General features: G+C 35.2%; 59 protein-coding genes and 5 pseudogenes. 19 read left to right on the forward strand and 45 right to left on the reverse strand.

Going from position 1 to position 57,671, the window contains the following annotated elements; genetic code table 11:
* Nucleotides 1-861: IS3 family transposase (locus tag ED2_RS05560; protein WP_060789705.1), on the forward strand; the 861-nt coding region annotated here is incomplete at its 5' end.
* Between the two features lie 310 nt (nt 862-1,171).
* On the opposite strand, the gene ED2_RS05565 is transcribed toward ED2_RS05560, so the two are convergent.
* The 4 genes from ED2_RS05565 to ED2_RS05580 form a co-directional block, all read right to left on the reverse strand.
* Nucleotides 1,172-1,609 (reverse strand): hypothetical protein, encoded by a 438-nt coding sequence (locus tag ED2_RS05565; protein ID WP_053109454.1) that lies wholly within the window; start codon nt 1,607-1,609, stop codon nt 1,172-1,174.
* A 14-nt stretch (nt 1,610-1,623) separates the two neighbouring features.
* A complete protein-coding gene (locus ED2_RS05570) occupies nt 1,624-1,875 on the reverse strand; it encodes a hypothetical protein (RefSeq protein WP_002293542.1) in 252 nt (83 codons plus the stop codon).
* Nucleotides 1,875-2,081, reverse strand: coding sequence for a hypothetical protein (locus ED2_RS05575; RefSeq protein WP_002330430.1), 207 nt, complete (start codon nt 2,079-2,081; stop codon nt 1,875-1,877). The genes ED2_RS05570 and ED2_RS05575 overlap by 1 nt, the downstream gene beginning before the upstream one ends.
* A gap of 448 nt (nt 2,082-2,529) precedes the next feature.
* Nucleotides 2,530-2,790: a hypothetical protein gene (locus ED2_RS05580; protein ID WP_002295623.1), complete on the reverse strand. Its 261-nt coding sequence runs from the start codon at nt 2,788-2,790 to the stop codon at nt 2,530-2,532.
* A 154-nt stretch (nt 2,791-2,944) separates the two neighbouring features.
* Between ED2_RS05580 and ED2_RS14835 the strand changes: the two genes are divergently transcribed.
* A complete protein-coding gene (locus tag ED2_RS14835; protein WP_002295624.1) occupies nt 2,945-3,067 on the forward strand; it encodes a putative holin-like toxin in 123 nt (40 codons plus the stop codon).
* Nucleotides 3,068-3,225: 158 nt separating this feature from the next.
* Here the strand turns inward: ED2_RS14835 and ED2_RS05585 are convergent, their stop codons facing one another.
* From ED2_RS05585 to ED2_RS05775, 41 genes and pseudogenes are all read right to left on the reverse strand, one after another.
* Nucleotides 3,226-3,483, reverse strand: coding sequence for a hypothetical protein (locus ED2_RS05585; protein WP_060789706.1), 258 nt, complete (start codon nt 3,481-3,483; stop codon nt 3,226-3,228).
* Nucleotides 3,484-3,504: 21 nt separating this feature from the next.
* Nucleotides 3,505-3,991 (reverse strand): annotated as a pseudogene (gene ssb, locus ED2_RS05590) (single-stranded DNA-binding protein).
* A gap of 2 nt (nt 3,992-3,993) precedes the next feature.
* On the reverse strand, nt 3,994-4,893 hold the full coding sequence (locus tag ED2_RS05595) for a nucleotidyl transferase AbiEii/AbiGii toxin family protein (RefSeq protein ID WP_060789707.1): 900 nt from the start codon (nt 4,891-4,893) through the stop codon (nt 3,994-3,996).
* 12 nt (nt 4,894-4,905) lie between these two features.
* A complete protein-coding gene (locus ED2_RS05600) occupies nt 4,906-5,502 on the reverse strand; it encodes a type IV toxin-antitoxin system AbiEi family antitoxin domain-containing protein (protein WP_002299811.1) in 597 nt (198 codons plus the stop codon).
* Nucleotides 5,503-5,582: 80 nt separating this feature from the next.
* On the reverse strand, nt 5,583-5,732 hold the full coding sequence (locus ED2_RS15640) for a hypothetical protein (RefSeq protein WP_002295632.1): 150 nt from the start codon (nt 5,730-5,732) through the stop codon (nt 5,583-5,585).
* Between the two features lie 15 nt (nt 5,733-5,747).
* Entirely contained in the window at nt 5,748-7,952 is a 2,205-nt protein-coding gene (locus ED2_RS05605; protein WP_060789708.1) for a type IA DNA topoisomerase, read from the reverse strand.
* Between the two features lie 10 nt (nt 7,953-7,962).
* A complete protein-coding gene (locus tag ED2_RS05610; RefSeq protein ID WP_060789709.1) occupies nt 7,963-9,432 on the reverse strand; it encodes a toprim domain-containing protein in 1,470 nt (489 codons plus the stop codon).
* Nucleotides 9,433-9,492: 60 nt separating this feature from the next.
* Nucleotides 9,493-11,865 (reverse strand): ArdC-like ssDNA-binding domain-containing protein, encoded by a 2,373-nt coding sequence (locus ED2_RS05615; RefSeq protein ID WP_060789710.1) that lies wholly within the window; start codon nt 11,863-11,865, stop codon nt 9,493-9,495.
* Nucleotides 11,866-11,877: 12 nt separating this feature from the next.
* Entirely contained in the window at nt 11,878-12,072 is a 195-nt protein-coding gene (locus ED2_RS05620) for a hypothetical protein (protein WP_002295639.1), read from the reverse strand.
* Between the two features lie 139 nt (nt 12,073-12,211).
* Nucleotides 12,212-12,547, reverse strand: coding sequence for a hypothetical protein (locus tag ED2_RS05625; RefSeq protein WP_002295640.1), 336 nt, complete (start codon nt 12,545-12,547; stop codon nt 12,212-12,214).
* Between the two features lie 11 nt (nt 12,548-12,558).
* Entirely contained in the window at nt 12,559-14,151 is a 1,593-nt protein-coding gene (mobP2, locus tag ED2_RS05630; RefSeq protein ID WP_002334592.1) for a MobP2 family relaxase, read from the reverse strand.
* A 19-nt stretch (nt 14,152-14,170) separates the two neighbouring features.
* Nucleotides 14,171-14,593 carry a hypothetical protein gene (locus ED2_RS05635; protein ID WP_002299248.1) on the reverse strand — a complete coding sequence of 141 codons (423 nt, stop codon included), beginning with the start codon at nt 14,591-14,593 and terminating at the stop codon, nt 14,171-14,173.
* A 1-nt stretch (nt 14,594) separates the two neighbouring features.
* Nucleotides 14,595-14,891 (reverse strand): hypothetical protein, encoded by a 297-nt coding sequence (locus tag ED2_RS05640; RefSeq protein WP_002299246.1) that lies wholly within the window; start codon nt 14,889-14,891, stop codon nt 14,595-14,597.
* Nucleotides 14,892-15,123: 232 nt separating this feature from the next.
* Nucleotides 15,124-15,393, reverse strand: coding sequence for a hypothetical protein (locus ED2_RS05645; protein ID WP_002331351.1), 270 nt, complete (start codon nt 15,391-15,393; stop codon nt 15,124-15,126).
* Between the two features lie 43 nt (nt 15,394-15,436).
* Nucleotides 15,437-16,372, reverse strand: coding sequence for a hypothetical protein (locus tag ED2_RS05650; protein ID WP_002297492.1), 936 nt, complete (start codon nt 16,370-16,372; stop codon nt 15,437-15,439).
* Between the two features lie 157 nt (nt 16,373-16,529).
* Nucleotides 16,530-16,760 carry a hypothetical protein gene (locus tag ED2_RS05655; RefSeq protein WP_002297493.1) on the reverse strand — a complete coding sequence of 77 codons (231 nt, stop codon included), beginning with the start codon at nt 16,758-16,760 and terminating at the stop codon, nt 16,530-16,532.
* A 22-nt stretch (nt 16,761-16,782) separates the two neighbouring features.
* Entirely contained in the window at nt 16,783-17,589 is an 807-nt protein-coding gene (locus tag ED2_RS05660; RefSeq protein ID WP_060789711.1) for a hypothetical protein, read from the reverse strand.
* A gap of 10 nt (nt 17,590-17,599) precedes the next feature.
* Nucleotides 17,600-18,250, reverse strand: a complete 651-nt coding sequence (locus ED2_RS05665) for a hypothetical protein (RefSeq protein WP_002297495.1) — start codon at nt 18,248-18,250, stop codon at nt 17,600-17,602.
* 15 nt (nt 18,251-18,265) lie between these two features.
* On the reverse strand, nt 18,266-19,471 hold the full coding sequence (locus tag ED2_RS05670; protein WP_060789712.1) for a glucosaminidase domain-containing protein: 1,206 nt from the start codon (nt 19,469-19,471) through the stop codon (nt 18,266-18,268).
* The gene (locus ED2_RS05675; RefSeq protein WP_060789713.1) at nt 19,471-21,495 is read right to left on the reverse strand and encodes a VirB4 family type IV secretion system protein; all 2,025 of its coding nucleotides are present in this window, start codon (nt 21,493-21,495) and stop codon (nt 19,471-19,473) included. Before ED2_RS05675 ends, ED2_RS05670 begins: the two co-directional genes overlap by 1 nt.
* Before the next feature lie 162 nt (nt 21,496-21,657).
* Complete coding sequence (locus tag ED2_RS05680) at nt 21,658-22,251, reverse strand: TraC-like domain-containing protein (RefSeq protein ID WP_002318309.1); 594 nt, start codon at nt 22,249-22,251, stop codon at nt 21,658-21,660.
* Entirely contained in the window at nt 22,252-22,584 is a 333-nt protein-coding gene (locus tag ED2_RS05685) for a DUF5592 family protein (protein WP_002295656.1), read from the reverse strand. It abuts the gene before it with no gap.
* A 51-nt stretch (nt 22,585-22,635) separates the two neighbouring features.
* A complete protein-coding gene (locus ED2_RS05690; RefSeq protein ID WP_060789714.1) occupies nt 22,636-25,005 on the reverse strand; it encodes a pLS20_p028 family conjugation system transmembrane protein in 2,370 nt (789 codons plus the stop codon).
* Nucleotides 25,002-27,611 carry a VirD4-like conjugal transfer protein, CD1115 family gene (locus ED2_RS05695; RefSeq protein ID WP_060789715.1) on the reverse strand — a complete coding sequence of 870 codons (2,610 nt, stop codon included), beginning with the start codon at nt 27,609-27,611 and terminating at the stop codon, nt 25,002-25,004. The genes ED2_RS05690 and ED2_RS05695 overlap by 4 nt, the downstream gene beginning before the upstream one ends.
* Nucleotides 27,611-29,674 (reverse strand): coiled-coil domain-containing protein, encoded by a 2,064-nt coding sequence (locus ED2_RS05700; RefSeq protein ID WP_060789716.1) that lies wholly within the window; start codon nt 29,672-29,674, stop codon nt 27,611-27,613. Before ED2_RS05700 ends, ED2_RS05695 begins: the two co-directional genes overlap by 1 nt.
* Before the next feature lie 69 nt (nt 29,675-29,743).
* Nucleotides 29,744-30,046, reverse strand: coding sequence for a hypothetical protein (locus tag ED2_RS05705; protein ID WP_002295662.1), 303 nt, complete (start codon nt 30,044-30,046; stop codon nt 29,744-29,746).
* Between the two features lie 17 nt (nt 30,047-30,063).
* Entirely contained in the window at nt 30,064-30,306 is a 243-nt protein-coding gene (locus ED2_RS05710) for a DUF5415 family protein (RefSeq protein ID WP_002305229.1), read from the reverse strand.
* Nucleotides 30,303-30,767 (reverse strand): hypothetical protein, encoded by a 465-nt coding sequence (locus tag ED2_RS05715; protein ID WP_060789717.1) that lies wholly within the window; start codon nt 30,765-30,767, stop codon nt 30,303-30,305. Before ED2_RS05715 ends, ED2_RS05710 begins: the two co-directional genes overlap by 4 nt.
* A gap of 26 nt (nt 30,768-30,793) precedes the next feature.
* On the reverse strand, nt 30,794-32,884 hold the full coding sequence (locus tag ED2_RS05720; RefSeq protein ID WP_005878749.1) for an isopeptide-forming domain-containing fimbrial protein: 2,091 nt from the start codon (nt 32,882-32,884) through the stop codon (nt 30,794-30,796).
* Complete coding sequence (locus ED2_RS05725) at nt 32,881-33,141, reverse strand: hypothetical protein (protein ID WP_002314405.1); 261 nt, start codon at nt 33,139-33,141, stop codon at nt 32,881-32,883. The genes ED2_RS05720 and ED2_RS05725 overlap by 4 nt, the downstream gene beginning before the upstream one ends.
* Nucleotides 33,142-33,153: 12 nt before the next feature.
* Nucleotides 33,154-33,909, reverse strand: a complete 756-nt coding sequence (locus ED2_RS05730; protein ID WP_002320589.1) for a pilin N-terminal domain-containing protein — start codon at nt 33,907-33,909, stop codon at nt 33,154-33,156.
* Nucleotides 33,910-33,924: 15 nt separating this feature from the next.
* On the reverse strand, nt 33,925-34,677 hold the full coding sequence (locus tag ED2_RS05735; protein ID WP_002316053.1) for a class C sortase: 753 nt from the start codon (nt 34,675-34,677) through the stop codon (nt 33,925-33,927).
* 14 nt (nt 34,678-34,691) lie between these two features.
* A complete protein-coding gene (locus ED2_RS05740; RefSeq protein WP_060789718.1) occupies nt 34,692-36,668 on the reverse strand; it encodes a pilin N-terminal domain-containing protein in 1,977 nt (658 codons plus the stop codon).
* Between the two features lie 52 nt (nt 36,669-36,720).
* Nucleotides 36,721-37,392 carry a class A sortase gene (locus ED2_RS05745; RefSeq protein ID WP_002338747.1) on the reverse strand — a complete coding sequence of 224 codons (672 nt, stop codon included), beginning with the start codon at nt 37,390-37,392 and terminating at the stop codon, nt 36,721-36,723.
* 81 nt (nt 37,393-37,473) lie between these two features.
* A pseudogene (locus tag ED2_RS16000) lies at nt 37,474-38,351 on the reverse strand (EpaQ family protein).
* 126 nt (nt 38,352-38,477) lie between these two features.
* The gene (locus tag ED2_RS05755) at nt 38,478-38,717 is read right to left on the reverse strand and encodes a hypothetical protein (RefSeq protein ID WP_002322851.1); all 240 of its coding nucleotides are present in this window, start codon (nt 38,715-38,717) and stop codon (nt 38,478-38,480) included.
* 65 nt (nt 38,718-38,782) lie between these two features.
* Entirely contained in the window at nt 38,783-39,022 is a 240-nt protein-coding gene (locus tag ED2_RS05760) for a hypothetical protein (RefSeq protein ID WP_002347362.1), read from the reverse strand.
* 25 nt (nt 39,023-39,047) lie between these two features.
* Entirely contained in the window at nt 39,048-39,170 is a 123-nt protein-coding gene (locus ED2_RS16005) for a YosH family protein (RefSeq protein WP_002293478.1), read from the reverse strand.
* An 18-nt stretch (nt 39,171-39,188) separates the two neighbouring features.
* Nucleotides 39,189-39,530: pseudogene (locus tag ED2_RS15650) on the reverse strand (DUF5406 family protein).
* Nucleotides 39,531-40,148: 618 nt separating this feature from the next.
* Entirely contained in the window at nt 40,149-40,481 is a 333-nt protein-coding gene (gene traE, locus ED2_RS05770) for a type IV conjugative transfer system protein TraE (RefSeq protein ID WP_060789719.1), read from the reverse strand.
* Nucleotides 40,482-41,304: 823 nt separating this feature from the next.
* Nucleotides 41,305-42,345 (reverse strand): replication initiator protein A, encoded by a 1,041-nt coding sequence (locus ED2_RS05775; RefSeq protein WP_002322487.1) that lies wholly within the window; start codon nt 42,343-42,345, stop codon nt 41,305-41,307.
* Between the two features lie 1,807 nt (nt 42,346-44,152).
* Between ED2_RS05775 and ED2_RS16335 the strand changes: the two are divergent.
* The 17 genes and pseudogenes from ED2_RS16335 (at nt 44,153) to ED2_RS05855 (ending at nt 56,342) form a co-directional block, all read left to right on the forward strand.
* Nucleotides 44,153-44,377 (forward strand): annotated as a pseudogene (locus ED2_RS16335) (type II toxin-antitoxin system RelE/ParE family toxin).
* A gap of 259 nt (nt 44,378-44,636) precedes the next feature.
* Complete coding sequence (locus ED2_RS05780; protein WP_002290397.1) at nt 44,637-44,891, forward strand: AbrB/MazE/SpoVT family DNA-binding domain-containing protein; 255 nt, start codon at nt 44,637-44,639, stop codon at nt 44,889-44,891.
* Nucleotides 44,892-45,209, forward strand: coding sequence for a type II toxin-antitoxin system RelE/ParE family toxin (locus ED2_RS05785; RefSeq protein WP_002290394.1), 318 nt, complete (start codon nt 44,892-44,894; stop codon nt 45,207-45,209).
* A 512-nt stretch (nt 45,210-45,721) separates the two neighbouring features.
* Complete coding sequence (locus tag ED2_RS05790) at nt 45,722-46,402, forward strand: IS6-like element IS1216 family transposase (RefSeq protein WP_060789720.1); 681 nt, start codon at nt 45,722-45,724, stop codon at nt 46,400-46,402.
* Between the two features lie 280 nt (nt 46,403-46,682).
* Entirely contained in the window at nt 46,683-47,558 is an 876-nt protein-coding gene (locus ED2_RS05795) for a primase C-terminal domain-containing protein (RefSeq protein WP_255209468.1), read from the forward strand.
* A 317-nt stretch (nt 47,559-47,875) separates the two neighbouring features.
* Nucleotides 47,876-48,187 (forward strand): PadR family transcriptional regulator, encoded by a 312-nt coding sequence (locus tag ED2_RS05800; RefSeq protein ID WP_002291321.1) that lies wholly within the window; start codon nt 47,876-47,878, stop codon nt 48,185-48,187.
* An 11-nt stretch (nt 48,188-48,198) separates the two neighbouring features.
* The gene (locus tag ED2_RS05805) at nt 48,199-48,828 is read left to right on the forward strand and encodes a DUF2812 domain-containing protein (protein ID WP_016177601.1); all 630 of its coding nucleotides are present in this window, start codon (nt 48,199-48,201) and stop codon (nt 48,826-48,828) included.
* Between the two features lie 153 nt (nt 48,829-48,981).
* On the forward strand, nt 48,982-49,509 hold the full coding sequence (locus tag ED2_RS05810) for a DUF6609 family protein (RefSeq protein WP_016177602.1): 528 nt from the start codon (nt 48,982-48,984) through the stop codon (nt 49,507-49,509).
* A 49-nt stretch (nt 49,510-49,558) separates the two neighbouring features.
* Complete coding sequence (locus ED2_RS05815) at nt 49,559-50,167, forward strand: recombinase family protein (protein WP_016177603.1); 609 nt, start codon at nt 49,559-49,561, stop codon at nt 50,165-50,167.
* Nucleotides 50,168-50,245: 78 nt separating this feature from the next.
* Complete coding sequence (locus tag ED2_RS05820; RefSeq protein WP_016629676.1) at nt 50,246-50,740, forward strand: hypothetical protein; 495 nt, start codon at nt 50,246-50,248, stop codon at nt 50,738-50,740.
* 6 nt (nt 50,741-50,746) lie between these two features.
* Nucleotides 50,747-52,890, forward strand: a pseudogene (locus tag ED2_RS05825) (type IA DNA topoisomerase).
* Between the two features lie 102 nt (nt 52,891-52,992).
* Complete coding sequence (locus ED2_RS05830) at nt 52,993-53,889, forward strand: ParA family protein (protein WP_016177606.1); 897 nt, start codon at nt 52,993-52,995, stop codon at nt 53,887-53,889.
* Nucleotides 53,890-53,986: 97 nt separating this feature from the next.
* On the forward strand, nt 53,987-54,196 hold the full coding sequence (locus ED2_RS05835; protein ID WP_016177607.1) for a hypothetical protein: 210 nt from the start codon (nt 53,987-53,989) through the stop codon (nt 54,194-54,196).
* A 16-nt stretch (nt 54,197-54,212) separates the two neighbouring features.
* A complete protein-coding gene (locus tag ED2_RS05840; RefSeq protein ID WP_000301765.1) occupies nt 54,213-54,485 on the forward strand; it encodes an antitoxin in 273 nt (90 codons plus the stop codon).
* Between the two features lies 1 nt (nt 54,486).
* Nucleotides 54,487-55,350, forward strand: coding sequence for a zeta toxin family protein (locus tag ED2_RS05845; protein ID WP_016177608.1), 864 nt, complete (start codon nt 54,487-54,489; stop codon nt 55,348-55,350).
* A gap of 27 nt (nt 55,351-55,377) precedes the next feature.
* Nucleotides 55,378-55,587 carry a hypothetical protein gene (locus ED2_RS05850; protein WP_016177609.1) on the forward strand — a complete coding sequence of 70 codons (210 nt, stop codon included), beginning with the start codon at nt 55,378-55,380 and terminating at the stop codon, nt 55,585-55,587.
* A 437-nt stretch (nt 55,588-56,024) separates the two neighbouring features.
* Nucleotides 56,025-56,342: a hypothetical protein gene (locus ED2_RS05855; RefSeq protein ID WP_002326830.1), complete on the forward strand. Its 318-nt coding sequence runs from the start codon at nt 56,025-56,027 to the stop codon at nt 56,340-56,342.
* The last annotated feature ends 1,329 nt before the right edge of the window (nt 56,343-57,671 follow it).

The following is a 57,671-nucleotide window of genomic DNA, read 5'->3' on the forward strand; positions in this document are numbered from 1 at the left end:
CCATTTATTGAAAAATGGTGTAAGGATTACACTGTTTCTTTGTTGTGTCGGTTATTAGAAATCCCTAGAAGTGTCTATTATTTTTATAAGAATAAACCGTTGACAGCTACAGAAATCAGAAATAATAAGTTGAAAAAGAAGATTTCAACAATTTTTTTTACGAATAAACAACGCTATGGTGCCACAAAGATCCATCAAGTTTTATTAAAAGAAGGGATTTCAGTATCTCTTAAACATGTCCAAAAGCTAATGAAACAATTAAATTTAAGGTCGATTGTAGTTAAAAAATATAGACCTCAAAGGTCTAATAAACCGATCATTTCAAAAGAGAATCTCTTAAATCAGGACTTTTCTACTGAAACGATCTGTGAGAAATGGGCAGCTGACATTACGTACATTCCTACTAAGAAAAATGGTTGGTGTTACTTATCTTCAATCATGGATTTACACACGAAAAAAATTATTAGTTATACATTTTCAAAACGAATGACTGTGGATTGTGTCATCCAAACATTGAATAAAGCAAAAATACATTATCACATTCCAGAAGGAATGATTCTACACACTGACTTGGGCAGCCAATACACAGCAAGAGAAGTGGAACAATGGCTTAAAACCAACAAAATAAGGCATTCTTATAGTAGAAAAGGAACACCTTATGATAATGCTGGAATCGAATCTTTCCATGCCTCATTGAAAAAAGAAGAAGTCTACACGACTAGCTACTCAGATTTTGAAGAAGCAAATCGAGCGCTATTTAGCTACATTGAAGGATTTTATAACCGAAATCGAATCCATAGCTCGATTCACTATCTAACCCCACAGGAATTTGAAGAATTAGCAAAAGAAAAAATGGCTTAACCGTCTCTACTAAAATGTGTTCAAGATATTGACTCAAATCCAGTATTTCGCCAACAAACAGTACTAACAATAAGGGAATAATCTTGTTCAAATGGATCACCTTCTTTCTCTTAAGTTATCGGGCTTTGCCCGTTTATTTCGCACCACCTAAGCGGCGGGGGCGGTTGGTGCGAAATAAGAACCATTCCCTTAGTTACTAGGCTTTTTTTGTCCTTATTTCACACATTCTCACTTTTCGGTATAAATGATTATTGACCTTTTTTTCTTTCAAATCGTTGATATGGAATCCGTTGTTAGTTGATAAATCACCTTATTCATTTTCGTTGTCCTCCTTTTTCATGGTGTAATAGGCGCCATACTTATTGATATTTTCAAAATAATCTAACCATTCACTTGAAACAGTCTTGGCTTTTTTCGTTTCGACAAATTTCGCATACGTTAGTTCTAAAGCTTGATATTCAGAAGGTTTAATAGTGCTTGGTTTGACACCTACTTCCAAGCATAGTAAGGCTTGGAAAAACCATTTTGCATTTTGCTTTTTCAGTTCTTCCAGTGTTCGATAGTACGTCGCAATAAGATTCATTTCGACACCTAATTCAATCATTTCTTCCACAGCTACCGACAATTTTTCTTTATAATGTTTTTTTGGAACACGTGTTTCGTTGTATAGGAACGTCATATCCTCCATTTTTTGTGCCATTTTATCCAAAGGTAATTTGACAAATTCGTCATAGTAATTTTGAGCCATATTTTTTCTCCTTTTTAGTTCTCTAATTTGGTTAACCAATATTCGTTTTCATAAGTTTCCAAGTTTTCTTGATAATGCAGTTCACATCCTGCAATCTTCACTAGGTCTTCAAATAGCATAGTCGGTGCATCCTCTACTAAAGGGGTTTCTATCGTCCAGTACCGCGGAATAAGTAAAGCTTCTGCTACTTTTTCAGAAATGACTTCTTTGTCCACCAAAATTTGAACGACTTCTTTTACAGTCAATAATTTGTGTTGTGTTTTCATCAGCGTTTCTTTCCTTTCTCCTCAATCAAAATATAATCGCCATAAGACAAGGTATATTTTTTCCCGCATGTTGGACATTGATACAAACAATAGCTTTTGATACATTTCGCTCTTTCTCCACAATCGCATTCGACAGTATGTGGTGCATGATAGTTTGGGAATAATTCGCTGAAGGGAACACCCCAATAATCAAATTTCTTTCGCATGATTGATTCTGCCTCCTCTTAGGAAAGGTTTTACTTCCTTTCGTTAGTTCTTTCTTTATTGATTTGTTGGCCAGAATGAATCAACGAAAAGCGACAAGGACAAGGGTAAATGGCACGCTGCGCGCCCTTGTCCTTGTCGCTTTTTGGTGATAAAAGGCAACTTGTTGCCGGTCTGGCAAATCAATAAAGAGATAGCGAACAGGAACGAACCTTTTGGTGAGAGGAAGCTTTTCCTATTTTGTCTTACAAAGCAAGGCCCCTTATCTTAGTGAACGTGCAACGTTCACTTCCTTTCTTCTCGAACGGCGGTGGCGGTTGGAGTGAGAGAAAGGTTTTTCAATTGAGAAGGCGCTTGTGCCTTCCTAAACAGGCCTTTCCCTTTCTTCCTGTTTCTATGTAAAACAAAAAGAGCTGCAGTCCTACATTAGGATTGCAGCTCTTCTTTTATTTATATGCCCATTGATCGCGTAAAATGATCAGGGTTTCTAATTTGCATCGATTCAATGACTAATTGATTCCGTTTATTGAAATGACCTGTGACGGCAATATTGTATTTTCCATCATCCATAATTAACAATTTATCGATAATTTCAATATCTGCAACTACACAATTAATCGATTCATGAATTGTTTGTAAAGTAAAGCGAACCAATAATGGTTGTGTTTTTATTACTCGGATTTTATCAAGCAAACCAACATATTTGTTCATAACGATCACCTCGCTAAAATTATAGCAAAAACAGTTAAAATTGAGAATTTTTATTCGATTTTAGATATGCTATAATAGTCAAGACAGTAAAGTTTGAAGACGGTGGCGACTTCTGGAAAGGTGGTGGTGCTTATGAATGTAAGTGCTAAAATCTATGAAAGGAGTAAGCCTTTTGTCCGCATATGAGACAATTCAAACCATTCTTGGTTTTGGTATGTTTACCATTGCTTTGATTAGTTTGATTGTAAATATGCTTAAAAATGACAAAAAGAAATAACCGTCTACTTTAGCAGGTCAGCGGTTATTTCCAAATAACTAATATTCTGCCACCGTTCTTTAATCGGTGCTGTTAATGAGGGGTTGTTAGCGCAACTCCTCTTTTTCATGTTCATTATAGCAATATTTCGCAAGAAGTTCAACGATTTCCCGTTAACTCTACATATAAAGCGGTAGAATAGCCGTAAGTATAACAGCTGTCGCTGCTACTGTGACTTTAGTCAATCGCCAAAAGGAATTATCCTTTCCTGCTCTTTTTAAAAGATAAGAACAGACAAGATACACGAATACAAGAATTAGTGATCCTTTCGCAATTCTATTTACCAAAGGATTTTCAGTGACGCCCAAAGAAATCCCGTCTATAAATGCAATTACGGGTATCAATAGATCCATCGTCAGACTAATTTTTTTTGCCATGCTTACTCCTTCTTTCTCAAACTAAAACGGTAGATCATCATCGCTAATATCGATTGATTGTCCACCAAATGGATTCTGTGAAGCGTTCAATCCATTGTTGTTAGGCGTCGCTGTATCCCCGTTGTTCAAAGGTGGCGGTGCTTGGACTGGTGGACGATTGATCAGCGTGCGCACGGCTCTCTGTCGCTGCTTTACTTTCTAATAGTTGAAAGTTATCTGCTACAACTTCAGTCACATATACACGTTGTCCTTGCTGGTTGTCGTAAGTCCGCGTTTGAATCCGCCCAACTACACCAATCAAGCTACCTTTTTTAGCTAATGTCGCCATTGTTTCTGCTGGTTTGCGCCAAATCACGCAGTTAATAAAATCGGCTTCTCGATTGCCGTTTTGATTCGTGAAATTTCGGTTGACGGCTAGGGTAAAAGTCGCTACTGCAGTACCACTTGCGGTATAACGTAAATCAGGATCTTTGGTTAAGCGTCCTACTAATGTCACATTATTAATCATCTTTATCTCTCCATTTCTCTATTCATCTGTTGGTGTCTTTGATAAGCTAGTTTTCGCTCTTTTTCTTCGACGTGAATCACTTTTTCCATCAAATTACTAATCGAATCCATTGTCTCATCGTACGTGATCGATGCAGCATAAGGATTGCTTTTTTGATATTTCTTCCATGTATCTTTTAGCTCGTGACTATTTTTCAGTACATCCATATCCTTTTCATAGTATATCTTTAACGGATCAGTTTTTCCTCGACGTGTAAATGTATTTCTCACACTATCTTTCAAGGTCTTATCATCGATCTTCTCCATTTTAGGAATAGTATAGAGATCATAAAAATCTTTTCCTCTCGAATTATCTGTTAAAAAATCAAAGGTTGCACTTAATTTTTCAGCAATAATTTGTTCTGTAGGATAGGATTCCAAAGGAATCGTTCGATCCTCAAACATCAATTTATGACTGTGAGTGATCGTTGCAGGATAGATCGAGTCACCTGTAGTCACATCTACCTTAAAATCTGGCCGCATGTTTTCCAAATGTGCCAGCACACGTAAGCTAAATCCTGGATAGTAATCGGCTTCTCTCGTTTCTTTCATTCCTTGAATCTCAAATTGAATGCCTTCTTTCGTCGGCGTTGAAAAAATTTCGTTTAGAACCGTTGTTAATGTTTCTTTGGTTACTTTCATTTCCCGTAAAGTCGTATCAATATCTTTGGTTGTGCGATTTTCAATGCCATACTTTGAGCCAATCAAGAAGCCGCCTTTTAACACAAAATTTTCACGATAAGGAGACTTTGAGATTTTTTCCAAGAATTTTTCCATCATAAAATGTCTTAAAACAAGCTGCGGATCAACTTCTTTTTCTCTAGAAATATTCTTCACTTTTGCTTTTAACTGCGTAGGTGTCATGTATCTTCTCCTTTAATTTAAAGCCATAATATAAGAACGCATCGTTTTGTCTGTTGGTAAAATTCGTCGATACTCATTCAATTTTCTAAGATTTTTTCTGTCCGACTCCATATAGTTTTTGATTGCTTTTACTTTGATTTCATCCTCAACGGTATACCAGGGATTCCAAATGTCACATAAAGTTCTTTCTGGATCATAAGCTATAATAGGATTCCCATAGCGACTTTTTATTTCAATCTTACCTAATTCATACCATTCCGCTTTTGTATAGTGTAGCTCAACTGCGAATTCCTTCAATCCTTTTTCAGAAACGTGATAACCGTAAGGTACAGTCAGATCGATCTGTCTAGGGATCATATCTGTTAAATCATACAAATCTAACGCGGTAATATGTGAAATAATGCCGCGTTCATATTTTTTTTGCGCCATAAACAATTCATCAGGAAATTGACCAGGTAAGGTGAAAAAACCTGGATACTCTCGATCCAGCTCCCCTCGATCTACCATACGTTTGATCGTTACAGGAGAAATGCCCGCTTTTTTGGCATCCTTCAAAGCCAAAGTTCCATTAAATTCTTCTAGCAGCTTGTATACCATTGCTTTTGTCATTTTCTCCCTCCTTTGTATACGTATAAACTTATAAAAACAGTATAACATAAGTTTATACGTATACAATAGTTAGGAAGATTTTATCGATCTAATTCGATTTCTTTTTGAATCCTCTGCTGGTTCTTCAATTGCTGCAGTCTTCGTTTGCTGGCACGCATTTTTTCCTGTTCTGAACGAATTTTGGCTTTTTGATTTTCGATTTCTTGTTGTTTGTGTGTGGTATTACGCATAAGATTAACCCTCCATTATTTTGCAGTGCGGCGTGTTCTTTTCTTGAAGTTCGTTTTTTTCTTTTCAGAAAATTCAAAGCCTGTAGTGAAGTCTTCTTTTAAAACAATCGTTGCTTCAAATGAACCCTTCTGACCTTTTAACCCTTTCACTGGTTGGCTTGTTCGGCTATTTTGAATGATCTCCTTCAGCTGTGTCGCTGTGAGTTTCTTTTTGGCAATCGTTGTCCATAATTTAAAATCACAGGCTTCAGACGTACAAGCTGCCACCTTTTGATAGAGTAAGACTTCTTGTTCCTGGCATTTTGGACAAATTCCTAAATGACGCGCGGCTTCTTGCTTTTCACTGGCTGCTTTCACTTCTTGTAACGTCGATCCAAAATTAGTGGATTGGATTTGCCCTGGTACGACTTCCAATAAGTGAGAGACAAATTTTTGGATATTGGCTAGAAAAGTGGTTTGTGTTCCTTTTCGTTCACCGATCTTTAACAAGTAGCTTTCCCATTTGGCGGTCATTTCGGCGCTCGTAAGCAGCGGCTCTTTTTCCACGGCTTGGCAAAGCAAAATCCCTTTATTCGTCACCACGAGCTTATTTTTCTCTACCTTGATATATTCCTTTTGTTTCAAGGTTTCAATAATATTCGCCCGTGTCGCTTCTGTACCGATTCCTTCCACTTCTTTCAATATGGATTGCGCTTCTTCACTATCCACAGTTTTCCCAGCTGTTTTCATTGCAGTGATCAACGTACCTTCGGTATAAGGTTGTGGTGGCTTGGTTTCTTTTTCAAGAACTTGTAGATCCACCGTCACCATTTCTCCTTTTGTCACTTTAGGAAGTAGCGGCTCTTCTTCCTTCTCTTTTCCGTCGCTCTCTTTTCCAAATAACTTCTTCCAACCTAGATCTAGCGGCACCTTTCCGATTGCCTTTAACTGAAGCTGCTGAACTTGCGTCAAGATCGTTGTTTCTTCATAGGTATACTTTTCCGCAAACATGGCCACCGTTGTTTTTAACACTTGTTCATAAATAGCCTGCTGCAGTGGACTTAGTTGTTCAAAAGCCGCTGCTGTCATAACCGTTTTTGTAGGAATGATCGCGTAATGTTCCTGGACTTTCTTATTATTCACATACCGACTATTCGGTGTATGAATAGGAGTCGGAATCGCTTCGGCTTTTAAAAAATGCTTGTATTCGTCTAAGTGATCCAACAGATACGCATATTCCCCTTCCGTAATATAAGGGGTATCCGTTCGCGGATAGCTTAGATATTTTCCTTCATACAACCCTTGCATGGCTTCCAAAGTATCTTTGGTACTAGCTTTCATGAGTTGATTCATTTTAGACTGAAGGCTCGATAAAGAAAAAAGACGTGGGCTAGCCGCACTTTTTTTCTCTGTTTCGACTTGAAGGATCGTACCTGGCTGTTTTCCTAATTGAACACCTTTTTCTTTTAAATAGGCTTCAAATGCTTCTTGTGTCGCTTGGGTTTCATTTGGATCAAGCTTCGCATCAAATGCGCCATTTTGAGCGATTACTTGGGCTTTTCCTTCAAAATATGGTTCTTTTTGGAAGTTTCTAATCTTTTCCTGCAATTGATAAATCATATAGAGTGTTGGGGTTTGGACTCTACCTAAAGAAAAACTTCCTGGTATGCCTTTTTGCTGCAAGAGTAAACTATACAGTGGGCTACCGTTCATCCCAATTAACCAATCGGCGATCTGACGTGCTTGTGCTTCTTCAAATTTTGGATAGGTCTCTTCTGCGTCTCGTAACTGTTGGAATCCCTGATAAATGGCTTCTTTTTCTAAGGAGTTGATCCAAAGTCTTTTAAAGGTTTTTCCTTGATTGGCGCCTGCTTGTTGAATGATTGACCAGGCAATCAGCTCCCCTTCACGATCGCTATCAGTCGCGATCACAATCGTATCAGCTGACTGCAGCTGTCGTTTGACGACACTAAACTGCTTTTTCTTATCTTTAGGAACATGATAGTGGTATTGATTGGGGAAAATAGGCAAATCTTCTAATGCCCATTGTTTCCATTTTTCATCGTACATATCGGGCGAATCTAACTCGACTAAATGACCAAAACCATACGTGATCACAGTTTCTCCTGTAAACAATCGATCTTGGATCTCAAAATACCCATCTTTTCGGGTAGCTTTAGAAAAGCTATCGGCATAAGCCTTCGCTTGTGACGGTTTTTCTGCTAAAATGACGGTTTTCATAGTGAAGACTTCACTCCCTTTCTTGTTGTCTGCCTTGTTGAAACAACATCGCACGTTTTTGCTTTCTGATTTCTTGTTGCTGGATCTCATGCTTCAATTGATCATTCCAATCCTTTTTCACTTCAGGTACAAATTCATGTTCATGCTTTTTATAGCCTTTGTAGTATTGTTCTGCTTTATAGGAAAGAAGGATTCCTGCATTAACGTCTTTTATGTTGGCTTTTCTACTATAAAAACGATCAAAGTTGTATGTTCCATCTGCGCGTTCACATACTTTCAGTTCCTTCGCGACCGTGGTACATGCTTCTTTCAAATCAATTGTTTCTACTGGTTCGCCCTTCGCCAACATCTTTCCAAACGTAGATTGAACATCATGAGCAGACACCAATTGATTTGTCAGCTGTAAATTAGTTTCAGTTTTGTGTATGGCCATAATTGCTTCAGGTTCAACACTCATTTCTTTTGCGACTGCTTCATAAGTAGCTTTGTATTCTTTAGGTACTTGCCAATCATTTGGAATTCCTCGCTCACAACGGATTTTCTTATTGGTAAAAGGATCAACGATTCCCTTCATCTGTTCTTTTTCATAAAAAATATGTCCTGCACGATCATTGTCCACACATACTTCAATTGATTGAGGAAATGTTTGTTTTCGACTTAATTCAGAAATCGACTCTTCAACGTAATGACTGATTACATGATGTTTTAACCCGTCCATCGAAACTAACCAGGCATCTTGTAGTTTCTCCCGATTCAATGCAGCGTAACTTAACAGATCAATACTACTTTCAAAGAATTTTAAATGCTTCGGATCGCCTATTTTTAAATTAAATCCGTGATTTGGCGTAGGATTCTTGTCAATGTGTTTATACGTTCCCCGTTTACCGAAACGATTAAAATCGACGATCGTTCCTTGATAACTTGCCCCTACTGTCTCTCCTGTCTGTGGATCTTTCCATAAAAAAGCAACCGCATGATCTAAACGGTCGTCTCCAACTAAAAAATTTTGCCGTTCATGTTTCGGCTTTAGTTCAGCAATCAACCCTTCTTTTTCTGTATAATCAATCAGCCACTCTGGTAGTTTTCGTTCTTCCTTCAGATAATTCCTTCCTTTTTCTGTGAGTGGTTGATAATCAACGGGGTGATCTTTGTACTTTTCTGTCTCAAAATGAAGATTTTCCACTCGTTCTGTTTTGTCTTCATTCTTTAGAATAAAATCAGTGGCTGCTTTAAATTGTTGCTTAGGGTCTTGGATCTCTTTGTCTATGAAAAAAAGTTTAGCTAATTCAATAATGTCGCCACTAATATTTTGACTGTTCCAATAAAAACGTTGTTTTCTTCGATCAAAAACAAATGAATCATGGTCTTCTAAGCGATAGTCTCGTCCTTTATTGACTACAGCCATTCCATTGTTTCGAGCAAAATCCACTATATCGATCTGTTTACATCGATCAATAAGACTCATTCTTTTCTCGGTCATTTTAAAACCTCCCAAAAGAAAAAAGACTATCCGTTTTTCAGATAGTCTTTTTTACTTGTTTTATACACGTTCTTTTTGTGACAATTGTTGTTCATAATAGATTTCATTTTTTCGTTTTGCCACTTCTGACACTGTCTCAAGTGAAAATCGGAATGGATTTCCTAGCGCAAATTCTTCTGAAGGTAACGCCGTTTGGATCTCTTTTCCATAACTTTTTCCTTTTAAAATTACTTGATTATGCTGCGGATCTTCAATAAACGCCGCATCCTTCAAATGTAACGTTCGACCCGTATCTTCTTCCATTACTTTCCCGTCTTTCTTGTCGATCCAAAGTGAACCAACAGGAACAATATTCTTTTGTTCTGCCGTTTCTACAGTATTTTTATGCTCCTGCTTCACTTCTGCTGGTTGGATCTCTGGTTCTCTTTCTCTGTATTGATTGATTTCATTAGAAATGGTTTGAATGAATTCATTTGCGACACGGCTGACATCATTCATGATTTTCCCACGTTCCGCAGCTTCCTTATCATCCAAAGTTTGACCATTCTTCGTCCATGCTGCAATATAAGGAATAGCTTTCTCCGACGTGTCCATTCCAAAATGTTTGCACACAATATAAGAAGTCATTTCTGCCTGCAATTCTTTAGTTGCGGTATCTAATTCTGAAAATTTGTGCATTCTTGCATGGGCTAATTCATGAATACTTGTAGCTAAATGCTGCGTAGGAGTATTTCGAGTATTCATGACGATTTCTTCTTCGCCAGTAAATTCGTTACGAACATACGCCCCACGTGCTTGTCCTAATTCTCTTTGATAGACTTCAGTTTCTGTCATATCTCGAATTTGTATTCCAATATTGTTGGCTACCGCTTGAATCCCAGCTTGAAGTTCTGACTGTCCTTTTTTATCCAATTGAAAATCAAAGACACGGTTCGGAAAGATTTTCGGATAGTCTTCAGGTTTTAACTGTGTTTGTGTGATATCAAACACTTTTTCAATCGTGTAGCAAGTTTTTTTGATCACTTCGATTTGACCACTTTCGATTCGTTTTTTATCTTCTGGTGTAGCTTCTATTTCTCGAACAAAGCCACGTCCTTTCTCATAAAATCCTTTGACCGTTTTTCTGACAAAGATCTTGTTCCCTTGTTCCCCTTTTTTGATATAGATTCCTTCTTTTTTCAACGCGGCACGACCTAAACAAGTTGTTGCACCTGGAAATTGTTCCTCAATCAATAATTGATTTCTAAAGGATCGTTCTGGAAAACGAGACATAAAGTTCAAAAGTTCTTTGACGTCTTCAGGAGAATGAGTATGCTTTTTCACCGCATCCAGTGCCTGTTGCGAAAGGGATTTAACTTCTTGTTTAATCTCTTCTGCCGTTCGTTTTTGATAGCCCTTTTGTTTTGTTTTTGTTTCTTTCGACTGCATTTGTTCTTTCGAAACAGGTTCATTTTTGACCGATTGTTTTTGTTCCTTCTCAGGTACTTGTTCGCACAATTTTGCTAACTCTAAATAGATGGGTTGATTACTGTTGACGCCATCCCCTAGATCCATTCGGATCTGATCGACTACTTCTCCGTTCTTCACTTCTTCAAAATAGAATTTATAATAACCTGCTTCTGCGGCGTATTGGTTATCCAACGTTTTGAGTTGATCGATCAATTCGAATGTTACGATCTCCCCACCATAACTTTTCAATCCTTTTTCTGGATCATTTTCGTTGAATTCTACTCGATAAAAATGATCGTTTTCTTTCTCCTTCAAAGAATCAGTTGGTACAGCCTCTTCAAGTAATTCACGAACAGCTGCTTTTTCCTCTTCCGACGTGGCTTGGTATTTTTTAGATTCCTCAAATTCCCCGTTTTCATTCAGTTCTAAAGCGACTTTTCGATAGCCTTTCAGAAAATAAATGGTCGGATTTTTTTTCCATTGCGTCACTCGTCCGCTGTCAATGATTGCTTGTACTTCAGGAAGAAGGTTTTCTTTTCCTTTTTCCGATCTTTCTTTCAGCTGTTCTAATGTTTCCAATTTCCGTTGGTATTTTCGGATCGTAGCGGCTGAAAAAGTCGATTCACCTTTTTCAAAGCGTTCGATTTCTTCTTTGATTCTTGGAATATTCTCGATCGTCATATCCAGTCCGCCGTACTTGTTATAGCCCATTTCCTTTATCTCTTCTTGTCTTTCAAGTTTTTCTACTTGTTTTTCTTGTTGCTTGATCTCTTCTCTCAGACTATGCACTTTATTTTCGATTCGCTCTTGTTGCCTAAACCAAGAATGCCCATTTCTCTTATCGTTCATTGGTTGACCGTTGGTCTTTCTCTGGTGTTCAAACATCTTTTCAATTTGTTCGTTTAATTCATTTTGCAATCGTACTAATTTTCTTTTTGATTTTCCCAAACGACTATTGTCTAGTGGTTCTTTTTCTTCTGCCATGTCCGTTTCCTCCTAAACAAATGGATAATCTTCTGTCGCATCGACGAACGTCTTCGTAGTCAGATTTAACGTTAAAATATCGCCACTTTGATAAGCTTTTGCCGCTTTGTCTGTGACGACAAAAGATCTGCCTGTTTGAATTTCTGTCACAAAAACGAGATTGTCTCTGCTTTTTTCAACAACAACTCCAATAGTTGAATAAGCCATTTCTTCTTCCTCCTTTCTTTTGATATAATGTAGTCGGAAATCGCACCACTCAATAAATTGGCGGAAAACAATTCATTGAAAAAAAGAGTCCTGGACAATCACGTTCAGGACTCTTTTACTTCTTTTATTCACTTAACAACTAACACTCTGTGAGTGAAATGGACTCTTCAATGCTTTTACATGGAAAGTTATTGATTCCCTCTTCATTCATTTCCCAAGTAGTATAATAAGGTGCTAACTTGCCCTCATATTCTTGAATGATAAAATATTTTTCACCATTCACATGATTACAACAATACACACCAGTAGCTGGGTACTCAACGACTAAAAATTGATTTGGATCAAACTGTTCGTTTCTCAACATTTCTCTTATCTGGAACAAATGCTCTTTTTCCAAACAATCGGGAAGTTGTTCGATTCGTTCTTTTTTTAGTGATCCTTCTATGACTTTCCATTGATTCAAATATCGTTTCATTTCTCTTCCTCCTACTGTCTTTCTTGTTCCATTTGAATTCTTCGTTGTTGCTCTTCGTATGCTTTACTTGCGTGGTATTTTTCTTCATGGGCATTAATCGTTCGATTTAATTGACGTAAACTCCGCTGCGTGACAACTCTTTGTTGGAATTGTTTCCTGCGCTTCATGAATTCTTCGTAACTATATTTGTATTCATTCGTTGGCAATTGTTTAAGCGTTCGAAAGGATCGTTCATTGTAAATAGATTGCATCTGATCAACACTTTCTATTAATGGTTTTATTTGACTATCCTGTCTCTTCAGCTCTGTTAGGATGGCATTTCCTGTGCGCTTTTTTAAATCAAAGAGAGCATTTTTCTCTGCATCCTTTGATTCTCTCTTGCTTTCCCCATAAAGACTTTCTGCTTCTTCTTTCAATGCTTTTGAAATCTGTATATATTCTTGATATTCAGGTTCTTTTGTTAACACATATTGGGTTAACTCGTCGAGTTTCTCTCTTGTGTATGGTGAAAGTTTAGTTCGATTTTCATCCCCATAATTCCATTCCGAACGTTTTTCAGGTAAGGTTCTATATACTTCATTTAATAAGTTCATTGCGTGTCGATCATAACGTACTGGCTCTTTTACCACTTTTGTTAAGCTGTTACGCAAATCACTTTTTCGTGTCAATAAATTTCGTTTCTCCATACCAATTATTCGATCCTTTTCATAAGAAAAACGTTCTAACTCATGTACATAATTGGTCTTCATTGCGTCTAATGTTGCTTGTCTTCTCTTACCTTTCGGTACGATATAACTCACACCATTTTCAACCTCAGTGTAAGGTTTACGCGTATTTTCTTTTTCAACAACTGCAAAATGAATATGGATATGTTTAGTATTGCGGTGAATCGTTGCCATCCAGTAGCCTGTTTCATTCAGTTGCTCTTTCTCGAATAATGTCTCCATCATTTTTCTTCCAGCTGCTTTTAACCCTTCTTCATCTAAAGTATCTGTTTTGGTATCGTACAATCCTATTTTTTCAAGATAAGAATTATCATGAGAGACAACATCTTGATAAATGATTGAGCCTTTTTGTTGTCCTCTTTGGAAGATTTGCTTAATCTCCTTCAGATCACTTCCTTTCACTTCGTCTGAAGCCATAGAAAAAACTCCAGGAAGATTTCCTAAAGCTTTTTTGTGTGGCTCTGTTTGATATTTTTTTATTGCTTGGTTCAAGCGTTGGTATTCTTTTTGTTCACTTTGCGTAAGTTCTTTCTTTTGTTCTAACGCATAGTGACGGGTCATATAAGAAAGATATTTGGTAAAATCTTGTTCCTCTAACTTGTCAAAATTGATCCCATTCCCCATCAAAGATTGAGCTTCATTCGACGTTTCACTGAATTCTTTATCCGTCTTACTCTCCGAAAAAGTTTCTCCTTCAGGAATATAAAAATCCTCTAAAGCATTCTTGATTCGTTGCAGTTCCTGTTCTTCTTCAGGCGTACGTCGTTCCATTTCTTCCAGCGCTTTTTCTCTTGTCATATAATCAATGTATGTTGAAAAAGATTTTTTATTGGGCAAGGTAAATTGACAAGTAAGAATGACTGCAGGCGATTTATTCATCACGTTCCCCTTCTACTTTTTATCTTTTTAGAATCTTCGTTGGATCAAATGTATCTACTCTGGCATGAACAGATTCATTCACAGGTTTCTTCAACTGAGGGGAATATTTTTTGGTTTGATTAGATTTAATTTTTCCTTCCACACGTTCTTTTGCTTCTTGGTAAACTGTTGAATTTGTACCAATTAGTATTCCTGTATCTTTCAAATGAAGATCTGCAAACTCTGAAACCATTTCGGTTAAAATAGAAATTTCTTTACTCATTCCATTCAACTTTGCTTGATTGGAATTTACTTTTTTCTCCATTTCTGGATCATAATTCATACATAGAAACCGAACGGCTTCACTATAGTTTTTAACTTCTGCATGAGTAGAAATAATCTCATCCAACACATCGATATGTGTTTGGTGAAAGTAAATGTGTTTGTCTATAACCTTTGCCATATCAAAGTTCACTTCCTCTATTTTGCTCGATCAAGATTTCTAAAATACGATTGTTTTGGCTAACATATTCTTCTAATATCTTTGTGTTATAGCTTTGAATTTCTGAAAACTTTTCTAATAACTGATCAAACTTTTCTTTTTTATATTCCATCAAAGGACGATCAAAATCATTTTCTATTAGTAATTTTAAATAATCGTTACGACTCCATTTATGACCCGTACGGTTACTTAGTTCGTCACATCTTCGATCAATTTCTCTTACGATTTTCTCATCCACATTTCTTATTCTTACTTCCATATTAATTCCTCCAATTTAAAAAGGATAGCGAAAAGGAGCCTATCCTTTTTGCTATCCTACTACCCTCCTTTTACTATCCTTCACTATCCTTTCACTATCCTATTTTTAAATATTTTGTTCCCACATTTATTTTTGAGAAACGTAATAGGCACAGCCTATTGGAACACTTTTTTTAAAAAGTGTTCCCACGTTTCCTTATGCTCTTTAAAAAATAAGGTGTTTAAATGGAATTTTATGTTTTAGATTCCTTGAATTGTTCCCATTCATCAATCAATTGGCTATAAGTAGCCATTAATTTTTCTTGCTCTTGTTGCTCTCGAATCGACAAAAAATCAGTTTGATCCATTAATTCTAAATATTCTGTTCGGTATTCAATGTTCACCATACCCGCTTTACTACATAGTAATTGATCCTGATTTTCTTTCACTTTGAATAAATGCTCCTTCTTTAAGATTTTTAATTCCGTGCCAACTATAAGCACAATTCTGTAAAGAAGAATCATTTTCAAAGGATTCTCCTTATTTATTCATCTTTCATAGGAAGTTCTAAATCACCACTTTTCCTAAAACATATGGTTTGTTTTGTTGAATATTACTCCCATCTAACCACAATTTCCCAATGCCATATCGTAGACTTGCTTCAACTTTATAAAAATTGTAGACCTCTTTTCTTCGGTCGATTGTTTTCGTCTCCTGTCCATCTTTTAAAGTAGATCTGATGCCCTTAACGGTTACTTCATGGATACTCGTGTGAACGATATCCGTATGGATCAACTCCTCATACTTTCCAAAATCAACGTAATACTCATAGCCGCTCAGCGTCGGAATCAGATCAATAACCATTTCTTTTTCGATTGATCTTTTAATGAGTTTTATAAATACACAACCAAACAAAGCGAGAATAAAGCTTACTTCAAACAAATACATATATCCATTTATAAATTGATCAATCGTCGTTAAGAAGTTCTTTATCCCCTCTACCGTTCTTCCAGATTGTTCGAACCGATCTGTTAGAGTCGTTAACATACTGCCTAAGATAAGTAAGTCCAATAAACTTTTGAAAAGTTTACTCATTGTTAAATTTTGCCTGACAAATTGGACGAGTAAGTAACTAAAAATAGAAAAGCACATGACACACATTATTGTCATTTCTGCCGTGAAAATATTTGACGCCGCGATCTGTTTTGGCTCACTTAACAAGTAATAGGCCACCCCATAGACCACCACCAAATAGCCGATTAAAGTAACCATAAGTGAAGCCATATAACTAAAAAGTTTTCCTATTGGCCATAATTGCAATGCCCAAAATTCCTTTCGTTTGCTATTTCTTTTCAGAGGAAGCCACGTATGTTCGATCCAGTCATTGGATTTTATTTCGATTTCTTCCTTAAATTCTTTCTTCTTTTCTTGCCAATGAGGGGGCATAATTTCGTTGAGCTGTATGCATAGGTAAAGTAACATAACACACGATAACGTACTCATTAACCCCTTAAGTAACAGATCTTCGTCAGAGAACAAAAGAAAAAGCGTTCCGACGATCACGGACACACTGACGAGAAACCCAACGATAAATAGGGCGATATAGCTAATCCATAAAAACTTTTGATACTTTTTTTCACATAGAACCCACCTTGATTTTTTATTTATTATCAGCTGTAAAATATTTTTTAGCAGCTATATATAGAGATTCAAAAGATCTCAATTTTAATGTGTCTAAATTCTTTCTACCATTCTTCAGTTCAGATATTGTCGTGTTAGATAAATTCACTTCTTGACATACATCTTTGACTTTTACAACTTTGAGATAGGCTTTAATCAATACTTTCTGCTCAGCGAAAATATCTTTGCCGACCAAGTTCGCTCGCTTCATTTCTTTCACTCCACCTGTTCTACTAAATATTTTCTTTTGTAATACGATCAATTTTTTCTTGAAGTTTTTGAATGATCTCTTCTTGATCTTTCATTTGCGTTTTCGATGTTTCAATTTCTTGCTGGTAACCATTAATCTTATTTTCAGTGTTTTCCTGATCATCTGCGACTTGATAAGGCAACTGATCTTTTAGTTTCTTCACTAATTCTTCATTCAAATCTATGGTTGCTTGGAAAGATTCAATTTGTTTTTGTGCTACTTTTTGTTCTTTCTTGTATCCTTTCACTTTGTAATTGATCGCATGTTGTTCATAATCTTTGTCTTTCACTTGATCTTTGACCTTATCTTCGTGAATATAAAAAATCAGATCTTGCGGTTCTTGCATATCCACCTTTGGATCGATTTTTTCAGGAATAATGGTTAATCGCATAGCAATATATTCTTCTGGTACATGCGATAGCTTCACTGCAAAATAATCATCAGAAACTTTGGTCACTTCGGCTTTTATTGCTTGATAATCCCCTTTAGCTGTCTTTACTTCTACGCGATAATTAAGATTAGCCAGTTCTTTTAATAAGCTTTGATCTTCATCGTCGATCGCAAATTCAAAAACTAATTGCTGATTTGCTCCTTTTTCTTTTGAAACCATCGTCAGTTCCTTCGTGTTTAAGAATGCGTTCGTGCTTACCTCATCTGGTATGTCTACCTTCTTGTGCGTATAAATCGGACTAGCAAGAATCAAAAAGCCGAGAATCATAAAGATTCCCAGCCATCTAAGATAACTTTTTCGTTTTTTGAAACGTTGTCTTGCTCCTTTTTTCTTACTCATTTTCTTCCTCCTAACGAGTGAAATAACTAAAGTCTGTGACTTTCCATTGACCATCTACTTGTTTTTCAGTGACAGTTAATCCACCTTTTATTTTTTGCGGTTTGACATCTTTGAATTGAGGATTGCCGATTGTATAATCAACAAATACGACAAAATTTTGTTCCTCTTTTACACTGCTTGTTTGAGCGTAAGTTTGCACGTCACCTAATGTAAAGGAGTAACTTCCGTAATCATCATGTTGGTGATCATCGTCTGCAGGACTTAATTTGTCAATCACTTCTTGGGTTGCTACATCTTTTAGTTTTTCCGTTAATTCATTTCTGCTTAATGATTTATCAATGGCCAATTTACCGAACTCTTCTGCCGTCTTACTTTGTGCTTCAGTTACTTCTTCTTTTGCTTTTGTGCCATCTTGTTGCTTCAGCTGATCGATTTCTTGGTTTTTCTCATTAATAGTTTGATTTAACTTGTCGATCTTTGCCTGCGCTGAAGAGGAATTTTTTTTGAGCTTCTCAGAGGCGTTTTTAGCCACTTCTTCAATTTTATAGGTATTTGTATTTGTCGCTTGTTCCTCTTTCAGCTGCCAAAACAACGCGATATTGCCGATTAAACTAACGCTAATTGCAGCTGTTAAGACGATTTTTAAAGTTTTATTTTCCATATTTTTTCTCCTGATCTATTTTTTGCTGCTATTCAAAAATGGTAATGGATCGATCCATGTACCATCATCTGTGAATGCGTGTCCTTGTGCTTGACGCCAATCCATTCGAGTGAAGCCTAAATGCAAGTGTGCTGTATCTCGTATCCCGATTACTTGACCAACTTTCACTTGATCGCCTACTTTCACACGAGAATTTCCTGTACTATTCGCAAATTCTTGATACACCATATTCAAGCCATCGTAATTGATCACGATCACACATGCGCCTAAACCTGAAATACCAGGATTTCCAACGTACACGACTTTTCCACCATGAACCGCATGAATCTCACTTCCTGGATGATCAACTGAACCAAAGTCTAATCCATCATGGAAGCCATTCGGACGGAATTCACCGCCTGGATTCGTTCCAAATAATTGACCACAGCTGAAGGAACTTTTATCTAAACTGCTGCCAGGGAATGGATTCGTCCATTCACCAGTAATTGTGCCATTATCATTACCACCTTCACCCCAATGTTTCATCGCGAATTCATCATATTCGGTTAATTTATTAGAAGTGATAATTGACATACAACCTGTATAATACGGACTATCTTCAGTAATTCCTGCAGCGGCATAACCACCTCGTCCTAAGATCAATAAGCTTGCGCCAGGGCTTTTATTTCCTACACACGCATTAAAATTTGATTGTGTGGCTACCATAAAGCCGTAATAGGAGAATGCAGCTTTTGAGTTGGGAAACTTCATATACCAGCCACCTTCAATGCCACCAATTCCTCGTGCAGTTCCTTTAGGAAACAGACAACCATCAAACCAAGTAATCCCAAAATAGTTGAGATCATTTCTTGCGGACGCCGATGTACCAAACGCTGATTCATAACCGTATTGCGAAAGGATCACACTTGGTAATAATTTATATTTCACTGCTGCACCTACAGCATATTGCGCAATCTCATCAGAAAAAGGGCCTCTTCCTTTGATTTCTTTATAAATGGGTAATCCTTCCGAATATTCTCCTGTAAAAGCGTCGCCACCACTACTTGAATCTGAATCAGAATGATCAATCGAACCCGCCGCAAGTATTAGAAAAAGGGTCACGAACACAGTAATCAAAATAGTAATCAAACCTGCAGAAGTACCAAACAACCACAAAAATAAGCGTCGCTTTGCACGACGCTTAACATACTGCTTGATTAAACTTTCATTTTGGTTTTCCATTATTTTCCTCCATCAAACAATTTTAATTGACGTTTGTTCGGACTAAAATGAACACGAATGGTTTCTTTTGAGCCAAAATTGATCACAGCGTCTCCTTGATTTTGTTGAGGAATGGATTCTAATTCTGAGTTTGTCATTGATTTACCAACTAATCCTTCTATATGACGTAAAATAGATTCATCCATACGCATAAAGATCTTCGTAGAAGAAAATTCAAAGACTTTCTTCAGTTTCGAGAAGTTATCAGAAGACATATTTTCTGGCACCATTTCTTGTGGGGATTGTGTAGCTAAAACAGTCATTGCTTCTACTTTACGCATTTCTCGTTGAAAGTTTGTGACATAATTTACCGTTTCAATAAAATCTGGATTAATCGCATTATGGCACTCATCGATCATCGCCAAAAAGCGTTTGAAGTCTTGTTCTTCCATTTGTTTTTCTTTAATTAAGCGTCGTTGTCTTCGTCCTTGAATCAATGCCTGATTCCAAATCAACGTCATCGCCATGTACATTTGACATTGTTGTACCCCTCGATCTAAGCCTGTAATAGAGTCAATGTCAAAAAAGACCAACTGTTGTTGGTCAAGGTGTCGAATCGTACTATGCCCATCAAAAATCATGCCATACGTCTCACATAAGGATTCTACGATGGATTCCATTTCTTCTTTTCGATTCTTTTTCTCTTGGGAAGCACCTGGTAATTCCAGTTGTCCTAAAAAGTCTAAAAATTCTTTGAACGTCGGATAAGCTTCTGGATCTTTACCTGTGACTTGCGTATCAGTATTTGAACGCGAATTTGAGGAAGTAAAGCCGCGTGGTGCTGTTCCATACTCTTCATAAAAACGATTTAAGTAGGTCTTAAATTCTGCTTTCATCGTTCCTTTTAGCTGAGGACTCACTAACTGTACCTGATAGACCACTTTGTCTAAGTGCGTTTGATAGGACGCTGCTTCATTGATCTTCAAATCTTTGACTGATCCATCGTCATATAAACTGGATGCTTCATCATACGTCCGTGTGGCAAATATCTCTAAAGGATTGATCATTCCGTCAGATCCGTCTAAACGCACCATAATACCGTTATATTCCTTTAAGAAAGGAATAAAGTCTTTTCCCTTTTCAAAGCCCCAAATAAAGTCTCCTGCAGCTAAATGGGCTTCCGCGATCATTTTAAGAACGGTCGATTTACCAGCTCCCATCATTCCTAGAAGCAAGGTATTAGTAGACAACCGTACACTATTTTTATACGTCGCATTCCAGACAAATGGGCCGCCTGTCATGGTTTCCCCATATTGTGTACCTCCTGGATCTTTTAGCGTTTGGTGGTGGAACGGGAAACCTCCGCCAATGTTTAACGATGGTAGTGATTGCCCTTTGATATTTCCGAACCATTCAGCTTGTTCATCGAACATGGTAAACATCGATTGCCAATCTCGTTTGGTTTTATGCAGATAGGTCACCGCACGATAATCCATCCCTTTGAGATTTTCAATCAGTTCCTGCGCTCGTTCATCTACTTCTTGAATCGTGTTTCCGTAAACATGTACTCTCACTTTGACTTGTTTAGAAATTTCACCATTAGAAGTCAATTTTCGGGCATATTCCGCTAGTTCCAGGTATTCTTCTGCGCTTTTATTTCGGTCAGTCGCTTTTCGTTCGTTATCTGATCGATCATTTAATTCATCTAAGGCACGATTGATTTGATCAATCACTTTTTGCTTTTCATCTGTGCTAACATCGAGTGTGGCCACTGTATGAGGATTGTTCATGAGATTGGCCAACCAAAAAAGCGTTGGATTTTTTGTGTAGTGATAAACTGTCACACACCGTGAATAACCATTTCCATAGGTCACATACTCTTCATCGAAATTTAATCCACCTTGTGGCATCACTTGTTTTAAAAAATCTAAATCATACCCTTTGGATTTTAAAATTTCGATTTCCCGATTTCCTAGTTGCTTTAATGGATCAAGTACTTTTTGATCATTTTGTGGTGAAAAAGCTGTTTTAATCGCTTCTAACATGTACAGTCACCTCTTCTTGTTTGATTCTTTACTTGGTGAAAAGATTGCCCTTTTCCCAACTTACCCAGGCTTAAAGTGTGAGGAAATTTTCTAGTGGTCTCTTCCTTCGGAACATCTTTTTCTAACCATATCAACGGATATTTCATTCTCTCTTCTCCATTCCTACTCATCATTCATATTATTCATTCGATAAAGAATCTTGATCAATTCTTTTTTGTAGAGTGGTTTTAACCCTAAAATGCCACTAGATCGCATTAACTGACGGTTTCTGGTTTGTAAATCCTTGATTGTCTTTCCTTCAATGATGAAAAAGAAGCTTAAGTCAGGACGTTCTTGTTCTGCTCGTTTCAATTCCTGGATTTCCTCTACTAATTTCTTTTCATATTTTCTTAATCGCTGTAGATTTCTTCCTAAGGATTGTTCCATACGATTTTTATCTAATAACTGCCGCTTTTGCACGATTTGTTCCGTTAGATCCGTCTCTGTGGTCAAATTAACTAACTTAATTGTTGGCACATACGTACGCATGACGGTGGTCAACTGATTCATTCGTTCTAGTTTCTCTTGTTCATTTAATCCTTCCACGTCTGTAGAAACTACACGATAATAACGTTGAAAATGATCTTCTTTAGTAACTAAGACTCCCTCTTCTGTACAGGATTTATAAGGAAATAAATCCAAGATAGAGCGTTCTTCTGGTTTTCCAAACTGAAAAATGGATTTCTTATCAACTGAATTTTGTCCTTTGACTCGCATTTATTCATCCTCCTTATACGTGCCATGATAATTTCGGTTAGGATCTAACGCATGATAGTGGTTCTTATCCGTAAAGAAAATAGATTCGATAATCGCAAAAATCTGGCGTTGACCAGGGTTATTATAGGGGCGCCAAACAATCACTAAAGCTATCGCAATCCATAAGCCATAATTCAAGAGTGCAAAAAAGAGTGGTAAGTGGACAAGATTATTGACTATTTTCGCCCAAAAAAAGCAACCACCAAGCGTTAATAGATCTAAAAAGAAAAAGGCGAAAAACTTCCATTCCCCACTAAATCTTGGAGGATTTTTCATGTTAATATATTTATCCATAAATGATTTCCCCTTTTCATACATAGAAAAAAGGCCTAACTCGTAGGCCTTTTATGATTTGATATCCTTCAATAATTGTTCTTTCAATTCATTGTTCCTGTTTTTAGTTTCTCTTGTTACATTTATTTTTGTTGGTGCAGTAAATGCCACATTTGCTGGTTTGTAACCTGTGTGAACTTTTTGAATAGGTTCTGGTGCAGCTTCTCTTGTCACAACATTTTGAACGGACGCATTCCCTGTCTCACCACTTTCAGATAAATTGTAAGAAACAGTTGTCAGATTTCCATTTTCAGGCAAACGACTTGGTTTCATTTGAACAGTACCTGCAGTTGATTGATGAACAAAACTTTGATCATTCTCCTTGAATTGATTCAAACGACTATCTTTCATTGGTAAATTTTGTGCCTTAGGTAAACCAATTTTCGTTGATTTTTCAGTTCCAACTTCGACTCCATTATCATTTGGCAGATCGATGGAATCATCATCCGTTTGTACTTCTTGATTTCGTTTTGGTAAATCTGAAATGCGCTTTTCATTTTCAGAATTAATGTTAGATTTATAACGATATTGTTCTGGATCTGTTTTTGGTAATTGACCATTTTGTCCTTCTTCTGAATTTTCGTTAGAATCCAACTCATCTTGGTAATCTTTGGCTGAAGGAATCGCTGCACCTTCTTGATTTTCTTTTTCGGTTGTTGTATTAGCTTTTACTGCTGCATTGACTTGTCCTTCACCATACGCATCTTTTAGTCCTTCTTTGACTTCTGAAGCTTTTTCTTTTTGTTTTTCTAGTGCTTCGGATGGATTCTTCACAGCTTCAGCCAATTCTTTAGCTCTTGTGCCGTCTAATTTCTCTTCTAAGGTGTCTTTGGCTTTTTCTGTAAGATCTTCAGCTGTTCCTTTTAACAACCCACGTTCATTGACGTAACCAAGACCTTCTGCGGCTTTAGAAACACCATTTTTCGCTTTCCCGAACATTTCGGAAACTGTTTTCTTACTATTAGGTACAGTTGTAGCTTTATCGTCTGATTGTTCTTCCCCGTTATCAGGGGTAACATCTTTTCGATTGCCAAATCCATTTTTACGAATATCATTTAAATTGCTTAAACCACTCTTACCAGCACTTGCAAGGTTTTTAGCTCCGCTACCCACATTTTTCGCAATATTTCCTAAGGCAAACATGCTAAGAAGAGAATTGCTGCCGTTTTTCAGACTTGTATCAACACCGAAAATCTTCGTAACAGATTGAGATCCTTTGAATAGCGCAATGGTTAGTACAATTAAAGCGACAACATACAAAAATCCGTTGATCTTGCCTGCTGCGTGCAAATCACCGATACCTGACAGCATTAATGTATAGATTCGTAATTCTAAAATCGTAAACGCCAATAACAAGAAGGATTGAGAAATATCTTCTATAGCACTTTTCATCCGTTGTCCTGTCTCAAAGTCCGTTGACGCGGCAATTACTAAATAGAATTTTTTAAATACCAGCTCAATAATGCAAGTTACAATCGTAAACAAGATAAATAAATAGGCAACCGACAAAGAAGATTCACCAGCTAAAATAATCCCTGGACTACTAATGTATCGGCGATAGCCTGAAGTATACACATATTTTGCTAACCCCTCATCACTAATCTCTACAGGGATTTCTTTTCCATTATCATCCAGTTCCAGTCGGTATTGTAACGCTCTTAGCCGATCCTTTTGTATATCTGATAGACCACTCTTATCTTCATCCGCCATCTTAGCGGCTTCCTTAGGAATAATCACTGAATTAATATTTGCTGTCTTAAAGTTTTTCGCCGTGAGAGCATTTCTTTTATCTGTTGGTAGGGATTCTACTTTATTCGGATCAGTTTCTAGTAGCGTACTCACATCGATCACATTATTTTGAATAATTTGAAAAGCAGGTGATCCAGTTTTATCTGCTTTATTTGCTACAGTCACGTCTCCGTAAAAGTTTTTACTAATATTTAGCCCTTCATCGATTAAAGAACTACCACCAAAAATCAAAATCATGGCCATAAATAGATTAACCAAGATATTTTTGATTTTTGGTGGATGTTTACTCATAAAAAATTTTAAGCCTAAATAAATTAATGTGACGACACAAAAAAGAGCCAATACCTTACTAATCAAACTTTGAAACAGTTCATTAATACCAGCAGCGTTCAATAAGTCTTTTAAATCAAAGCTTTGATAAATTGTTTTTTCTAGTAAAGTATTGAGATTATATAACCCTTTAATCAAACCCCATAAAAAAGTATTACAAATCCAACTGAATACATCTTGATACTGCAGATAATTACCATAATCTTGTAAGACTTTCGTTACGGTTTTGGGATCTGCATCCCCATCCCCAAATAAGCCTGACCACCAGTCGGCAATGCCGGAAAATATTCCTCCAATGATCATTCTTTCACCGCCTTTTCAGCTTCTAGCAAAAGTCGTTTCCTTATAACCTCTGTAATTTCTTCATTTTGATGCAATTTTTCAAGGTATTCTTGCAAACGATCTATTTGCTTCTCTTCATAAAATTGAATAAGTAACTTTTGTGCCGTTGAGTTGTCTAAAGATTGAACGATTTTAATAAAAATGTTTTCTTTAGCTTCCTCTTCTATTTGATCGTGCATATTGTGATAAAGTCGACGTGCATAGATATCAGGTAGAAAATAATCGTAATCAATTTGTAAAGCCTTAAGATCCAAGTCCGCATGTGTACAATGTATGTCTATATCATTGATATCCCACGATGGATTGAAATCTTCAATATATTGATAAGCATAAGGAAGATTCGTTTCCCCATGATTAAAAATAGGATACGGCCGTATTTTATGTCCTTTCAAATCTTGTCGTTTTAAAGGAGCGAGTACAATCGTTTCACCTTCTAAAAAAGTAGAAATTCTTTCAGGAGTTAAGATACGATCTGAATCAACATTGCGATTGATATGAGTATTCATACCTAATAAATTGGTGGTACTGTTCTCTTGTTCAACCGTCTTATTCCCCACTTTTTTGGAAAATTCTTCGATGGTATTATCGTCTGTCGACATAATATAAATATGTGTCTGACAATTTTCTTTGATAATCGCTGCGTTTTGTTCCCCATACTTCGCATAAAGTTGCTGATAGGATTGAATAAACAGATCCCACAACATGTTTCTACCAGCTGTGACTGTCATGATTCCTTCCATATTATCCATTGGTGGCATATTCCCAAATTCATCTAAAATAAAATGAATCCTACGGTGACATTTATCTCCTTTAGTCTTAACACATTGCGTAGATAATTCTTTATACAACTGACTAAGAAAAATACTAACAATGATATGGTTAGATGGATCATAATCAGGTGTGAGCATAAAAATAGCCATTGGTTTATCGGTATAGTGCATCCGAATAGACTCTACTAATAAGTTACTTTTATCCTCATCTAATGTTAGAACAGCTTCTTTTTCTAATTCTGGTAAATGGGTTTCTTCTCGTTTTTTTCGATAAACGATATTTCCCTCTTCGTCTTTCAATACTCTTTGAGAAAACTCATACCAAGCAACATATTCTTTTCCTTGATGATCGTATTTTAAGCAAACATGATCTCCCTGCTCTAAATGACAATCAAAGTTGATTTCACAAAAACCTCTATAACCTACTTTGACACGTTCCTCATGAAATTTTTTCCCTTGATGATAAAACTCTACAACAATTCGCTGATTTAACAGACTCTCGTGTAGTTTGAGATCCAAATACTTCGGAAAACCAATGGACTTATAATCAATGGTTGATTGAGAAGTCATTTTCGCAATTTTCGTTAGGGTAAATGGATTCAATCCTGTGATTGCCGTCGATAAAATATTCCCTTTTGCTTTATCAGAACCAATTTTTGTTGCCCCATATTGTTTTTTTGCTATGTTTCCAGGTGGTAACTGATTCATGAATTCATCTAAGGCATTGAGTTGTTTGTAATCATTCTCAGGATCTTGATAATTAAAACCGCCAATTTCAGAAAGAAGCTCAACAAGATTATTGGGTGTTAATTTGGAGTAATCCCCTGTTTGATCGGCTTGTTCTAACAACGCAAAAATAAGCGCATTTACAGCTTTCTGCGCATTTTCGTTAAAGTATTTGTTGTCTGAAGCATTGGCATCATAATAAATCGTATTCGTAAAAGTATTGGTTAACTGCGTTGCAGTATCTATGTCTCCTCGCTTCCAGTATTTCACGATGAGTGCCAATGGATTATCACTCATTGATTGCAGTGGATCGGTGATATTAAATGCATACACATCATACCCTCTAGCTTCTAGTTCATCTTTACTAGCAACATATAATTCTGTTTTTGGATCATTAACAACCATTGAACTTTGTCTTTCTGCACGAGACAAATTGTCAATGGTTGCTAAAACTTCTATCTGTCCTTTCCCTGAACGGGAAGTACCAACAATACAAGTATTTACTGTATCCGTCTGAATATACCAGTACTTTTTATAATGAGTAATTGGTATTCCGCCATAACCAGGAAAATCTCCCTTTGATTCTGGTATTTGCGGATAAATTTGTTGGATTTCCTTTAACGTTTTTAATCGGTTATCTCCTTTTTGCCCATCTGCTAGAGGACGAAACCACATGTCCATTTTCAATCCCATAAGTATAGCTGGAACAACACAAATCGTAGAAACAACTAAACGTGTGCCTAAACTTGTTGTTGGGGTCAAAGGATTCCAAAAACCAGTTGAATCAAAATGGAATAACTGCGGCATTTCTTGTAACTGAAAAATATTCACTCCTTGTAAACTTCCTGGAATAATCTCAAATCGATGAAATGCTTCTGGTATTCTTGTAACAACATAGTTTAAAGGAAGATAAGCTAATCCACTATAAAAAATCTTTTGAGAAATACGTTTGTCATGTTTTTCTGGTAGCTCTTCTCCTGAAGGAGTATAGCGATAGAAATGAGAAAGATACCTATTCTTTTCTAAATTGAATCGTTTGTCTTTTCGTCTCGTTGTTTCTCTAACACGCATTATTTCACCTCATTTGATTCTGAACTTTCGGAAGTGTTTGATTGTACAGTTGAATCGCTTGATCCTTCTTTAGCCTTACTAGGATCACTCTCTTTGCTATTTTCCATACTTGACTCTGTTGTTGACTGATTGGTACGATTCAATAATTCTTCCAATTGTTGTTCATACTCTTTTCTTGCTTGTTCTTGGGCTTCTTCCTTGATTGACGCCGTTGTGGCTACAGAATCAGCCTGTGAAGATTGATTGATATGATTAAAAGCAAATACTGTCCCTCCACCTAGAAGCAAGCTTAAACTTGCAATACATCCCACCATCCATCCGTTAAAGGAACGCTGTGGTGAAGGAGTTAGATTTGTTTGGTTGTTCATTGGGGTTTGAACAGCAGCTACTGAAGGCGTTGGTTGAGGTTGTGCTAGATAATTTAACTGAGCTTGTCGCAATGTATCCATTTGTTCTTGACGTTCCTTACGAGCAGCTGCTTCTTTTTCCTTTTCTTGGTTTAACCGTTGTTTTTCTATTGCCATTTGTTGTTCCGCAAGATCCTGTTCACGTTTTTTTAGTTCTAATTGTTCGCGCTCTTTTTCTTTTTGCCGTTGTTTTTCTTCTTGTTCTTTCAATTCTTGTTGTTGAATTTCATACTCTTTTTTCCATTTTGGAATTTGTACTTGTAATTCTTGCTGGATCTGTTCGTGTTTTTCCATAAGAACTTCAGTCGTTGTTTGATATAGCTTATTCAGTTGTTCATTTAATTCTTTGCTAATCTTTAGCTTATCTGTACGCAAACCTCGGTAAAATTCTTCTTTTCGTTCTTTAATACGTTCTTTTAACAAGTTTTCTTTTTCTTTCGATAACGCTTCTTGATTCGTCTGAGTAAAATTATTGATCTTTTCTACACACAAGGAATACGCATTGTCGCGTTTCTTTTCGTATCGCTCTTTAATTTTTTGTACTTCTTCTTCAATCACTCGCTGTTCTTCTTTATTTAGTTCCTCTTTTGCTTTCTCCCAATTAGACGACTGTTCCGTCGCATACTCATTAATTTCTTGATCTGTTTCTTGTTGACGTTCTTCAAAGGTGGCTAATAAATCTTCTTGTGCAAGCTCATGCCAATTTGTTGATTGGACAGACTCTAACTGTTCTAAAAGTGTGCCTTTACCCTGTGAGATTAATTCTTCTTTACTCTCTAAAAATGCTTGATAGGTTTGGGGTAATTGATATTTCGAATAAAGCTCATTTAAAAGTAATTTGTTTTTTTCTTTCATCCATTCATGCTCTGGCGGATATTGATCCAAAATATAATCAAATATAGTTGCCTTTTGTATCTCTATTTCGTTTTTTTCTACTTCTTCACTGATAAGTGGTTCAATATATTCCTGAGAATCCCCTTCAGTCCATGTTGACTCTTCATTAGCTTCAACTGGATCAACTTCTACTTCGGCCGTCTCTTCATCCTCCATTGTTTCTTCAAAGGGATCTACCTCCAATTGACCCATCACATCGTTCTCTTCCTCAAATATCGATTTCTGAGTCGGAATATCAGCTTGTTCGTCAACATAGACTGTCTCTTTTTCTTTTGACTCCTTCTTTGGAAATATTGGTCGTTCCCATGGTACTTCTTCATTTACTTCGACTTCACTCCCTTGATTCACTTTTCTTTGGTCGCTCTCTAACTCTTCTTCTAAAACTTGTAAAAGTTTTTCGTTTCGATAAGACTCTTCCACACTCATAGTTTCATCCGTTTCTTTAAACACATCAAGGCGGATTAAATCCATCAATGTAGGATAGAAACCTTCTGAAATTTGATAATCCAGTGGGCCAAAAACGTATTCTGTACCAGCTTTCTCTATTTTTCCTTCTGTGTCATGTAACGTGAGAGTCAACTTAACAGAAGATCGACTTTCGTGTTCCAGTACTTTCCCTAACACATGTAGCTGTTCTTCCGTTTCAATGACAGAATATTTAATTGTTTTCGGTAAAAAAGAAGTACGCTTTCCTACTTCCTTCGTTGCTTTTTTTATTAACTCTTTATCTGTTTTGGTATTGCCTGCAATCGTAAAGTACATGAGTATTCTCCTTTCATAAAAAAGGAGTAAAAAGTATCGACTACTTCTTACTCCTACTTTTTTACTTTCTTATAATCCTTGAGGTGTTTGTCCAAACAATCCAAATAACGAAACCACAATAGAAGCTGCTGCTAAAATAACTCCTACCCCCATCAATACATAGCCTACGTGCATCTTCCCATTTTCAGCTCCTCTTCGTCCAAATAGGAAGAAAAGACCCCCAATAACAATGGAAGCAACGGCCGCAGCAGCAGCAAAAATCATCAGATTATTTTTTAAACTAGTTGCGGCAGTTTGTAATGCTCTAAAAATATCAACCGCAGCTACTACTTTCGGTTGTGTTAAAAAATTCATTGTAATTGATTCAAACATAAAATTGTTCGCTCCTTTTAGTGTTTAATAATTTCATCGAAAACAAGCTTTTCACGTTCACGTTGATAGATATATCCTTCTAAGTCCTTGTCTTTTCCCCGTAATAGGTCAAATTGTGCTTTTTCAAGGACTTCTTGTTTCCACTGTGTTTCAGATACACCGCGGCGTTCTAAGATTTTAGACGCGGCTTTTTCAAATGGCGTTTTAGCTTTTGCCACTGTGATTCCTCCTTCAGGACAAATAAAAAGACTAGCAATCACTCGCTAGTCTTTTGTAACTTATATTTATTGGATTGTGATCCATCGTGAATCAATTTCTCTTTCGTTCGCTTTTCATCCTTGCTAGATCCAAGAAAAATTATTTTTTTTACGCCATTCTTCTCATAGGGAACAACAATAAATAAAGAATCAGATTTGTTTATAAATTCCCTAACACCAGCTGAATCTACTATTTTGTATCTTTCTAAACCTTTATAGTCTTTTTGCCTCTTGACTGTTATTTGTACAGGATCTGGATGCCATACACTCTCAGAGTATTCCCAGGTAGTCTCGTCTATAATTTTCAAATTATAAATAAGACCACCTACTTCTTCTTTCCACATAGTTCCTGATTTCAATACGCCATTATCTTGATTAGTTTGTTTATTTTTTTCATTACTACATCCGACTAAAATAATAATCATGGCAATCAAGGAAGTAACTACTATTATTAACTTTTTCATTTTATTCATTCTTTCGTTTTTTTATTTTAAATGTATCTCAGAACCGCATAACTAAAAGTTGCTAACACAAGTAATAGTAAGCTGACCGCTGAAATCGTTACTAAATGTGTAGAACCTGTTTTAGGAACAATGACCTGTGGCAAGTTAGGATCAACCCCAATTGTCACAACATTTGTTTTATTAGAAACATTATCTACTGCTACTACGGCTTGGTTATCAATATTTTTTTCTGATTGTAATGGAGTTTTAGCTGTAAATATCAGCTGAATTTCTCGTCCATCTAAAAGATTGTTACTTAAGAAGTCAGCGGAAGCTTCCCACTTCAGCGTTCTTGAATTGCTATCATAGGTTAGTGTGCCTTCAGAAGTAATATCTTTTCCTTTACTCTTATCTATTACTTGCGCAGAACCTTCTTTATATGTCAAACGAGCTTCAATTGGATCTTGAATACTAAATTGTTTGTAGTGATCTGACGCAGCGTCTACGCCTTTTGTGTGCCATTTTTGTGTGACTAGATATTGTACTTCAGATCCTGCGTTTAAAGGAGCTGTCGGCGTACCCTTCTTACCGTCATTTCGTCCGTTTACATCTTTTCCATTTTGTTGTACTTCTTTCACTGGAATTTTAGGGAAATAAACGGTAATGATATTTGTATCCTTTTCTACTTTATTAATGATCGACGTTCCCTGATTTTTGGCTACACTATTTTGATTGGCCAATTCATTGACTTTTACATTGATCACTAATTCGTAAGTTTCGCCGTTATACTTCATTCGATTTTTTAATGTATCAGCTTTCGCTGCATATTTTACCTGGTGTTTTGTTTTGTCATAGGTCACTTCACCAGATACATCGAATTTTTTATTTGTACCACTTTCAACGTGTGCATCGACGTAATTTACTTCTTTTGGTAAATTATCGATTAACTCAAATCGATCGTAAACCGCTAGTAAATCCACTCCTAATCGATTCACCTTCTGTTTGATTCGATATTGAATCGTGTCTCCTACTTGCAACATTTTATCGTTCACGTTATTTCCATTTTTATCAACCCCTGTTTTTTCAGGTTGATCAGGAACAACACTAAAGATTGTCGCAGAAGATAAAGTAAACCAGGTTTGAACATTAGAAGAACCAATCACAAACGTCGGATTTGCTTCAGATATTTTAAAGGACACAGTACCTTGACCAAACTTCGGATCTCCTAATTTATCATGCAAATTATTGAAATCATTATCCGCTTGTGTCAGCCTAGAGCTTCCTCCTGGGTGGCCACCTACCACGTTCAGATTGTTGTAGAAAGATTTAAATTCTGAAAGAACCGTATCTTTTCTGACATACCAATCTGTCTTATTCATTTTGTCATAGTGGGCATATTCTCCTTTAAGATCCGTGCTTTTTCCTCTTGCAGGGTTCAAAGAGTTAAAACTGATAAATGTATCTCCTGAAAATTGAACGGGGCTACCGTCCTCATATGTGGCTACTAGCTGCACATTCATTTGTGTTGAATGGTAAACAATTCCTGAGAAAAGATTGTCTGAGATCCAAAGTACTGTTCTTTTTTTAGATTTACTCATTGCACCATTCGTATTTTTATAGCCATCGTCTCGAAAATGAGTTTTTGTATAGTTGTTATCTAGTAGATTCCACGGCAACGTATCCGAGTATAAGTGAATATTAGATAGAACTAGCTTGATATTGACTTTTTTCCCGTTATACGTACCGATTTTTCCATAGTCAATATTGACTTTGGTGTTGGTTGTTACGCCTTCTAAAACAAGGTTTGTTTCACCGTATTCTTTTTGGAAAGAAGGATAGCGTATATTTTTGTTTCCCTCCACTAATCCTACGTAGTCGTCTGTAAAACCACCTTTGTTGGCATCAACATGATATTTGTAAACTTTTGACGCTCCGTTTACAGTAATATTTGTTTTTGCATTAGGAACATCTTTTGGAATAATAAAATTATTCTTTACGTTCTGGATTGGATTTGACGGATCGACAATAACTTTTTCAGCAAAGACATTGGCTGTTTTTAACCCAAACAATGTACCTAACATCATCATTATGGGAAAAACATATTTTAACCGTCTTGTCCACGAGTGTTTAAAATTCATCCCTTCATCCCCTCTTTTTTATAAATGACTAGTGAAATTCCGACAATAACGATCAAATTGATCGTAGTAAATAATGGATTCCTAATGAGCTTTTCCATAATATCTAGCGGCATGGAAGCAGCTGGTATGTTTAAAATCCTCATTAGGTATAGTTGGTAGCTTGGCAAAATAGATAGTTTAGAAAATAATAAACCGCAGTACAAAAAGACTGCGGTTAAACAAGAAAGATTGAATAATAATAATTTGATCAGTTTCATTTTATTTCTTCCTTAATCTCTAGAAAACAAGTGAGTAACAAAATCCCAACAATTCTCAAAGAAGTTTTTCTTTACGCCAGTAGAAACGATTTTTTTTACTTCTTCTTTAGGTTGCGAAGCTTCTGATTTAGGATAGATCCACACATCCTTTAAGAATTCACCGTTTTTATCAGAAACAGGTGTTAATAGCAAAATATCCTCGCTATTAGAAATGTTTTCAGGACTTGATTCATTGACAATATAATAAGCTTGTTTCTGATTTGCCTGTACTTCTACCGAGAATTCAAAGACACCTGTTTGTTGATCAATTGTCTTTGTTTCTCCATTAGAAACTAGCTTCAATTGATCACTGGATAGTTTTTTCACTCGATCTTTTAATTGGGATTCAATTTGGTCAGTAGTGAGATCCTTAACATCCATCTTTTGTAAAATGTCCGATACATCATAAACAGAAAACTTCGCGCCATTTACTCCTTCTTGTTTTTCATGCCCCTGGTTGTCTAATTGTTCTGAAGAAATAATCTTTTGAACGTGAATGGTCTGTTTGACTATTTGATCGTCTTCAGCAATTTTAGGTTCTTCTGAAGAATCAACTGTTGACGAATCGACGGTTTCATCGCTGCTTTGAATCGTGCTGCTATCTGACGTTTGGATTGTTTGTTCTGTGCTATCCGTGCTTTCTTGTCTGTCTGCAAACGTCAACTGTGTGTAGGCAGTGAAAGAAAAAAGAGCGGCTGCACAAACAAATAGCCATTTTCTATTTCTCATGTTGGTTACCCTCCTTTATTTTTTCTTTTTATAAACAAATAGCGAACCAATGATCATGACTGAAAGAAAAACAGTACTTCCTAAAAGCCATGTCCAAGATAATTTTTGTTTCTTATTTTCTTCATCTTTTAATTCTGATTTTGTAAAGGTTACTCGCTTCCCATACACTAGAAAACGGTGTGTGTTGATCCCCTTAGGCGTACATGTCATTAGCGTTACTCGATCTTCATTGGGATTTGGTTCTAAGTAAGTGACAAAGTTTCTTTGTAGTTCGTCTTTTTGCACTTCCTCAATCCGATCGATTTGATAAGCGTGCTGCTCACCATCAACTTTGATATAAAACTTTTCTCCCTTTTTTACTGAAGGTAAATCATCAAAAAGATTATCTTTATAAAGTCCACTATGACCTGCGATTAAAGGATTTTTACCGTTTCCTCCTGTAATATCACCAGTTCCTTCCGTAATACCTACACCATTTTCTAAAATTTTGTCGGACGTTCCGTCATAAATTGGTAGTTTTAAAGAAATACTTGGAATTGTAAGAATACCAACAGGATCGCCTAACTCAATCTTAGCAACATCCAAAGAAGAATCCGTTTCTGCTGCCGTTCCTGTTCGATCGATTGCGGCAATCTGCTGATTTTGTTGGTATTTCGCCACGCTCGCTTCAGCAGGCATCAAAAGTAAGACACCTACAGCTGAAAGTAACCAGAAAGCAATGATCCATTTACCCATGATTCGCTTTTTCTTAGGCTTCCTGATAATCATTGGTTTTGATCCTTCTAGGCTTTCTTCTTAAAGTAAACAACTGCAGAAAGTGCCCCTGCTCCTAGCAACAAGCAAGAGATTAATACATACGTTTGAAAACCGTTGCTACCGGTCATTGGTACGGAAGCTTTTTGATTGTTTTTGATCGTGATTCGGTTTTCTTCTTTGTATGAATCTTTGTCTACTTTGAAAGAGATCTCTTTCGTTAATTTTTGATAGTTTTCAGGCGCTTTTGTTTCTTCCAGTGAATATTCACCTTCAGTTAAACCAGTGATTTCAAAGTGACCTTCTTTATCTGATTTTAGGATCGCTGCATTTGCTACATCGTCTACCCATACTGCTTCTTTGACACCGTTTTTATCCGTATCAACTAATCCACCATAATATTTTCCTTCTGCGTTTTTAGCAGCAAATTCTGCGCTTTCAAGCGGTGTTGCTTTGATTCCTGTTCCAAATAGTCCGCTATCGACTTTTAAGAATTTTGCACCATAAGTCACAACGTCAGCTTTCGTTTTTTCGTGGTGTTCTTCCTGATTAAATGGATTGTTGTTATAAACGAAATCCACGCTATTTGTTAATGGATTGGCAACAGCTGCGCTGTCATTTACATACATGTTATAAGTCATTTGAAGATCTTGTCCGTGTAAACTTGCTACAGTATCACTTACTTGGCCATTATTCACGATAAAATCGATCACAAAGCCATTTTCTGAATTTTGGATTTTATAATCTGTATTTTCTTTTAATACCACAGATCCATCTTTATTTGTTACTTTGATATTTGCTTTAGCAGCGACATAAGAAAGTCCTTGTCCTGCTGTATCCCCCCATTTAAATACACTGTAAGGAGAAGTTTCGCTTTTCACTCCGTTTACTGTGATACCGTCTGCTCCGCCTGCAATGTCTGTTGGTATATGAATCGTTCCTTGATAATTTACTGCGTCACCAATTTGGAAAGAATGTTCTTGTCCTGTTCCATTTGTTACTGTTTTATCGATCACTGGTGCTTTATAGTTTACGTATGAAGCTTTTAAGTCACTTGTCACGCCATCATTCGTAATTTCAAAGGTTAATTTATTGTGCGCATCGTTGCGAGCGTCTGCGCCTAATAAATATTGATCTGCTGTTGGTTCTTTATCTGATCCCACTACAACTTCTGAAGGAACTTCCACAAAATAGTATTTTCCTAACGTCAAATCAGTAGCAGTCAGCTTTCCTTGATCATCCGATACAAGATCTCCTAATTTTGTTCCTTTTCCAGGTTCGCCCTTGTATAACTCAAATTTTGCCCCTTTTAAAGGTGTTTGTTTGCTTTGAGCTGTGCCATCGTCACCAAATTTCGTTAATTCAAAACTCAACTTAGAAACAATATTTTTAGGATATAAGTGAATGTCTTTTAAAAAACCTGAACCTGTATTATCAGTCATTGGCGCAATCACAACCATTGGTTTTGCTTTTTGTGTGACTAATCCAGCAGCGGATTTACTTTCATAAACCACATATACATTCCTTTTGGAATTGACATAGGCTGGTTGATCAGCAAAAGTAATCTCACCATTTTCATCTACAGCTGAAGTAATTTTGTTGGTTGCATTCTTGACGTACTCACTGTTAGATCCCTTGTCTTCTACATCTTTAACGATTTCGTCCACTTTCGCGTTGGTTAGATCAGAATCTTCAGTCGGTAATACTTGATCCGTAATATTTCCTAACGTAAACTCAACATCACCATAATCTGCCTTGTTGTATTTCGTTACACCTGTAGGATATTGATCGTGCGTATAACCATCGTTTTTGATCCCGTCAATATCAACATTCAATTGCGTTCCTTGATCGTACATTAATTTATGAACCGTGATATTGACCTTCTCTGGTGGCGTTTTTTGCGTGATATCTTCTGCATATGCTCGATATCCCTGAAAGCAGCCTGCAATGATTCCTAACATTCCAATAAGCATTCCAGCTTTTTTTACATACCGATTTATTGCCATTTTTTACTCTCCTCATTTCATATTTCAACGACTCGCGTTGATTAAAACCTTGTTATTGTAGCTCTCCCTGTACCACGTATCTTTCTTTTCCTTGTGACGTATAGACACAAGTAAACAACGTTAATAAGGGTTTCTCTCCTTTCTTTGGCAAAGACAAGAAAGAGTTCTCTTCAGGAACGCCATCGATTAATTTAAAGTACTCAGGTACGATAAATTTACGCGTTACCTTGTAACGATAGACGCCATCGTTACTAACTAAGTCCATCACCTCCCCTAATGACAACTTCTGAATATCAGAAAATAAAACACCTGGCATTTCCATGTTATGACCTGCTAGGACATAGTTTCCTTTGCCCATTTCGGCATCTTCATAAAAATAAGTAGCCGCTCCAAGACTCAAAGTGTATTGATTTGCCCCTTTAAAAATTGGCAATGCTAAACCAAGTGCAGGAATCTGAATTTGTGCAAATACTTGTTTATTGACGCCCATTTCGATTGCTTCTTTTTGTATGGACAACATTTGCCCCAAAGACATATCATTATTGACGTTCGTTGCATCCTCCTTATAACTCTTTGCGTGTGCATTGATTTGATCTACGGGCATCTTTTTTTCTATATTTTGCTTAAACACCTCTCCTTCATGTTTTTGGTAGCTAACATAGCCAAACACACTGCAAAAGACGATTAAAGCGACTCCTAAAAAACCAAATAACCATTTTTTCATCCATCTGCCTCCTTTCAGACAAAACAAAAAACACTTTTTCACAACGAAAAAGTGTTTTCTCTTATTACTATTCTATTTCATTTATCTGGTGGTTTTATATTGGTGTGTAGCCATTGCTAACATTAAGAATACAATTGGCACCCAACTGATTGTAGTTAATGTTTCTTCCATGAATGATTGACACATGATCGCTAAAAAAGCCCACAAGAATGTTAGTTGTCCGTTTGTCAGCTCACATTTTCTTACGAGCAACCATAAAAAACTAAGCAAAAGAATAATCGATAGAGCAAAACCAATCAATCCATAGTGATTGACGAGTGCGTGATACGTATTATGATTACCTAGAATCTGATTTCCTATATGGAAAAAGAAAGGTTCATCTCTACAAATATTTGTCCTGTTTTTTCGCCTAATGTTTCATAGAATTTGCGCCAAATTTCTTCTCGTCCTGTAAATAAATGAACTTTGTCTGACATTGCAGCAAAATAAGAAATCGGTAAAGCTAGAACCGAAACTGCTGCATACATCCAAAAGGACAAGTGTGTGTTTCGAAAAATCTTCTTAGGTAAAATTTCTAGGATAACGAAGATAACAAGCGCGTATAATGCTGCTTTCGATTGGCAAACCCAAATCGTTGCCCCAGCAAGAATCAACGCTGGTAATGATAGCAATCGCATGTACCATTTTCCAAATGAACTAGCAAATCCTGTGATAAGAAGGGCTAATGTCATTAAAGAACTACCAATCGTATTTGTATTGATCCAAATATCCGTTAAACTGGTTAAATTATCTTGATAGGTTTTAGCTTGTTCCTGAATATGGATTGTTTTTGTTACACCATCTACTTTTTCAGCGATTTTGTCCTTTAGATAACCTTGATAAGCAAAATAACTAAAAAGGAGAAAAACAATGATTACGCCCACGTAAGGATTAAATAAAGTTTTATTGTTTTTATTCATCTATCTACCTTCTATATTTGAATTAATTTAACTACATCTAACCAAGATAAACCACGTTAAATTTTACTATTCTTTTTATTCAATAACAATGCCACATCATAATTGATCATTTTCATATCATAATCGTCAAGAAACTTCTAATAATAGTTGGCAATTAGAACTTATTTTCACATAAGTTCGTCTCAACTGTTCAAAATTTTTCATTGATCCCAATAGACAGGCTTTCTCCTTTCCTGTTATCTGCATGTCACTGATATATTGCATGACAGATAACCTTTTAAGGTGTTTTTGTTTCATCGTTTTTAGTAACTTTTCTTCCATTTCTTTCGACACTTTTTTTCTATTTTCGATTTCTTTACAATTCATGAGTTTTCCTACCTTCCTTGTTTTGATAAAAATAAAAAAGCCTATGATCACATACGCTCTACACTTCACTCTTGGGTTATCTTTTTCTTTCTTTTAACTACTGGCCTTGCTGGTTTCAAATCCTTGATTCCATTATAGGTTCTCCAATAATCAAACTCTTTTCGTAATCTTTCTTTTTCCATATCTGTTCCTTTGGATAAGGCTTTAAATACATCTTTAGGTGAATAACCACGAGCTAACAGCTGTACATACCTTCCTTTTGTCAAAGTATCCATATCCATCGCATCTAAAACTGGTCGCGCCATCTAATTTGCCTCCTAAATAAATTCTTTACTCGATGTCTAATGATAATACTAGCTTTTTATTATTCGTCGTAATTTCTGCACATTCTTCTTCATTATTTTCTGCGATTAACGCATAATAGCATGGTGATTTTACTTCGAAAAATTTCATGATCTATTCCTCCAATTTTTATTCTTCTTTATCCGCTACAAAGTCAATGATTTCAACACTGACAATATAATCACTCAAATATGACCAGGTATCTTCTACAGACAATTCGTCTCCTTTGTCGTTCGTAAGCGTCATTTTAAACCACTCATCGCCTTCATCATCTTCAGGTAGCAAGCCGAATCCAATTGGATTATCAGTCAATGTTTAATCGTATAAATCATCCTCGTCTAATGCTAAAACATCTAATCCTTTACAATTTCCGCCTCTTCTAAACGTCACAAATCCTTTGTAATCCCAACGTTGGAAAGAAACCTTAATAGTATGTGTGCCCAATCGTATATTCGGATCATAATTTTTCATTTGTCATTCCTCCATTACGTAAATTTCATTTTCTCTATGTTTTATATCAATTTTTTCACTTTATTCAGGACTTGTTCATATTTTATCGTTTTTCGTTTACTTAAAAATACATAAAAAATTTCGACTCGTTTATGGCGTCCGAAACGAGAAACCCTAGTAGACAGCGGTAAATGCTCGATTGATCCAATAATCAACGTCCTCGCAAGTATCTACATGTACTGCAGCACACGACACAATTTCTTGTGCGTCCTCCCCATTACGAGAAGACCTACTCCTTATTCCATGAGTTTGCGTTAAAGTCTAGATCCCTTAGTAGCTGCTCATGATTAATCTAGACGCTATTCTAACTTGTCTAACTTCTAAATTCCCTCTTGTTTACTCTGCGCTTATTATTTACACAAATTCATTTCACCACTATCCAAACAAGCGCATTTACTCGATTGACCAATTTTTTACGTTACCAATCGTTAAAACCTACCCCGTCACTCCCCGAAGGGAATTGTTGATAGATCAAGTCTACTCCTTATTTTTCTAGTGACTCTAAGTTCCTTTAGAAGTCTCGACAATATTTTCAAGCAAGCGAAAAACGATAAAATACAAGTTATGAGAATGATCAATTCAGCTGATCAAAAGCCCCATCCCTTTTGCGGTACAACGCAAGACTCCATTTTTTCTTCGACCAATCAGTACACCGTTTTGGTCATAAACATGTTTGATTGTTGGATATAGCTCTTTTAAGGGGATAGGATCTTTTAAAATTATTTGCTTTTGTTTCCCAATGTAATAAATCATTTCCTCTGAGACTTTGTTTTTCTGGATTATATATTTCTTACACTGCACAACGGTTTTACTTTGGCCAGTTGATAGTTTCTTCGTGATTTTCTCTGTAGCGGTACACCGTTTACCGTAGTGACAAATATCTTTGAGACTCAAAATTCCTGTATATGACATAAAATAAACCACCCAATTTCTTTAAATATTTTTAACAAGTTTTTCTTGTTATTTTTCAAAAATAGAGAATTGATTTTCGTTCATGACAAACAAAAAAGAGGGAACGCATCCAAACATGCGTTCCCTCTAATTTCAGCGTTCGTCATACGGCAAAGAGCCACACGGACATTTTTATAACATTATGCTTAGGCATAGATTCATCGTAATATCACGTATTTTTAACCTTAACACAGCCAAAAAAAGTGGTATCACTTTTGAATATCTGTTATACTAAATCCGTTGCGGGTAATACCGTAACACTGAAAGGTTAACGCATTAAGGGCCAAATCTTAATGCCGTGTATGAACGCTGACGAAGGTTACCAGCCTTCCGAGTTCATACCGCCTTTCTTTTTTTTGTATTTTCAATTGTCCAAATTTATCGTCCAAAAGTGCAGAACGAAAATCAATTCATCACAAGCATAGCAGACAACTAAATTTATACAAAAAAATGTAAGCGAATAATATTCGTATTGCCTGAAAAGAAGTAATATCAAGATTTTTAGCTTGTTTAAATAATGAAATTATCTCTCTTCGCGTATTATTATAACTCAAAAAAAGGATTATGCAAACATACGTTCCCTTTTTTATATTTGAAATTAATTATTTCTTTTAACACTTATGACGTAAAAGGCTACGTTTGTGATTTTTATCATAATATTTTAACTTATAAATTCTATTAAAATAGCTATTATTTTGTAATATTCGTAATATAATTAGAATAATAAAAAATTTTTAATTTTAATGTTACTCCATGAAGCAACAATCACTTTGTCAGTAAAGTTTCACTCTAACCAGTCTTTCGTAATAGTGCTTGGGGAGCTTTCAGAATTCAAACGTTTTTCACTTGATACTTTAGCAGCTATTGGTTTTTCGATAAACCAATTTTTTACATAGACAAAAATCAGGTTCTGGATATTTTCGACTTTTTCGGTTTTTAATTTTTGATAGGCTTTTAACAGTGTCGTGTATAATTCTTGTTCTGCATTGACATAATAACTATCGAGTTCTTCAAAAACTATCGAAATACCACTTTCTATTTCAGCTTTTTTCTTTGCATTATGAATAGTCTGGACGGTTTTTTGAGCTTCACTGTAACTTGAAGAAAATGTTTTTATCAAATTTAATACTCGTTCAGGGACAAACGTAGCAATGCTGTCGTTTGTCATAATTGTCTCAAAATTGTCTAACAACAATTGATCTTGTAGGCGGTCTTTTTCAGTGTCTATATTGTGTCTATTAGTGTCTAATATATTATTATTAAGTTCTGGTATGATTTTCATACCCTCTGATTTATCAACGTTTTGGCACGGTATGATTTTCATACCCTCTTGAGCCCCAAGGGATTCAGCGTCTGATTTTTCGTCGAGGGTGGGTATGATTTTCATACCCTCTGATTTATCAACGTTTTCCCTATTCTCTCTATCAAATTTTTCGAGTAAGTAGATATCATTTTCTGAGACTTTTAATTCTGCTAGATATAGTCTATTAGGATTATTTTTCCCTAACTGTTTGTTAAATCCCATCTGCTTTTGTAATAATAAACCAAAGGATTCCAACTCTTTTTTGATTGCTATCGCTTTTTGTTTTTGGCAGTTTAATACGCTACATAGTTCATTTGTAGTATAAGTAAAATAAACATTACCTTCTTCATCGATTTGCCGTTTGCTGATTGCGATCTCTAATCTTGCTTTTAAAAGCATATAGGCAATCTTAGTTGAATCTTTCATTTTTTTGTATTCGTCAGAAACAATAAAGACTTTTGGAAATTGATAAAATAATTCGTTGTAAACTCTATCCGCCTTAAAAAAATTAAAATCAGTCATTGTAGATCCTCTACTTTCACGTTGTTTTATTTATGTAAAATTACCTACTCTTTTCGAAAATAGCAAAGATAAATAAAAAATGCAAACGCATTAAAACTGTTTTTTAATTAAATACTACCTAAAATCAGAAATAAAATGAATTATGTACTACCTTTAAAGTCATTAAGAACTACTTTAAATAAATATTATTTATAATTAAATACTACCAGAAGAACGTATGAATAAAATTTAGTTTTAAAATTAAAGATAATTAAGTACTACCAGTGTCAAAACAAAAAATAAATTAAGAACTACCTTATGCATATAAAACATACTACCATTACTAGTAATATATACTACCTTATTTAAGTAGTATATATTATATTATTCTTATAAGACAAGGCTTTAGGCTAGAAAACAATAGATTATATACTACTAAAAAATACAATAAGTACTACCAATGTCAGATATATATAATAATTATGTACTACCATTAAAATTAACTTATTTAATAAGATACTACTGTGTTAATCTGAAAAAAATTACTTTAAAGTAGTTACATACTACCTGTTAAATTAGATACTACCATTAATGCTTAAATTAGATACTACCTATATTTATATTAAGTACTACCGTTCTAGGAATAAGATAATAAAAAAATACTACCAAATTGCAATTAAATACTACTTAAAATGTAAAAAATAAGAACTACCCAAATTAGGTAGTTCTTAATAAGAGAATATCAGATAAATTTGTACAAGTCATAAAAAAATTAATCTTAAATTTTTAAATATATATACTTGTTAATTATAAACTACTTTATTTAGGTAGTACATAATTAACAGATAAAACTACATGCTTGTAGTTTGTCTAGCTAATGAGTTGCATATGATTTATATAAAGGTGTGCAGCATAACTTAGTTGAAGTTAAGAGAATAGAATAAATATTTTTTGTTTTGCTAATAATTAAACACTACCTCAATATGGTAGTGTTTAACTATATAATATTCATTTTGTTACAAATAATCGTATTATAAAAGCATAACAGTTGGGATAACTATTTTTTAGATTATTTAAGTACTACTTAAATTAGGTAGTACTTAAATTTTGGTTTAAGGTAGTAGGTAATTAAGAAATAATATATATCTTCTTTTATAATAGAAGGGGAGAGGCCTAGTTAAAAGCAGCGACAATTAATAACAATGTATTTAATGCTTCACAAAATCCATTTGGTGGACAATGCATTGTTATTAGAGATGATCTACCGTTCTAAGTAGTTTTTTTCTATTGGTTGCATTCGTGACTAATTATGGTATAATTATGAGTAACAAAGAGGTATTTCATTATATCACCAAACCCCATCAGCGTGCAGGCTGATGGGGTTTTTTTTTACGTTTCTATATTATAGAATTAACGGGTAGGCTTACTGTCTTTTTTGGCAATTTTGCAATCAAGCCACTTGCAGATGTAGTGTGCAGTTACCTCTGCAAATGGCTTGATTGCAAAAACAAAATCAAAAAGGTATTTCATTATATCTCCTCCTCCCCTTGCCAGATTAGGCCGGGGTAGCAGACAGCAAAACTATTATAACATAACTGAAATACCTAAATGACATACACAGATATGATAATTTATGTATTGATTTTTCTAACAAAAGCACATATTTTAATATATACTACCTATTTTAGGTAGTATATATTTTTAGATACAATATCGATCAGTTTTGAGGAAATGAAATTCTAGATATTTTTTGCTACATAGAGTTACTTTCAATATTTTTTAACGTAATTAGGCAGAAGTCACTCATCCTCTATAGGTTTGTGATGAAATTGCCATTGATCCATTTAAGTAAGAGCAAAAAACTGGAGGTTTATCAGGTAATTGGTCTAATGGATTTAAGTATGCGGTCACCGTGTATAGAGTTGCTTATGAGATTCAAGAAAATAAAGTTATTCCAGTATTGCTATATGGAACACATAACAATTTTTATGAATTAGCCGAGAACACTCGCAACTTTATTCGTGTAGATGAATCGGCTTCGGTTGAGTTATAACTTTAGCTATATCAATCAACCGACCGACATATGTTAAATCTATATATAATAAAAATACCTACTTAAATGGATGTTAACGGAAGTGTATGGTGAGTAGTTCACTCGTATTTTGATATCGTTTGTATATTTTTTCAGCGTTCTAAGTGGCTTATTTTGTCCAATAATAATATGGAGTGGAATCCCTTAAGAAACACCATTGGCAATTGTTGTTATAACATGTTATAGTTTATTCATCAAAAACTAAAAGGAGTGTGATAACATGGGAAAAGAACTAAAGGTTAGAAAGATCGGCAATAGCGTGGGAGTGATCCTTCCAAGCTCTCTTGGATTAAAAAGCGGAGACACTATCCAAGCCAAACAAGAAGGCAACTTATTCATATTAGATACTACTCAAATAGCAAAAGAACACGATCGCAAATTGATTGAAGAAAGTTTCCAAGACTTTGAGAAAGGTTTAACAGTTTCAGAAATTGAAATGGTAAAAGCTTTCGGAAAATACGGCTGGAGTGAATAGATGAAAGAGTACACGCTAGTTTATTCTAAAAGTTTCCAGACCAGCCTTGAAACGATAATAGAAGAATGGGAAAATGAGCTTGCTCTTTCTCCAGCCAGCATAAAAAGATTTGTAGGTGCGATCCAGAAGGCTTTAGAACTAACCAAAAATTTTCCAACTATGCATGAGGAAGTTTCCGAAATCTATGGAATGGATATCCCAACATATCGGATCGTGATCGGCAAAAGCTATGCCTTATTTTATCGGATCGACCATGAAAAAAAAGAGATACTTGTAGGACGTATTTTCCAATCTAAACAAATGAAACTAGGCTTTTAACAATAATTAGGCAAAAGTCGCTCATCCTCTACAGGTGGGTGATTAATGCCGCTCGATATGGTTGTTAACCGTCGGTTACTCGAAGATTGATATATAAGACTTAGTACCTTTTTATTTTGCTCCATGTTATGGCCGAAGGTCTAAAGATACAATCATTAGTCTAGAGAAAAATTAAGAACCGTAGGAACTACGGGGATCGCTTGGTGAATAAGAGACACTGCTATTAGTGAAAAAATAAGATATCAAGTACGCTCTATTCCCAAAAATTTCGTGACTTTACTCATGAGAGGTTCAAGTAGTATATTTTTAATCAAAATTGACGTAACTTTTAATAAATACTACCTAAATAAGGTAGTATTTATTTTTGTGTTTTAAAAGAGGAAGTCCAATATATCTATGGGAAACTTCTTAAATATTATGTTGGTACATGAAAATATAGGTTCTGTTGCAAAGTTTTAAATCTACTATCAAATAAGGTAGAATAATAGAAAAAGATAGCAGGAGGAATGACGATGAATCATTTTAAAGGAAAGCAATTTCAGCAGGATGTGATTATTGTAGCCGTGGGCTACTATCTTCGTTATAACCTTAGCTATCGTGAAGTTCAAGAAATCTTATATGATCGTGGCATTAACGTTTCTCATACGACGATTTATCGTTGGGTGCAAGAATATGGCAAACTACTCTATCAAATTTGGAAAAAGAAAAATAAAAAATCCTTTTATTTATGGAAAATGGATGAAACGTACATCAAAATTAAAGGAAAATGGCATTATTTGTATCGAGCCATCGATGCAGATGGTTTAACCTTGGATATTTGGTTACGTAAAAAACGGGACACACAAGCAGCCTATGCTTTTCTTAAGCGGTTAGTGAAGCAGTTTGATGAACCGAAGGTTGTAGTCACAGATAAAGCCCCCTCTATTACAAGTGCCTTTAAGAAACTAAAAGAATACGGCTTTTATCAAGGGACAGAACATCGTACCATTAAATACCTGAATAATTTGATTGAACAAGACCATCGTCCAGTAAAGAGACGCAATAAATTCTATCGAAGTTTACGCACTGCCTCTACCACGATTAAAGGCATGGAAGTCATTCGAGGATTATATAAGAAAACCCGAAAAGAAGGCACTCTCTTCGGGTTTTCGGTCTGTACTGAAATCAAGGTATTATTGGGAATCCCAGCTTAAATCATAGATACCGTAAGGGATTTTATTCTTTATTTAAAACTTTGCAACAGAACCGGTTTTATGCCTACTATGATTATCAAATCTGATAAAGGTTATCAAGCATATTTTGTTTTAGAAACTCCAGTCTATGTGACTTCAAAATCAGAATTTAAATCTGTCAAAGCAGCCAAAATAATCTCGCAAAATATCCGAGAATATTTTGGAAAGTCTTTGCCAGTTGATCTAACGTGCAATCATTTTGGGACTGCTCGCATACCAAGAACGGACAATGTAGAATTTTTTGATCCCAATTACCGTTATTTTTTCAAAGAATGGCAAGATTGGTCTTTCAAACAAACAGATAATAAGGGCTTTACTCGTAAGTCTAACGGTTTTAAGCGGTACAAAAGGCAAAAAACAAGTAGATGAACCCTGGTTTAATCTCTTATTGCACGAAACGAAATTTTTAGGAGAAAAGGGTTTAGTAGGGCGAAATAGCGTTATGTTTACCCTCTCTTTAGCCTACTTTAGTTCAGGCTATTCAATCGAAACGTGCGAATATAATATGTTTGAGTTTAATAATCGATTAGATCAACCCTTAGAAGAAAAAGAAGTAATCAAAATTGTTAGAAGTGCCTATTCAGAAAACTATCAAGGGGCTAATAGGGAATACATTACCATTCTTTGCAAAGCTTGGGTATCAAGTGATTTAACCAGTAAAGATTTATTTGTCCGTCAAGGGTGGTTTAAATTCAAGAAAAAAAGAAGCGAACGTCAACGTGTTCATTTGTCAGAATGGAAAGAAGATTTAATGGCTTATATTAGCGAAAAAAGCGATGTATACAAGCCTTATTTAGTGACGACCAAAAAAGAGCTTAGAGAAGTGTTAGGCATTCCTGAACGGACATTAGATAAATTGCTGAAGGTACTGAAAGCGAACCAGGAAATTTTCTTTAAGATTAAATCAGGAAGAAATGGTGGTATTCAACTTGCTAGTGTTAAATCATTGTTGCTATCGATCATTAAAGTAAAAAAAGAAGAAAAAGAAAGCTATATAAAGGCGCTGACAAATTCTTTTGACTTAGAGCATACATTCATTCAAGAGACTTTAAACAAGCTAGCAGAACGCCCCAAAACGGACACACAACTCGATTTGTTTAGCTACGATACAGGCTGAAAATAAAACCCGCACTATGCCATTACATTTATATCTATGATACGTGTTTGTTTTTTAGTGAATGATTAGCAGAAATATAAAGAGTTAGATTTTAATTAATTATTAGGGGGAGAAGAATGTAGCCCGAAAACTTTTAGTTGGCTTGGACTGAACGGAGTGAGGGAAAGGCTACTAAAACGTCGAGGGGCAGTGGGAGCGAAGCGCACACTTGATCTTTTGAACTTTTTCTAATACTTGACTTTTTTCATGTATACAGTTACTATTTATATAGTTAAACTTTATATAATGGAACTGTATATTAAGAGGAGTGTCTTTATATGATTAGAAATCCATATTTACCTTTAACTGAAACAACTTTTTATATTCTGTTAGTTTTAACTACACCTGCTCATGGATATGCTATTATTCAAGAAATTGATAAGTTAAGCGAGGGATCAGTTAAGGTAGCTGCTGGAACTATGTACGGAGCGATTGAAAATTTACTTAAACTTAATTGGATAGAAGAAATTCCAAGTAGGGAAAAAAGAAGAAGAGTTTACAAAATTACTGATCTGGGAGAAGAAGTTTTAAGACTAGAAATAGAACGTCTAGGAAGTTTGATTAAGCTATCTTCTGATTTTGGATATTAGGAGGAGATAACATGAAAAAATTTAGAATTTTCTTATCCTTAAAAAAAGAAGAAGAATGGATTAATTCTATACAAGAAGAAGGTTATAGGTTAGTTTCTGTTAGTTCAGTGGTGCCTATATATACTTTTGAAAAATTGGCTAGTAAAGAAACGTTTATTCCTTATGTGCGCCTTGATTTTAGAGAAAAAAGTATGGGAAAAATAAAATATGAAGATTATGTAACATTGTTTTCTGATAGTGGTTGGAAACTAATAAAGGGAAGTCGTTCTGGTGGCGCTCAGTATTTTCAGCAAGAATATCCTGATGTAACAAGGGACATATTTTCTGACACTGATTCTCAAGAAAGTGTAAAGAAAAGATATGTAAAATATGGTTATACTTATGGAACTCTATTTTTATTGTACTTCTTTATTTTTTTTAGTAGTAATTCTTGGAATTTGGATAAGATATTGAACTTTAAATCATGGTATTTTACCCCAGGTTTATGGGAAATGGAGGGTATGTGGTTTTGGAAAGCGTTCATTTTTGAAACTCCGTTTGTTTTACTCCGTGTATTACCATTATTTTTCTTTCTGTTTTTGGGTATCTATTATCTTTTACGTTCACTTATAAATGATGATTCAACAGTGATAACAAAATAAAATAAGGGAGTAACTTTTGGTTAGAGAAAGTTACTCCCTTATTTTATTTTTGGCCAATAGAGTATACTCTATTGGCCTATATATGTTTTGGTAGTATAATTGCTTTACAGGATAGGTCATTTAAGTTGAGCATAATAGGAGGAAAAATTTAGGATGAAAGATAAAATTACTAATCAAACAATTTCAGGAGGTTTTATTTTTGTGATAGGTATTGCTATGTTTACTTTGTTAGGAGGTAACTATAAAAAGCCAATACTTTTTGGTTCTATATATGTTATAGCAATTATTATTCAACTAATTTTAATGAAAAAATTGCGAAAGGGCAAAAGATCAGTTGACAATAAAAAATGGGTTAATATGGCTTTCTTATTTTTAGGAATAACATGTTGGGGCACTATTTTTATATGTCTAAATCTACTTGGGAATTTAAATATTTTATGGTTATTATTATTGTTGTTTGTAGCGATTCATTTTTTGTTTTTTATTCCAGCTAATGGAAACAAACATTGGCAAGCACAATTAATTTTCGTTATCTTACTAGTATTTAATGTACTTTTAGGCTTATTTTTTTATTCAAATCAATTGGAATTTGTATTTATTATGGATGGTTTAATTAAAATGGGATATGGTGCTTGGATGGTAAAGACCACTTATAAATTAAATATCGAGGACTTATCATGAATAAGAATTTTGAAAGAATAAGCGAAGTAATTTTAGAGGTTGGTTGAAAATGGCTAAAATTGGGTATGCACGTGTCAGTAGCAAAGAACAGAACTTAGATCGGCAATTACAAGCGTTACAGGGCGTTTCTAAGGTCTTTTCAGACAAATTAAGCGGTCAATCGGTCGAACGCCCACAATTACAAGCTATGCTTAACTATATTCGTGAAGGGGATATTGTTATTGTTACTGAATTAGATCGATTAGGACGAAATAATAAAGAATTAACAGAATTGATGAATCAAATTCAAATTAAGGGGGCAACCCTGGAAGTCTTAAATTTACCCTCAATGAATGGTATTGAAGATGAAAATTTAAGGCGGCTGATTAATAATTTAGTGATTGAATTGTATAAGTACCAAGCGGAATCTGAACGCAAACGAATTAAAGAACGCCAAGCCCAAGGAATTGAAATTGCTAAGAAAAAAGGCAAATTCAAAGGTCGGCAACTGAAATTTAAAAAAAATGATCCACGTTTACAACACGCTTTCGATTTGTTTTTGAATGGTTTATCTGATAAAGAAGTTGAAGAACAAACTGGAATTAATCGCCGAACGTTTAGAAGATACAGGCAACGCTACGGAATTACAAAAGATAGTCGACTTAAAAATAAAGAGTAGATGAAATTGTATGGGAAATATTTAGCCTAGAAAAAATATTTTTGTGAGTGTTAGCTGTACAAAATAAAGTAAAGGAGAATGTTAGATTTGGAAATTTTATTGGAGTTGATAGGAGGCACCACGATAGCAACGCTTTTATCAACTATAATATCAAGTGCAGTAGTAGCTAATAAAAACAAACACGAGAAGTTTGTGTATCAAGATCAGCAGACAAATTGGGTTAGTAGGTTATTAAAAGTAGTAACAACTACAAATGATGAAATAAATGAAAAACATGTTTTGGAAGTTCTCTCTTGTTTAAGACCAGTAGCTAAAGAAAAGCCACAAACTAGCAGAGATGAGTTTATGGGTAAAGCTATCACATATTGCAATGAAATGTATGATAAAAATGGAGATTTTATAGCGCTGACTAATAAACAAAAGGTCAATTTAAGATTAATAGGAAACATCTTGTTAAAAGAACATTGGGACTATTTGGAAAAACGGAATAATAAGAAACAAGATACAAAACATATAGGAAATATAACTGATATATATGACAAAGGCACAAAAAAATTAGATGAAAAGGAGTGATAATGTATGAGTACGGTTATTCTAGCTGAAAAACCAAGCCAGGCATTAGCCTACGCAAGTGCTTTAAAACAAAGCACCAAAAAAGACGGTTATTTTGAGATCAAAGACCCACTATTTACAGATGAAACGTTTATCACCTTTGGTTTTGGGCATTTAGTGGAATTAGCAGAACCAGGTCATTATGACGAAAAGTGGCAAAATTGGAAACTTGAATCTTTGCCGATTTTTCCTGATCGATACGATTTTGAAGTTGCAAAAGATAAGGGAAAGCAGTTTAAAATTGTTGCAGAACTTCTCAAAAAGGCAAATACAATTATTGTTGCAACAGATAGCGACAGAGAAGGTGAAAATATCGCCTGGTCGATTATCCATAAAGCAAATGCCTTTTCAAAAGATAAAACATTTAAAAGACTATGGATCAGTAGCTTAGAAAAAGATGTGATCCGAAGCGGTTTTCAAAATTTGCAACCAGGAATGAATTACTATCCCTTTTATCAAGAAGCGCAAACACGCCAAATTGCCGATTGGTTGATTGGCATGAACGCAAGCCCTTTGTATACGTTAAATTTACAACAGAAGGGCGTACAAGGTACATTTTCACTAGGACGTGTTCAAACGCCCACCTTATACCTTATTTTTCAGCGCCAGGAAGCCATAGAAAATTTTAAAAAGAACCTTTTTTCGAGGTGGAAGCTAGTATAAAAGTAAACCAAGGGTCATTTAAGGGCGTTCTAAGCCCCACACAGCGTTTTAAAACCCAAGAGGAGCTTTTAGCTTTTGTTTCTTCTAAACAAGCTAAAATAGGCAATCAAGAGGGGATAATTGCTGATGTTCAAACCAAAGAGAAAAAAACGAATAGTCCGAGTCTGTTTTCTTTAAGTAGTTTGCAATCAAAAGTCAATCAGCTTTATAATGCGACAGCGAGCCAAACTTTAAAAGCTATGCAAGGACTGTATGAAGCAAAATTATTGAGTTATCCAAGAACAGATACCCCATTTATTACAGAGAACGAATTTGCTTATTTAAAAGCGAATTTTGGCAAATATAGCGGTTTTTTAGGACTTGATCTTGAAATGGTTCAAACAGAGCCTAGAAAGCGTTATGTGGACGGTAGTAAGGTACAGGAACACCACGCCATTATCCCAACAAAACAAGTACCTACCGAATCTGCATTAGCGAAAATGGACGATTTACAACGAAAAATTTATGCTTTAGTCGTTAAAACGACCGTTGCCATGTTTTTACCTGATTACTTGTATGAAGAAACCAAGATACAAACGAAAGTAGCTGATTTGCTGTTTCAATCGATCGGAAAGACACCAAAACAAGAAGGTTGGAAAATTCTTTTCAAACAACAAACCAAAGAAGAAAAAGAGGACGTTCAAACGTTACCCTTGGTTATCATTGGAGAACATGCCGAGGTTGACGTTAAGAGTGCCGAAAAAGAAACACAACCACCGAAAGCTTTTACAGAGGGTACATTATTAACTGCTATGAAAACTGCTAATAAAACGGTTGATGATGAAGAAGCAATCAAGATTTTACAAGAAGTTGAGGGGATTGGAACAGAAGCGACAAGAGCAAGCATTATTGAAGCCTTGAAACAAAAAGAATATATCCAAGTGATTAAGAATAAGCTTGTTGTAACTGAAAAAGGAAAATTATTGTGCCAGGCATTTGAAAGTCAGCACCTTTTAACGAGTGCTGAAATGACGGCTAAATGAGAAACGTATTTAAAGAAGATTGGTAAAAGAGAAGGTAATCAAGAAAACTTTATTAATAATATCAAGAAGTTTATCGTTCATTTATTGGAAGCTGTACCTACCGATATAGAGAAATTAAATTTTTCTGATTACCAGGTACAGAAAGAAAAAGAAGCAGAAAAAAGTATTGTAGGCAAATGTCCTAAGTGTGGCAACAATATTGTATTAAAAAAATCGTTTTATGGTTGTTCAAATTATCCTGAGTGTAAGTTTACTTTAGCTGAACATTTTAGAAAGAAAAAACTAACCAAAACAAATGTAAAAGAATTACTAGAGGGAAAAGAAACCCTCGTAAAAGGAATCAAAACGAAAGATAAAAAGTACTACAATGCCGTTGTAAAAATCGGGGAAAAGGGATATATTGATTTTATCTCTTTCTCAAAATAAACATAAAAGCCCTTTAAATAGGGCTTTTATATATTAATCACAAATCACTTATCACAAATCACAAGTGATTAATCACAAATCACTTGTGATTTGTGATTCTTAATGATACAATATTACTATACAAAAAAAGAATGGGGCGTAGTTATGGAGAAGGAAGAACTAAAAATACTTGAAGAATTAAGACGTATTTTAAACAATAAAAATGAAGCAATTATTATCTTGAATAATTACTTTAAAGGTGGTGTTGGAAAGTCTAAATTATCTACTATGTTTGCTTACTTGACAGACAAATTGAATTTAAAAGTTTTAATGATTGATAAGGACTTACAAGCAACATTGACAAAAGACTTAGCAAAAACTTTTGAGGTAGAATTGCCACGTGTCAATTTTTATGAAGGCTTGAAAAATGGAAACTTGGCTTCTTCTATTATTCATTTGACTGATAATTTAGACTTGATCCCTGGCACGTTTGATTTGATGTTACTGCCAAAATTAACTCGCTCATGGACGTTTGAAAATGAAAGTAGATTGCTTGCTACTCTGTTGGAACCTTTAAAAAGTGACTATGATCTCATTATTATTGATACTGTACCAACGCCAAGCGTTTATACAAATAATGCAATCGTGGCGAGTGATTACGTTATGATCCCTTTACAAGCAGAAGAAGAAAGTACAAACAACATTCAAAACTATATTTCCTATTTGATTGATTTACAAGAACAATTTAACCCTGGACTAGATATGATCGGTTTTGTTCCTTATTTAGTTGATACGGACAGCGCAACGATAAAATCAAACCTGGAAGAACTGTACAAGCAACATAAAGAAGATAACTTGGTTTTCCAAAATATTATCAAGCGAAGTAATAAAGTAAGTACCTGGTCTAAAAACGGAATTACAGAACACAAAGGCTATGACAAAAAAGTTTTATCCATGTATGAGAACGTATTTTTTGAAATGCTTGAGCGAATCATTCAGTTAGAAAATGAAAAAGAATAGAATCACAAATCACAAGTGATTAATCACAAATCACTTGTGATTTGTGATTGTTGATGATAAAATAAGAATATGAAGAAATAGAAAGAAGTGAGCGATTATGGGAAACTTAGGCGCACAGAAAGCAAAACGAAATGATACGCCAATCAGCACAAAAAAAGATATAATGGGGGATAAGACGGTTCGTGTTCGTGCTGACTTGCACCATATCATAAAAATCGAAACAGCAAAGAATGGCGGAAACGTAAAAGAAGTTATGGATCAAGCCTTAGAAGAATATATACGGAAATATTTATCTGACAAACTTTAAAAGGAGTGAAAATGAAATGGCAGTTACGTATGAAAAAACATTTGAAATAGAGATCATTAACGAATTATCGGCAAGCGTTTATAATCGAGTATTAAACTATGTTTTGAACCATGAATTAAATAAAAATGACTCTCAATTATTGGAAGTCAATTTATTAAACCAATTAAAGCTTGCAAAACGTGTAAATCTTTTTGATTATTCTTTAGAAGAATTACAAGCCGTTCATGAGTATTGGCGGTCAATGAATCGTTACTCAAAACAAGTTTTGAATAAAGAGAAAGTGGCTTAATATGGCAAATATAGTCAATTTTACTGACAAACAATTTGAGAATCGCTTAAATGATAATTTAGAAGAATTGATTCAAGGAAAAAAAGCGGTTGAATCGCCAACCGCTTTTTTACTTGGTGGGCAACCAGGGTCAGGGAAAACCAGTTTGCGATCAGCAATTTTTGAAGAAACACAAGGGAATGTTATTGTCATTGATAATGATACCTTTAAACAACAGCACCCTAATTTTGATGAACTAGTGAAACTTTATGAAAAAGACGTAGTAAAACACGTTACCCCTTATTCTAATCGCATGACAGAAGCGATCATAAGCCGTTTGAGCGATCAAGGGTATAATTTGGTGATCGAAGGTACAGGACGAACAACAGACGTTCCTATTCAAACCGCAACAATGCTTCAAGCCAAAGGTTATGAAACAAAAATGTATGTCATGGCAGTACCGAAAATCAACTCATATTTAGGAACAATTGAACGATATGAAACCATGTATGCAGATGATCCAATGACAGCCAGGGCAACACCAAAACAAGCGCATGATATTGTTGTCAAAAACTTACCGACCAATTTAGAAACCCTTCATAAAACGGGCTTATTTAGCGATATAAGGCTTTACAATAGAGAAGGAGTGAAACTCTATTCAAGCTTAGAAACGCCTTCCATTAGTCCGAAAGAGACCCTAGAAAGAGAATTAAATCGTAAAGTATCAGGGAAAGAAATTCAACCGACTTTGGAGAGAATAGAGCAAAAAATGGTTCAAAATCAACACCAAGAAACCCCTGAATTTAAAGCAATTCAACAAAAAATGGAAAGCTTGCAGCCACCTACACCACCAATACCTAAAATACCTAAACTTCCAGGGCTTTAAAAATTAAAGAAGAAAGGGGCTTAGATCATGAAAAATATATCAACAGCAGCTGTCGTTGCATTCTTTTATATATTAATTAGTTTTTCGATAGATTTGTTTAGTGGAGATATAACTTTTTCTAGTGCTTCATTTTCTCATTTGTTAATTGGATATGTAATTGTATTTGTGTCTTACTTAATAGGTGTTTTTATAGTTCACATATTTGTAAAAACGATTAATAAAAAAAGAGTTAAATAAATAAAAAAAGGAAAAATAGGGCAGTTACCAAAAAGGTAACTGCCCTATTTTTTATAAAATTTTCCTCATTTTTTAAAAGCTGATCGAGAAATAAAGCACACAACAGCATTCTTTCTTTTTTCAGTTGCTACATTTTGCAGTCTGTAACGTGTCATTTACTGTTTGTTACCTTAACATATCCAGTCGAAAACACAAGGGTATATAAACGAGCAAGCTCGCCCTTATGTTTTCTTTGTGTCTATGTTGCGTACTCGTCACAGCAAACGACACGAACACACTGACGAAAATGAACCAACAAAACGAAAAAAGAAAGGAGCGTACACTGTAATTTATTTCTAGCTTTTAAAACATGAGGAAAACAGCTTCACTTCCTCGAACGCCTAACAAAAATGGTTGTCAAAAAACTAAAAATCAAAAAAAGAAAAGAGGAAAAGAAAATGGAAAAAACAAAAAAATTACAATTAGAAGATTTTACAGAAAATGGGTTTTATGGAACACAAGAACAGCAATATCTAAAAGCTCAAGTAAGAGAAGAGCTAAAAGAGCAAGGCTTTATCATAGATAGCAGTTTTGAGGGCGATTTTAAAACATGGATAGGTGTATACGCAAGACCAAAAGATAAACCGACCTACTTAGACCCTCAAAACGATAAAGAAGCAGAAGAACAAGAGCAATATTCTATTAACGGCTTTAAACAAGATTTTAGCGAATGGTTTGAGTGGGAAATAAAAAATTTGAAAATTAAAGAAATGTAAAAAAGAAGCCTAGCAAAAAAAGCTAGGTTTTTCTTTTAGGTAAAACACCAAAAAGAAAAACCTAAGAAGGATAAAATAAGTTATTCCACTTGCGGTGCAGTTGCTCCTCGTTCCAAACCCAACTTATTTTTAACTCCTCTCTTCCCTTGTCAATTAATTTTCTGATCTTGCTCGTTCCGATCAAAAACAATTCCCTTTTTCTCTTCGTTTCTCGTGAAACGAAGAAGGTCATGGACAAAGGAAGTTGCTTGTGGAGATACCATAAACAACTGATACGTCATTGGAATAAAAAGCGGTAGAAACAAGGCAAAGCCTTATTTCTTTGCAAATATAAATATCATTGCACATATAAAATAACTTGTAAATTAATTTGCAAATATACGTGCAAAGATATTTGTATTTGACTAACACCTTTCCTCGAATGGTAAAAGCTAACCGTTCGTTACTCTACCTCAGATACTTTCTTTTTTCAGTTGGTACATTTTGCAGTCTGTAACGTGTCATTTACTGTTTGTTACCTTAACATATCCAGTCGAAAACACGAGGGTATATAAACGAGCAAGCTCGCCCTTGTGTTTTCTTTGTGTCTATGTTGCGTACTCGTCACAGCAAACGACACGAACACACTGGCGAAAATGAACCAACAAAACGAAAAAAGAAAGGAGCATACACTGTAATTTATTTCTAGCTTTTAAAACATGAGGAAAACAGCTTCACTTCCTCAAACGCCTAACAAAAATGGTTGTCAAAAAGCCAAAAATCAAAAAGAAAAGGAATGATAAAAATGAAATACATTATAAAAAACAAAAACAAAGTAGCATAACTACAAAAATAACTATTAAAAAATAGAAGAAATTAAAAATACCATAACCATAGTAATTTAACACAGCAATCTGAATAAAACTCGAGATTACCATAACTAAAGTATTTCTCCTAATAATTTCATTGAGAAACTCTAATTTTACTGCAATTTCTGTTTAAGAAAAATTACCTTCTATGTATTTGTCACCTTTGAGGTTATCCGCAAAATTAATTAGCTGTCTTAGTATCTTTGTCACCAATCTTGACCATCACTATCTGTATCGGTACTACAATAATAATTTATACTACCCCAAGCTATATCCCTACCTTTATAGAAAATCTAGATATTTTCGAAAATGGCTCGTCGCTCAGCTTTGTTCAAATGAGGGCAGATTTTCAAACTGATGTCTGGTTAAATCTAGAACACTGCGTGGTCATCAATAACAAATTTCCTACTTTTGAAAAATTACTCCAAAACATTATTGCCAGCCAAAGCAAAACAGAAATGAAAGCAAATATCACGAAGTT

The organism is Enterococcus durans NBRC 100479 = LMG 10746 (genome assembly GCF_001544215.1).
Classification (GTDB): domain Bacteria; phylum Bacillota; class Bacilli; order Lactobacillales; family Enterococcaceae; genus Enterococcus_B; species Enterococcus_B durans.

Excerpts from the sequence above, each read along its gene's own strand:
- ED2_RS05565 (WP_053109454.1), bottom strand. The coding sequence starts at position 1,609 with ATGGCTCAAAATTACTATGACGAATTTGTCAAATTACCTTTGGATAAA.
- ED2_RS05570 (WP_002293542.1), bottom strand. The coding sequence starts at position 1,875 with ATGAAAACACAACACAAATTATTGACTGTAAAAGAAGTCGTTCAAATT.
- ED2_RS05575 (WP_002330430.1), bottom strand. The coding sequence starts at position 2,081 with ATGCGAAAGAAATTTGATTATTGGGGTGTTCCCTTCAGCGAATTATTC.
- ED2_RS05580 (WP_002295623.1), bottom strand. The coding sequence starts at position 2,790 with ATGAACAAATATGTTGGTTTGCTTGATAAAATCCGAGTAATAAAAACA.
- ED2_RS14835 (WP_002295624.1), top strand. The coding sequence starts at position 2,945 with ATGAAAGGAGTAAGCCTTTTGTCCGCATATGAGACAATTCAAACCATT.
- ED2_RS05585 (WP_060789706.1), bottom strand. The coding sequence starts at position 3,483 with ATGGCAAAAAAAATTAGTCTGACGATGGATCTATTGATACCCGTAATT.
- ED2_RS05595 (WP_060789707.1), bottom strand. The coding sequence starts at position 4,893 with ATGACACCTACGCAGTTAAAAGCAAAAGTGAAGAATATTTCTAGAGAA.
- ED2_RS05600 (WP_002299811.1), bottom strand. The coding sequence starts at position 5,502 with ATGACAAAAGCAATGGTATACAAGCTGCTAGAAGAATTTAATGGAACT.
- ED2_RS15640 (WP_002295632.1), bottom strand. The coding sequence starts at position 5,732 with ATGCGTAATACCACACACAAACAACAAGAAATCGAAAATCAAAAAGCC.
- ED2_RS05605 (WP_060789708.1), bottom strand. The coding sequence starts at position 7,952 with ATGAAAACCGTCATTTTAGCAGAAAAACCGTCACAAGCGAAGGCTTAT.
- ED2_RS05610 (WP_060789709.1), bottom strand. The coding sequence starts at position 9,432 with ATGACCGAGAAAAGAATGAGTCTTATTGATCGATGTAAACAGATCGAT.
- ED2_RS05615 (WP_060789710.1), bottom strand. The coding sequence starts at position 11,865 with ATGGCAGAAGAAAAAGAACCACTAGACAATAGTCGTTTGGGAAAATCA.
- ED2_RS05620 (WP_002295639.1), bottom strand. The coding sequence starts at position 12,072 with ATGGCTTATTCAACTATTGGAGTTGTTGTTGAAAAAAGCAGAGACAAT.
- ED2_RS05625 (WP_002295640.1), bottom strand. The coding sequence starts at position 12,547 with ATGAAACGATATTTGAATCAATGGAAAGTCATAGAAGGATCACTAAAA.
- mobP2 (WP_002334592.1), bottom strand. The coding sequence starts at position 14,151 with ATGAATAAATCGCCTGCAGTCATTCTTACTTGTCAATTTACCTTGCCC.
- ED2_RS05635 (WP_002299248.1), bottom strand. The coding sequence starts at position 14,593 with ATGGCAAAGGTTATAGACAAACACATTTACTTTCACCAAACACATATC.
- ED2_RS05640 (WP_002299246.1), bottom strand. The coding sequence starts at position 14,891 with ATGGAAGTAAGAATAAGAAATGTGGATGAGAAAATCGTAAGAGAAATT.
- ED2_RS05645 (WP_002331351.1), bottom strand. The coding sequence starts at position 15,393 with ATGATTCTTCTTTACAGAATTGTGCTTATAGTTGGCACGGAATTAAAA.
- ED2_RS05650 (WP_002297492.1), bottom strand. The coding sequence starts at position 16,372 with ATGAGTACGTTATCGTGTGTTATGTTACTTTACCTATGCATACAGCTC.
- ED2_RS05655 (WP_002297493.1), bottom strand. The coding sequence starts at position 16,760 with ATGAAGCGAGCGAACTTGGTCGGCAAAGATATTTTCGCTGAGCAGAAA.
- ED2_RS05660 (WP_060789711.1), bottom strand. The coding sequence starts at position 17,589 with ATGAGTAAGAAAAAAGGAGCAAGACAACGTTTCAAAAAACGAAAAAGT.
- ED2_RS05665 (WP_002297495.1), bottom strand. The coding sequence starts at position 18,250 with ATGGAAAATAAAACTTTAAAAATCGTCTTAACAGCTGCAATTAGCGTT.
- ED2_RS05670 (WP_060789712.1), bottom strand. The coding sequence starts at position 19,471 with ATGGAAAACCAAAATGAAAGTTTAATCAAGCAGTATGTTAAGCGTCGT.
- ED2_RS05675 (WP_060789713.1), bottom strand. The coding sequence starts at position 21,495 with ATGTTAGAAGCGATTAAAACAGCTTTTTCACCACAAAATGATCAAAAA.
- ED2_RS05680 (WP_002318309.1), bottom strand. The coding sequence starts at position 22,251 with ATGCGAGTCAAAGGACAAAATTCAGTTGATAAGAAATCCATTTTTCAG.
- ED2_RS05685 (WP_002295656.1), bottom strand. The coding sequence starts at position 22,584 with ATGGATAAATATATTAACATGAAAAATCCTCCAAGATTTAGTGGGGAA.
- ED2_RS05690 (WP_060789714.1), bottom strand. The coding sequence starts at position 25,005 with ATGATCATTGGAGGAATATTTTCCGGCATTGCCGACTGGTGGTCAGGC.
- ED2_RS05695 (WP_060789715.1), bottom strand. The coding sequence starts at position 27,611 with ATGCGTGTTAGAGAAACAACGAGACGAAAAGACAAACGATTCAATTTA.
- ED2_RS05700 (WP_060789716.1), bottom strand. The coding sequence starts at position 29,674 with ATGTACTTTACGATTGCAGGCAATACCAAAACAGATAAAGAGTTAATA.
- ED2_RS05705 (WP_002295662.1), bottom strand. The coding sequence starts at position 30,046 with ATGTTTGAATCAATTACAATGAATTTTTTAACACAACCGAAAGTAGTA.
- ED2_RS05715 (WP_060789717.1), bottom strand. The coding sequence starts at position 30,767 with ATGAAAAAGTTAATAATAGTAGTTACTTCCTTGATTGCCATGATTATT.
- ED2_RS05720 (WP_005878749.1), bottom strand. The coding sequence starts at position 32,884 with ATGAATTTTAAACACTCGTGGACAAGACGGTTAAAATATGTTTTTCCC.
- ED2_RS05725 (WP_002314405.1), bottom strand. The coding sequence starts at position 33,141 with ATGAAACTGATCAAATTATTATTATTCAATCTTTCTTGTTTAACCGCA.
- ED2_RS05730 (WP_002320589.1), bottom strand. The coding sequence starts at position 33,909 with ATGAGAAATAGAAAATGGCTATTTGTTTGTGCAGCCGCTCTTTTTTCT.
- ED2_RS05735 (WP_002316053.1), bottom strand. The coding sequence starts at position 34,677 with ATGATTATCAGGAAGCCTAAGAAAAAGCGAATCATGGGTAAATGGATC.
- ED2_RS05740 (WP_060789718.1), bottom strand. The coding sequence starts at position 36,668 with ATGGCAATAAATCGGTATGTAAAAAAAGCTGGAATGCTTATTGGAATG.
- ED2_RS05745 (WP_002338747.1), bottom strand. The coding sequence starts at position 37,392 with ATGAAAAAATGGTTATTTGGTTTTTTAGGAGTCGCTTTAATCGTCTTT.
- ED2_RS05755 (WP_002322851.1), bottom strand. The coding sequence starts at position 38,717 with ATGAATTGTAAAGAAATCGAAAATAGAAAAAAAGTGTCGAAAGAAATG.
- ED2_RS05760 (WP_002347362.1), bottom strand. The coding sequence starts at position 39,022 with ATGGCGCGACCAGTTTTAGATGCGATGGATATGGATACTTTGACAAAA.
- ED2_RS16005 (WP_002293478.1), bottom strand. The coding sequence starts at position 39,170 with ATGAAATTTTTCGAAGTAAAATCACCATGCTATTATGCGTTAATCGCA.
- traE (WP_060789719.1), bottom strand. The coding sequence starts at position 40,481 with ATGTCATATACAGGAATTTTGAGTCTCAAAGATATTTGTCACTACGGT.
- ED2_RS05775 (WP_002322487.1), bottom strand. The coding sequence starts at position 42,345 with ATGACTGATTTTAATTTTTTTAAGGCGGATAGAGTTTACAACGAATTA.
- ED2_RS05780 (WP_002290397.1), top strand. The coding sequence starts at position 44,637 with ATGGGAAAAGAACTAAAGGTTAGAAAGATCGGCAATAGCGTGGGAGTG.
- ED2_RS05785 (WP_002290394.1), top strand. The coding sequence starts at position 44,892 with ATGAAAGAGTACACGCTAGTTTATTCTAAAAGTTTCCAGACCAGCCTT.
- ED2_RS05790 (WP_060789720.1), top strand. The coding sequence starts at position 45,722 with ATGAATCATTTTAAAGGAAAGCAATTTCAGCAGGATGTGATTATTGTA.
- ED2_RS05800 (WP_002291321.1), top strand. The coding sequence starts at position 47,876 with ATGATTAGAAATCCATATTTACCTTTAACTGAAACAACTTTTTATATT.
- ED2_RS05805 (WP_016177601.1), top strand. The coding sequence starts at position 48,199 with ATGAAAAAATTTAGAATTTTCTTATCCTTAAAAAAAGAAGAAGAATGG.
- ED2_RS05810 (WP_016177602.1), top strand. The coding sequence starts at position 48,982 with ATGAAAGATAAAATTACTAATCAAACAATTTCAGGAGGTTTTATTTTT.
- ED2_RS05815 (WP_016177603.1), top strand. The coding sequence starts at position 49,559 with ATGGCTAAAATTGGGTATGCACGTGTCAGTAGCAAAGAACAGAACTTA.
- ED2_RS05820 (WP_016629676.1), top strand. The coding sequence starts at position 50,246 with ATGTTAGATTTGGAAATTTTATTGGAGTTGATAGGAGGCACCACGATA.
- ED2_RS05830 (WP_016177606.1), top strand. The coding sequence starts at position 52,993 with ATGATACAATATTACTATACAAAAAAAGAATGGGGCGTAGTTATGGAG.
- ED2_RS05835 (WP_016177607.1), top strand. The coding sequence starts at position 53,987 with ATGGGAAACTTAGGCGCACAGAAAGCAAAACGAAATGATACGCCAATC.
- ED2_RS05840 (WP_000301765.1), top strand. The coding sequence starts at position 54,213 with ATGGCAGTTACGTATGAAAAAACATTTGAAATAGAGATCATTAACGAA.
- ED2_RS05845 (WP_016177608.1), top strand. The coding sequence starts at position 54,487 with ATGGCAAATATAGTCAATTTTACTGACAAACAATTTGAGAATCGCTTA.
- ED2_RS05850 (WP_016177609.1), top strand. The coding sequence starts at position 55,378 with ATGAAAAATATATCAACAGCAGCTGTCGTTGCATTCTTTTATATATTA.
- ED2_RS05855 (WP_002326830.1), top strand. The coding sequence starts at position 56,025 with ATGGAAAAAACAAAAAAATTACAATTAGAAGATTTTACAGAAAATGGG.